The sequence below is a fragment of the Actinoplanes sp. NPDC026623 genome (assembly GCF_040638275.1).
In the GTDB taxonomy this organism is placed as follows: domain Bacteria; phylum Actinomycetota; class Actinomycetes; order Mycobacteriales; family Micromonosporaceae; genus Actinoplanes.
This window is the reverse complement of the sequence record NZ_JBEZXZ010000003.1, coordinates 1-55,158: the sequence shown is the minus strand read 5'-3', so window position 1 is coordinate 55,158 and position 55,158 is coordinate 1. Positions and strand designations below refer to the sequence as shown.

Annotated in this window: 60 protein-coding genes and 2 tRNA genes (1 of these 62 only partly in view); 16 read left to right on the top strand and 46 right to left on the bottom strand. The window is 69.6% G+C overall.

The features are described 5' to 3' along the window. A protein-coding gene (locus tag AB0F10_RS01645) for a hypothetical protein (protein ID WP_360619827.1) crosses the window boundary here: on the top strand, positions 1–260 show its 3' portion. It extends 259 nt beyond the left edge of the window; the window shows 260 of its 519 coding nt (coding positions 260–519); the start codon falls outside the window, past its left edge; its stop codon occupies positions 258–260. Positions 261–557: 297 nt separating this feature from the next. On the opposite strand, the gene AB0F10_RS01640 is transcribed toward AB0F10_RS01645, so the two are convergent. From AB0F10_RS01640 to AB0F10_RS01605, 8 genes are all read right to left on the bottom strand, one after another. Beyond that, positions 558–1,190, bottom strand: coding sequence for a helix-turn-helix domain-containing protein (locus tag AB0F10_RS01640; RefSeq protein WP_360619825.1), 633 nt, complete (start codon positions 1,188–1,190; stop codon positions 558–560). Positions 1,191–1,410: 220 nt separating this feature from the next. Then, positions 1,411–1,995, bottom strand: a complete 585-nt coding sequence (locus AB0F10_RS01635) for a hypothetical protein (protein WP_360619823.1) — start codon at positions 1,993–1,995, stop codon at positions 1,411–1,413. 785 nt (positions 1,996–2,780) lie between these two features. Next, complete coding sequence (locus AB0F10_RS01630; RefSeq protein WP_360619822.1) at positions 2,781–3,113, bottom strand: hypothetical protein; 333 nt, start codon at positions 3,111–3,113, stop codon at positions 2,781–2,783. An 18-nt stretch (positions 3,114–3,131) separates the two neighbouring features. Beyond that, positions 3,132–3,515 carry a hypothetical protein gene (locus AB0F10_RS01625; RefSeq protein WP_360619820.1) on the bottom strand — a complete coding sequence of 128 codons (384 nt, stop codon included), beginning with the start codon at positions 3,513–3,515 and terminating at the stop codon, positions 3,132–3,134. Beyond that, a complete protein-coding gene (locus AB0F10_RS01620) occupies positions 3,512–4,348 on the bottom strand; it encodes a peptidoglycan-binding domain-containing protein (protein WP_360619819.1) in 837 nt (278 codons plus the stop codon). The genes AB0F10_RS01625 and AB0F10_RS01620 overlap by 4 nt, the downstream gene beginning before the upstream one ends. 79 nt (positions 4,349–4,427) lie before the next feature. Then, the gene (locus AB0F10_RS01615) at positions 4,428–4,961 is read right to left on the bottom strand and encodes a hypothetical protein (RefSeq protein ID WP_360619817.1); all 534 of its coding nucleotides are present in this window, start codon (positions 4,959–4,961) and stop codon (positions 4,428–4,430) included. A 13-nt stretch (positions 4,962–4,974) separates the two neighbouring features. Continuing rightward, complete coding sequence (locus AB0F10_RS01610) at positions 4,975–8,211, bottom strand: hypothetical protein (protein WP_360619815.1); 3,237 nt, start codon at positions 8,209–8,211, stop codon at positions 4,975–4,977. An 11-nt stretch (positions 8,212–8,222) separates the two neighbouring features. After that, positions 8,223–10,865, bottom strand: coding sequence for a hypothetical protein (locus tag AB0F10_RS01605; protein ID WP_360619813.1), 2,643 nt, complete (start codon positions 10,863–10,865; stop codon positions 8,223–8,225). Positions 10,866–11,032: 167 nt separating this feature from the next. Between AB0F10_RS01605 and AB0F10_RS01600 the strand changes: the two genes are divergently transcribed. After that, positions 11,033–11,926: a DUF5677 domain-containing protein gene (locus AB0F10_RS01600; protein WP_360619812.1), complete on the top strand. Its 894-nt coding sequence runs from the start codon at positions 11,033–11,035 to the stop codon at positions 11,924–11,926. A gap of 36 nt (positions 11,927–11,962) precedes the next feature. Here AB0F10_RS01600 and AB0F10_RS01595 read toward each other — a convergent pair whose 3' ends face one another. Genes AB0F10_RS01595 through AB0F10_RS01555 form a run of 9 tightly spaced genes read right to left on the bottom strand, consistent with a single transcriptional unit; the run spans position 11,963 to position 15,932 of the window. Next, positions 11,963–12,094, bottom strand: a complete 132-nt coding sequence (locus AB0F10_RS01595) for a hypothetical protein (protein ID WP_360619811.1) — start codon at positions 12,092–12,094, stop codon at positions 11,963–11,965. A 29-nt stretch (positions 12,095–12,123) separates the two neighbouring features. After that, positions 12,124–12,567, bottom strand: coding sequence for a hypothetical protein (locus AB0F10_RS01590; protein WP_360619809.1), 444 nt, complete (start codon positions 12,565–12,567; stop codon positions 12,124–12,126). Between the two features lie 22 nt (positions 12,568–12,589). Beyond that, positions 12,590–13,075 carry a hypothetical protein gene (locus tag AB0F10_RS01585; protein WP_360619807.1) on the bottom strand — a complete coding sequence of 162 codons (486 nt, stop codon included), beginning with the start codon at positions 13,073–13,075 and terminating at the stop codon, positions 12,590–12,592. Positions 13,076–13,079: 4 nt separating this feature from the next. Beyond that, a complete protein-coding gene (locus AB0F10_RS01580; RefSeq protein WP_360619806.1) occupies positions 13,080–13,355 on the bottom strand; it encodes a hypothetical protein in 276 nt (91 codons plus the stop codon). Continuing rightward, positions 13,355–13,774: a hypothetical protein gene (locus tag AB0F10_RS01575; protein WP_360619804.1), complete on the bottom strand. Its 420-nt coding sequence runs from the start codon at positions 13,772–13,774 to the stop codon at positions 13,355–13,357. The genes AB0F10_RS01580 and AB0F10_RS01575 overlap by 1 nt, the downstream gene beginning before the upstream one ends. A gap of 12 nt (positions 13,775–13,786) precedes the next feature. Then, complete coding sequence (locus AB0F10_RS01570; RefSeq protein ID WP_360619802.1) at positions 13,787–14,545, bottom strand: hypothetical protein; 759 nt, start codon at positions 14,543–14,545, stop codon at positions 13,787–13,789. Further along, positions 14,545–14,997 carry a hypothetical protein gene (locus tag AB0F10_RS01565; protein ID WP_360619800.1) on the bottom strand — a complete coding sequence of 151 codons (453 nt, stop codon included), beginning with the start codon at positions 14,995–14,997 and terminating at the stop codon, positions 14,545–14,547. Before AB0F10_RS01565 ends, AB0F10_RS01570 begins: the two co-directional genes overlap by 1 nt. 12 nt (positions 14,998–15,009) lie before the next feature. Then, positions 15,010–15,612 (bottom strand): hypothetical protein, encoded by a 603-nt coding sequence (locus AB0F10_RS01560; protein WP_360619798.1) that lies wholly within the window; start codon positions 15,610–15,612, stop codon positions 15,010–15,012. Continuing rightward, positions 15,609–15,932 (bottom strand): hypothetical protein, encoded by a 324-nt coding sequence (locus AB0F10_RS01555; RefSeq protein ID WP_360619796.1) that lies wholly within the window; start codon positions 15,930–15,932, stop codon positions 15,609–15,611. The genes AB0F10_RS01560 and AB0F10_RS01555 overlap by 4 nt, the downstream gene beginning before the upstream one ends. Positions 15,933–16,251: 319 nt before the next feature. Here AB0F10_RS01555 and AB0F10_RS01550 point away from each other — a divergent pair, with 319 nt between their 5' ends. Then, entirely contained in the window at positions 16,252–17,250 is a 999-nt protein-coding gene (locus AB0F10_RS01550; protein WP_360619794.1) for a YaaC family protein, read from the top strand. Positions 17,251–17,351: 101 nt separating this feature from the next. Here AB0F10_RS01550 and AB0F10_RS01545 read toward each other — a convergent pair whose 3' ends face one another. Genes AB0F10_RS01545 through AB0F10_RS01520 form a run of 6 tightly spaced genes read right to left on the bottom strand, consistent with a single transcriptional unit; the run spans position 17,352 to position 24,063 of the window. Beyond that, positions 17,352–18,830 carry a phage major capsid protein gene (locus tag AB0F10_RS01545; RefSeq protein ID WP_360619792.1) on the bottom strand — a complete coding sequence of 493 codons (1,479 nt, stop codon included), beginning with the start codon at positions 18,828–18,830 and terminating at the stop codon, positions 17,352–17,354. Next, positions 18,814–19,629, bottom strand: a complete 816-nt coding sequence (locus AB0F10_RS01540) for an HK97 family phage prohead protease (RefSeq protein ID WP_360619790.1) — start codon at positions 19,627–19,629, stop codon at positions 18,814–18,816. The genes AB0F10_RS01545 and AB0F10_RS01540 overlap by 17 nt, the downstream gene beginning before the upstream one ends. Before the next feature lies 1 nt (position 19,630). Then, the gene (locus tag AB0F10_RS01535; RefSeq protein ID WP_360619788.1) at positions 19,631–19,846 is read right to left on the bottom strand and encodes a hypothetical protein; all 216 of its coding nucleotides are present in this window, start codon (positions 19,844–19,846) and stop codon (positions 19,631–19,633) included. A gap of 3 nt (positions 19,847–19,849) precedes the next feature. Further along, positions 19,850–21,997, bottom strand: coding sequence for a phage portal protein (locus AB0F10_RS01530; protein ID WP_360619786.1), 2,148 nt, complete (start codon positions 21,995–21,997; stop codon positions 19,850–19,852). Positions 21,998–22,013: 16 nt separating this feature from the next. Then, entirely contained in the window at positions 22,014–23,690 is a 1,677-nt protein-coding gene (locus AB0F10_RS01525) for a hypothetical protein (protein ID WP_360619785.1), read from the bottom strand. After that, positions 23,638–24,063 (bottom strand): hypothetical protein, encoded by a 426-nt coding sequence (locus AB0F10_RS01520; RefSeq protein WP_360619784.1) that lies wholly within the window; start codon positions 24,061–24,063, stop codon positions 23,638–23,640. Before AB0F10_RS01520 ends, AB0F10_RS01525 begins: the two co-directional genes overlap by 53 nt. Here AB0F10_RS01520 and AB0F10_RS01515 point away from each other — a divergent pair. Continuing rightward, complete coding sequence (locus tag AB0F10_RS01515; protein ID WP_360619783.1) at positions 24,062–25,078, top strand: hypothetical protein; 1,017 nt, start codon at positions 24,062–24,064, stop codon at positions 25,076–25,078. The genes AB0F10_RS01520 and AB0F10_RS01515 overlap by 2 nt on opposite strands. Beyond that, a complete protein-coding gene (locus AB0F10_RS01510; protein ID WP_360619781.1) occupies positions 25,079–25,618 on the top strand; it encodes a restriction endonuclease in 540 nt (179 codons plus the stop codon). It abuts the gene before it with no gap. A 518-nt stretch (positions 25,619–26,136) separates the two neighbouring features. On the opposite strand, the gene AB0F10_RS01505 is transcribed toward AB0F10_RS01510, so the two are convergent. The 9 genes from AB0F10_RS01505 to AB0F10_RS01465 all read right to left on the bottom strand — a co-directional run bounded on the left by AB0F10_RS01505 (position 26,137) and on the right by AB0F10_RS01465 (position 30,730). Next, the gene (locus tag AB0F10_RS01505) at positions 26,137–26,907 is read right to left on the bottom strand and encodes a site-specific DNA-methyltransferase (protein WP_360619779.1); all 771 of its coding nucleotides are present in this window, start codon (positions 26,905–26,907) and stop codon (positions 26,137–26,139) included. 206 nt (positions 26,908–27,113) lie between these two features. Further along, positions 27,114–27,278 carry a hypothetical protein gene (locus AB0F10_RS01500; RefSeq protein ID WP_360619777.1) on the bottom strand — a complete coding sequence of 55 codons (165 nt, stop codon included), beginning with the start codon at positions 27,276–27,278 and terminating at the stop codon, positions 27,114–27,116. Beyond that, positions 27,275–27,922 carry a hypothetical protein gene (locus AB0F10_RS01495; protein WP_360619775.1) on the bottom strand — a complete coding sequence of 216 codons (648 nt, stop codon included), beginning with the start codon at positions 27,920–27,922 and terminating at the stop codon, positions 27,275–27,277. The genes AB0F10_RS01500 and AB0F10_RS01495 overlap by 4 nt, the downstream gene beginning before the upstream one ends. Before the next feature lie 37 nt (positions 27,923–27,959). After that, complete coding sequence (locus tag AB0F10_RS01490; protein ID WP_360619773.1) at positions 27,960–29,105, bottom strand: hypothetical protein; 1,146 nt, start codon at positions 29,103–29,105, stop codon at positions 27,960–27,962. After that, positions 29,105–29,377 carry a hypothetical protein gene (locus AB0F10_RS01485; RefSeq protein ID WP_360619771.1) on the bottom strand — a complete coding sequence of 91 codons (273 nt, stop codon included), beginning with the start codon at positions 29,375–29,377 and terminating at the stop codon, positions 29,105–29,107. Before AB0F10_RS01485 ends, AB0F10_RS01490 begins: the two co-directional genes overlap by 1 nt. After that, complete coding sequence (locus tag AB0F10_RS01480) at positions 29,374–29,595, bottom strand: hypothetical protein (RefSeq protein WP_360619769.1); 222 nt, start codon at positions 29,593–29,595, stop codon at positions 29,374–29,376. Before AB0F10_RS01480 ends, AB0F10_RS01485 begins: the two co-directional genes overlap by 4 nt. Positions 29,596–29,679: 84 nt before the next feature. Beyond that, positions 29,680–30,150 (bottom strand): hypothetical protein, encoded by a 471-nt coding sequence (locus AB0F10_RS01475; protein ID WP_360619767.1) that lies wholly within the window; start codon positions 30,148–30,150, stop codon positions 29,680–29,682. Then, positions 30,147–30,398, bottom strand: coding sequence for a hypothetical protein (locus AB0F10_RS01470; RefSeq protein WP_360619765.1), 252 nt, complete (start codon positions 30,396–30,398; stop codon positions 30,147–30,149). Before AB0F10_RS01470 ends, AB0F10_RS01475 begins: the two co-directional genes overlap by 4 nt. A gap of 95 nt (positions 30,399–30,493) precedes the next feature. Further along, positions 30,494–30,730, bottom strand: coding sequence for a helix-turn-helix domain-containing protein (locus AB0F10_RS01465; RefSeq protein ID WP_360619764.1), 237 nt, complete (start codon positions 30,728–30,730; stop codon positions 30,494–30,496). A 462-nt stretch (positions 30,731–31,192) separates the two neighbouring features. Between AB0F10_RS01465 and AB0F10_RS01460 the strand changes: the two genes are divergently transcribed. Together AB0F10_RS01460 and AB0F10_RS01455 are read left to right on the top strand one after the other, a co-directional pair. Beyond that, positions 31,193–31,651, top strand: coding sequence for a helix-turn-helix transcriptional regulator (locus AB0F10_RS01460; RefSeq protein ID WP_360619761.1), 459 nt, complete (start codon positions 31,193–31,195; stop codon positions 31,649–31,651). A 122-nt stretch (positions 31,652–31,773) separates the two neighbouring features. Continuing rightward, entirely contained in the window at positions 31,774–33,336 is a 1,563-nt protein-coding gene (locus AB0F10_RS01455; protein ID WP_360619760.1) for a tyrosine-type recombinase/integrase, read from the top strand. A 50-nt stretch (positions 33,337–33,386) separates the two neighbouring features. Here the strand turns inward: AB0F10_RS01455 and AB0F10_RS01450 are convergent. The 7 genes from AB0F10_RS01450 to AB0F10_RS01420 all read right to left on the bottom strand — a co-directional run bounded on the left by AB0F10_RS01450 (position 33,387) and on the right by AB0F10_RS01420 (position 38,850). Then, a tRNA-Arg gene (locus AB0F10_RS01450) sits at positions 33,387–33,459 on the bottom strand. Between the two features lie 513 nt (positions 33,460–33,972). Beyond that, entirely contained in the window at positions 33,973–34,905 is a 933-nt protein-coding gene (locus tag AB0F10_RS01445; protein ID WP_360619758.1) for a SpoIID/LytB domain-containing protein, read from the bottom strand. 5 nt (positions 34,906–34,910) lie between these two features. Next, complete coding sequence (locus AB0F10_RS01440; protein ID WP_360619756.1) at positions 34,911–35,693, bottom strand: peptidase inhibitor family I36 protein; 783 nt, start codon at positions 35,691–35,693, stop codon at positions 34,911–34,913. A 37-nt stretch (positions 35,694–35,730) separates the two neighbouring features. Beyond that, positions 35,731–36,594, bottom strand: a complete 864-nt coding sequence (locus AB0F10_RS01435) for a peptidoglycan-binding protein (RefSeq protein WP_360619755.1) — start codon at positions 36,592–36,594, stop codon at positions 35,731–35,733. Between the two features lie 194 nt (positions 36,595–36,788). Further along, the gene (locus AB0F10_RS01430) at positions 36,789–37,727 is read right to left on the bottom strand and encodes an NBR1-Ig-like domain-containing protein (protein WP_360619753.1); all 939 of its coding nucleotides are present in this window, start codon (positions 37,725–37,727) and stop codon (positions 36,789–36,791) included. Positions 37,728–37,951: 224 nt separating this feature from the next. Next, positions 37,952–38,042 (bottom strand) — tRNA-Ser (locus tag AB0F10_RS01425). A 406-nt stretch (positions 38,043–38,448) separates the two neighbouring features. Next, positions 38,449–38,850 carry a hypothetical protein gene (locus AB0F10_RS01420; protein WP_360619751.1) on the bottom strand — a complete coding sequence of 134 codons (402 nt, stop codon included), beginning with the start codon at positions 38,848–38,850 and terminating at the stop codon, positions 38,449–38,451. Positions 38,851–38,932: 82 nt separating this feature from the next. On the opposite strand from AB0F10_RS01420, the gene AB0F10_RS01415 reads away from it, so the two are divergent. After that, complete coding sequence (locus AB0F10_RS01415) at positions 38,933–39,634, top strand: hypothetical protein (RefSeq protein ID WP_360619750.1); 702 nt, start codon at positions 38,933–38,935, stop codon at positions 39,632–39,634. Here the strand turns inward: AB0F10_RS01415 and AB0F10_RS01410 are convergent. Beyond that, the gene (locus tag AB0F10_RS01410) at positions 39,595–40,368 is read right to left on the bottom strand and encodes a type II CAAX endopeptidase family protein (protein WP_360619749.1); all 774 of its coding nucleotides are present in this window, start codon (positions 40,366–40,368) and stop codon (positions 39,595–39,597) included. The two genes, AB0F10_RS01415 and AB0F10_RS01410, sit on opposite strands and share 40 nt — an antisense overlap. Before the next feature lie 155 nt (positions 40,369–40,523). Between AB0F10_RS01410 and AB0F10_RS01405 the strand changes: the two genes are divergently transcribed. After that, entirely contained in the window at positions 40,524–41,633 is a 1,110-nt protein-coding gene (locus AB0F10_RS01405; RefSeq protein ID WP_360619747.1) for a globin domain-containing protein, read from the top strand. A 6-nt stretch (positions 41,634–41,639) separates the two neighbouring features. On the opposite strand, the gene AB0F10_RS01400 is transcribed toward AB0F10_RS01405, so the two are convergent. Further along, positions 41,640–43,181 carry a peptide deformylase gene (locus AB0F10_RS01400; RefSeq protein WP_360619745.1) on the bottom strand — a complete coding sequence of 514 codons (1,542 nt, stop codon included), beginning with the start codon at positions 43,179–43,181 and terminating at the stop codon, positions 41,640–41,642. Positions 43,182–43,582: 401 nt separating this feature from the next. Between AB0F10_RS01400 and AB0F10_RS01395 the strand changes: the two genes are divergently transcribed. Continuing rightward, positions 43,583–44,305 carry an IucA/IucC family C-terminal-domain containing protein gene (locus tag AB0F10_RS01395; RefSeq protein ID WP_360619916.1) on the top strand — a complete coding sequence of 241 codons (723 nt, stop codon included), beginning with the start codon at positions 43,583–43,585 and terminating at the stop codon, positions 44,303–44,305. 10 nt (positions 44,306–44,315) lie between these two features. Here AB0F10_RS01395 and AB0F10_RS01390 read toward each other — a convergent pair whose 3' ends face one another. After that, positions 44,316–46,283 (bottom strand): hypothetical protein, encoded by a 1,968-nt coding sequence (locus AB0F10_RS01390; protein WP_360619744.1) that lies wholly within the window; start codon positions 46,281–46,283, stop codon positions 44,316–44,318. Positions 46,284–46,549: 266 nt separating this feature from the next. On the opposite strand from AB0F10_RS01390, the gene AB0F10_RS01385 reads away from it, so the two are divergent. Next, a complete protein-coding gene (locus AB0F10_RS01385; protein ID WP_360619742.1) occupies positions 46,550–47,263 on the top strand; it encodes a class I SAM-dependent methyltransferase in 714 nt (237 codons plus the stop codon). A 63-nt stretch (positions 47,264–47,326) separates the two neighbouring features. Here the strand turns inward: AB0F10_RS01385 and AB0F10_RS01380 are convergent, their stop codons facing one another. The 3 genes from AB0F10_RS01380 to AB0F10_RS01370 all read right to left on the bottom strand — a co-directional run bounded on the left by AB0F10_RS01380 (position 47,327) and on the right by AB0F10_RS01370 (position 49,605). Continuing rightward, positions 47,327–47,857, bottom strand: a complete 531-nt coding sequence (locus tag AB0F10_RS01380; RefSeq protein WP_360619740.1) for a YbhB/YbcL family Raf kinase inhibitor-like protein — start codon at positions 47,855–47,857, stop codon at positions 47,327–47,329. Positions 47,858–48,179: 322 nt separating this feature from the next. After that, positions 48,180–48,821, bottom strand: a complete 642-nt coding sequence (locus AB0F10_RS01375) for a GNAT family protein (protein ID WP_360619739.1) — start codon at positions 48,819–48,821, stop codon at positions 48,180–48,182. Between the two features lie 43 nt (positions 48,822–48,864). Next, positions 48,865–49,605 carry an NlpC/P60 family protein gene (locus AB0F10_RS01370; RefSeq protein WP_360619737.1) on the bottom strand — a complete coding sequence of 247 codons (741 nt, stop codon included), beginning with the start codon at positions 49,603–49,605 and terminating at the stop codon, positions 48,865–48,867. Between the two features lie 368 nt (positions 49,606–49,973). Between AB0F10_RS01370 and AB0F10_RS01365 the strand changes: the two genes are divergently transcribed. From AB0F10_RS01365 to AB0F10_RS01355, 3 genes are read left to right on the top strand one after another with little or no spacing between them, the layout of a single operon-like run. Beyond that, positions 49,974–50,315, top strand: a complete 342-nt coding sequence (locus tag AB0F10_RS01365) for a YciI family protein (RefSeq protein ID WP_360619735.1) — start codon at positions 49,974–49,976, stop codon at positions 50,313–50,315. Then, entirely contained in the window at positions 50,303–51,493 is a 1,191-nt protein-coding gene (locus AB0F10_RS01360; protein ID WP_360619915.1) for a DUF6596 domain-containing protein, read from the top strand. Before AB0F10_RS01365 ends, AB0F10_RS01360 begins: the two co-directional genes overlap by 13 nt. 38 nt (positions 51,494–51,531) lie before the next feature. Beyond that, positions 51,532–52,638, top strand: a complete 1,107-nt coding sequence (locus tag AB0F10_RS01355) for an acyl-CoA dehydrogenase family protein (RefSeq protein ID WP_360619733.1) — start codon at positions 51,532–51,534, stop codon at positions 52,636–52,638. A 1-nt stretch (position 52,639) separates the two neighbouring features. On the opposite strand, the gene AB0F10_RS01350 is transcribed toward AB0F10_RS01355, so the two are convergent. Beyond that, positions 52,640–53,173 carry an NAD(P)H-dependent oxidoreductase gene (locus AB0F10_RS01350; RefSeq protein ID WP_360619732.1) on the bottom strand — a complete coding sequence of 178 codons (534 nt, stop codon included), beginning with the start codon at positions 53,171–53,173 and terminating at the stop codon, positions 52,640–52,642. 429 nt (positions 53,174–53,602) lie between these two features. On the opposite strand from AB0F10_RS01350, the gene AB0F10_RS01345 reads away from it, so the two are divergent. Continuing rightward, entirely contained in the window at positions 53,603–54,562 is a 960-nt protein-coding gene (locus AB0F10_RS01345; RefSeq protein WP_360619730.1) for a hypothetical protein, read from the top strand. A 25-nt stretch (positions 54,563–54,587) separates the two neighbouring features. Next, the gene (locus AB0F10_RS01340; RefSeq protein ID WP_360619728.1) at positions 54,588–55,025 is read left to right on the top strand and encodes a hypothetical protein; all 438 of its coding nucleotides are present in this window, start codon (positions 54,588–54,590) and stop codon (positions 55,023–55,025) included. The last annotated feature ends 133 nt before the right edge of the window (positions 55,026–55,158 follow it).

Here is a 55,158-nt window from a genome sequence, read left to right as displayed (position 1 = left end):
AGCTCCTCGACGTCGCTCGCCCGACTCAGTTCCGCAGTTGGCAACTGGTCGCCTTCCCCGATCTCGGCCCTCAGCCCGGCGTCTCGCCGGCCGGGGTCTCGATCGTGTGCAGCGACGGAACCGCGATGCTTCTGCGGGTCACGGCAGGCTCCGGCCCTGTTGGCGATCCTGCCGACGACCCGTTCCCGGACTACCGCATCCCTGAAGGAGTCAAGGAATGGCACCTCAGAGCCAGTGCTCAGTCTGCGGCACCCGAGTAGGCGTAACCCCTGGTAGCGCCTGCCCGCCGCATCAGCAGATGGGCAAGCGCGAGCAGTGCCCCGGTTCGGGCAAGGCAACCTCCTAACCAGTGCTCCCTCGTAACGGCCCCGGTCGCTCCATTCGGAGCGATCGGGGCATTCTTGTTGGGCCGCGACCTTCAACAAGACGCGCAGAGCGCCGGAGCAACAACGCCACCGTGTCCTACGTGATGGCGGCACGGAGTACGAGCGGCCAGTGGGTCCGCGGCGCAGGCGTGCAGCCATCTGATCTTGATTTTGTTGGGCTGCGCGTCGCCGTCACTCGGCGCCGACTAGCTCGGAGCGGCAGGGGCCGCAGTTGTGCGCTGACTGGCCAAGGTGCCGCGCGCACCGGTCGGGTGGGGCCGCCGGCCCGCCGGGGCGGCGGTCGGCGCGTGGGGTGGTTCTTGGGTGGGTCAAGGACGTTCGGGTGGCGCGGTTGCGCCGGGGTAGCGGTGGCGCTCCTGCCGGGGGTGCGGTGGCGTCGTGTCGGGGTGGCGGTCCGCCGGGGTGGCGTGCTGCCGGGGGTTGTGGATAAGCGTCGTGGCGCTGTGGATATCCGGGTGCTGGACGGGTCTGGGTGGGTGATCCGGGGTCGACCTCGTCGATGGGCGGCTGCACCGGCGGTGGCGGGGCGGCGGCCGGTTGGGTCATGGGGATGCGGTAGCGGTTGGAGCGGCGCCCGCCGGTGGTGGCCTCGACGATCAGGTGACCGTCTTGGGCCAGTCTCCTGGTGATGCGTTGCACGGTGCGCTCGTTGAGGCGGGTCTTGCGGGCCAGGGTGGCGACGGACGGCCACGCGTTGGCTCCGGTGTCGTCGGTGTTGTCGGCGATGGCGAGTAGCACGAGCAGGTCGTTACCGCCGATGGTCGTGGCGTTGTCCCATACCCAGGACGTCACGTAGACGCTCATGGGGCGACCGCCGGTGCGGTCTGGTCGTGGGTGGTGAGCGCGGCGGCGGGCCGGTGAGGTCCGCGGGGTGGGCGGGCTGTGTGCGGCATGATCAGACCTCCAGCAAGGTCGGTGACCAGCCCTCGGTGGTGTTAGCGCACTGCCGGGGCTGTGGGCGTTCCGGGCATGGTGGTGCGGCGCCGGGCCGCCGTAGCGACGACCCGGCGCGGGCTTGTGGGCGTTAGGCGGCGTTGAGCACGGCGCGCAGTCGGCGGGGAGTGATGCCCAGTTCTGCGGCGATGCCTTCGCGGGTGATGTCGGGTTGTGCGGCGGTGAGCTGCGCGGCGAGCTGTCGCGTTTCGGCGATCGGGCGGCGCCGTGCCGGGGCCGCCGTGGGCGCGGGGCTGTCGGTGCGCTTGTCGGCCTGCCGCTGCGGGGCATGGGGCAGCGCAGCCGCGGCGGGGGGCGTGCTGGTGAGGTCGGCCCGGGTCGGTGCGTGGTCGCCGAGGTGGTGTACCCGCCAGCAGATGATCGGGGCGACCGCGGACACGGCGACGACGAGTCCCCAGTGGGGCGTGATGATGCCGGCGGCGAGCAGGTGGGCGAGCGCCTGGCAGACGATCATCAGTCCGAGGGCGGCGAGGACGTCGACGCGGCGGCGGGCGGCGAATGCGCAGTAGGCGTAGACGTCCATGGCGATCGGCAGCAGCCAGGCCAGCCATGGCGTGAAGCCGACGAGGGTTGCCAGCTCAAATTCGCCGTAGGCGGTGAGCAGCGCAGCGGCGGTCAGGGCAACCCAGCGCAGCCGGGCGACGGAAATAGGCACGGTGGTAGCGTCAGAAACGCGCATGTCGGGGACTCCAGCAAGTCTCTCGCGGCGTAGGCCCCGGTTTGGTGTTAGCGCACCGGCCGGGGCCGCTTGGTTGTGCCCGGGGAACATAGCGTGGTTCCCCCGGCAGCATCCACCCCTTCGTCCCCGGAAGTTGGTTCGACCGCATTTGTGGCGATCCAGAGCGCTCGCTGTGTTTGTCCATCGTGGAACGACAAAAGCGCTCCGGCTCGCCTGCCACGGGGGAAGCAGTCGAGTCGGAGCGCTTACGGGACAACGTAGTCGAGCGAAGACTGACCGTATTGACCGGGGTCGCTGGCGTTGCCGGTTGGCGCTCGTTGCCGAGTTGGGCGCGCACGAGGTTTCCTGCCGTGTTCGGTACGCGGAACTTCCGCCGGAAGCCGGGCGTCAGCACTCGGAACCGCCGCTGGAACTGCCATCATCCGCCCCCGGAACGTCCGCCGGAAGCTACCACCGTCACCCGCCGGAAGTTGCAAGAGCAGCGGAAACAGGTCAGGGCGTGGGCGGTCCAGCAGCCGGCCGGCCGGTTTGCAGTCGGTGGGCACCATGCAGCGCATGAAGTTCTGGGAGCGGCTCTCTTCCGCCAGTTCGTGTGTCGCGTTCGTCATCTATGCCGGCGCCACGTTGCTCCTTTGTGGCATCGGCGCTGCCTGTAGCTGGAAGGTCATCTTCTAGGTGCTCACCGCGCCGGGCGGCACGACCGGGTGAACGCAGAAAGGCGGCCGGCCCCCTTCCGGGGGTCGGCCGCCTTCGCGTGATCGTCAGTGCTTGTAGGACGGCTGCCCGGTGGGCACGCCGAACGAGAGCAGGTACCGGCCGATGTTCCGGGCGATCCGGGCCGGGCGGCCGGGTCCGGGTCGGGCTTCGAGCCAGCGGCCGGCCTCGTAGACGAGCGCACCGGCGAGCAGCCCGCCGGCGAGGGTGATGGTGGCGGAGGTCGGCCGGTAGCCGGTGGCCTGCTCGACGACGTCGAGCACGGGCCCGGCGTGCACGAGGGCGGCGGCGATCAGGTGGCCGACGAACATGGGCCACAGGGTGCGCAGCCGCGCGGCGAGCTTGTCGGTGAGTACGGCGGTCGGGGTGGGGTTGGACAACGGGGTTCCTTCCGGTGGTTAGGGGGTGCCGGGCGGACACGCCCGGCATGGTGTGGCGCGCAGGTCGGCGAGTTCGTCGGTGCGCGCTTGGAGCTCGGCGCGTAGGTCAGCGAGGTCGGCGAGGGCCCGGTCGCGTTCGCTGGTGACGCGGTCGAGTTCTGCCGTGCGGTGGCGCAGCGCCTGATCCAGCGCGGCGACTCGCTGCTCAAGTGAGCCGACCTGCGCGGTCAGCCGCGCGACTTCGGTTTCGAGGCGTTCGACGATCCGGCCGTAGATCCGTTCGGTGATCTCGTCGGCTTGCGCTTCGCTCAGGTCGGCGGTCGCCCGGCGTTGCCGGCGGCCGACCAGCACGCCGGCGAGCGTGCCGAGCAGCGCCAGGGCCGCGACGGCGACCTCGATCACCGCACGTCGAGCAGCACGGACCAGGTGACGAGGCCGACGATCCGGTCGACGGTGATTCGCGCCCGACCCTGGGCGGTAGCGACGGCGGCCGCGGTGTTGTCGCCGTAGTCGCCGTCTTCCTTGAGCCGGTAGCCCATGACGTTGAGCAGGGCCTGAGCGCGCTTGACGCCGGTGCCGGCCGATCCGTGGCGCAGGGTGGGCAGAGCCTTCACGATCTTCTCCGTTGCGGTGTGCGCCGGCTTCGTCGGCGGGGCGGGGGTGCTAGGGCGGCCGAGCTTGGTGAGACCGTCGTTGACGGCCTTGAACAGGCGGTCCCACGGGAAGTGCGGCCCGGGGTCGGTGTGCGTGGTGTGGCCCCAGGCCCGGCGTGCGTCGTCGTGGGCGTAGAACGCCTTGACCTTGGGGTTGCGGCGCATCTCGGCGACGCTGGCCCGGCGCACCTGGAAGCCGGCGAGGTCGGGGTCGTTGCGGATGATCCACGCCAGCGCCAGGCCGAGCCGATCCCACGCGACGTTGGCCAGCCACCACGAGCGCGGCTTGCCGTTGGCGCCGACGATCTCGACCGCGTAGGCGTTCTCGTTGCCCTGGCGTGATCCGACGTGACCGGCCTTGTCGGTGAGTTCGAGCGACTGGGTGACCGAGTCGGCATCGGCATACAGGTGGGAGCTCACGCCGTCGGTGCGCCGGCGCGCGTAGTTCGCCTCGGCGGTGTCGGACGCGTTGTTGGACGTGTTGTGGATGCAGATGGCGTACTTGCGGCCGTCGGTGTCGTGGTAGTCGTTGCGGCCTTCGATGAACGGAACGCCGGGGATGCGCGCGGGCGTGCTGGCCACAGGTGGCCTCCTTGAAGGGATGCGGACATGACAAAGACCCGCCACGAGCAGCTCGGGCGGGCGGGTGCGGTACGGCGGGTCAGGCGAGCCGGTATGCCTTGATCAGCGATCCGGGCTGGACGAACGTCGGATTCGCGGCATCGGCGACGCTCTGCGCCCAACGCAGCGCGATCGATCCGGCGGAGGTACCGACCGCGACGAGGGCCGTCTCGAGCAACTGCGAATGCAGGCTGCCGGCGTTGCGGGGCAGGCCGAACGTGATGGCGGTACCGAAGCCATGCACGCCCCACCGCGACGCGGTGTTATCCGCGTCGGTCTGCGTCGCCGCGCTGCTGCCGGGACCGTGCACCCGCCGGTTGCCAGACGTGCCGGCCGGAACGGTCCAGTCAGTTTTGATCTTCGCGGTGTTGGTGCCGGCCACGACGAGGTGCATTTCGATCCACCATCGGGAGTTCGCCGGCACAGGCAGTACCAGGTCGACGTCTGCCGCGAGGGCGACGTTGTTGCGCCCGACGGTGTCGGTCTTTTCGATGAAGGTCGGCAGCGCCGCTTGCAGCATTGTCTCGGTGATCTCTTCGCCGGCCGGGGTGTCCGGGTAGCGGTAGGTGGTCAACGGGTGGGCCTCCCTACAGGGCTACGCGGGCGGGTCGCCACATCCGGACCGGGGTCCCGGTCGTGTGCCGTTTGATCACGCGGTTTCGGGATCGGCGCACGGTGATCAGTTGCGGGCTGGTGGCATCGACGCTGCTGGTGTCGACGGCGACCGGGTGGTCGATCGTGAAGACGTTCGACGCGGGCGGGGTGCCGCCGATCCGCACCCGGATCCGGCCGGTGGCCGCGTTCGCCGGCGAGGTGATCGGCTTCGCCAGGTGCGTCAAGACGCCGGCGTCGAGGGTGAACGGCAACCCGTCCAGGCCGCCGGTGGTGAGGTAGGCGCCGCTCGTGTCGAAGAAGTCGACCGTGATGCGCACGTCGGACCAGCCGGCCGTCGAGTGCATCCACGCCGCGGCGAGATACGGGGTGTTGGTCGCGTAGACGACGCCGAGCCCGGTGGCGATGCGGGCGCTCACCGTGGCCACGTCACCCGGCGGGGTGAACGCGAGCGCGCCGGTGCCGCGCTTGGCGAAGCCGGGCGCCCATGCCACGCTGCCGCCGTCCGGTGCTCCCCATCCTTCGACGCCGTCGTCGAAGGTGTATCCCTCGTCGACGTAGCCGGGGCCGATGGCGAGCACCCGCTCACCGCCGGCGTTGAGGTCGAGCGGGTACGACGCCACGTTCGTGGTCCACACACCCGCGGTGTTGGCGAGCTCCATGGAGGTGCTGAGTTCGTCGACCGGGCCGGCGAGCGTCGTGGTGGCCGAGCCGATCCGGGCGGCGCCGATGACACCGACTTGCCAGGGCCGCGCCGGGGAGCAGTTGAGCGTGACGACGAACTCGAACACGCTCAGCGCCATGGTGTAGCCCTCGACGATCAGGTCGATCTCGTCGCCGAGGACCTCGTCGGGCGGGTTGACGATGGTGATCCGCGACCCGACCCGCAACGACAGGATCTTGGCGAACAGTTCGGGCCGGGCGGCGACGTCGAGCACGATCCGCGGCCAGCGCATTTCATCGTTCGTGCCCAGGGAAAGCCGCCAGTTGGCGTGCGCCACGAGCCGGGTGTCGTCCGGCAGGTTCAGCGTTGCCGAGTCGTCGTACCGGCCGTTCGCGTCGATGTGGGCCTGATCGATGGCGCGGGCCGAACTGCCGCCGTCGCGGCTGATCGTCCAGTCGTTGCGCACGAGCGCGTCGTCGTCGGTGGGCTCCGGCGGTTCACCGACATCACCGTCACCGCCCCCGCCGTCGTCGCCGGTGGTGACCATGTCGAAGTCGAGCCCGAGGTCGACGGCGGCGTTGAATTTGGCGCCGCGCGGCTTGTAGGCCAGGCCGGCGCCGAGCTCACGCAGGGTGCCCAGGTCGGCTTTCTCGGCCTCGCGGACCAGTTCGATGAACGCGGCGGGTCGCTGCCGGCCGAGGGGTTCGGAGTCGCCGGGCTCGATGAAGACGGGTACGCCTTCCTCGCCGCACAGCCGGCGGATCCGGTCGGCGGCCTTCTCGCGCAGGTACCCCCACGCGGCGGTAATGAAGTCGTAGGAGACGAATTCAAGGTCGGGATGCGCGGCGTAGATCAGGTGCCCGACGAGTCCGTTGATCCAGCCGGTAGCACCGGTCAGCTTGGCCTGTGACACCGTGCCCGGCGTGCCCGGGTAGGTGCCGGTGCCGACGTTGACGCCGAGGCCGTAGAACGTCACGACCGCCGGGTCGACCAGGGGGTAGAGCCAGCATTCAAAGGACGTGTTCGCGCCGCTGCGGGTGAGCTTGACCTGGTAGGCCATCCACCGGCGGGGGTCGATGTTCGCCGGGTTGATCGCGGCCGCCGAGCCGAGCACGACCGTCCCGTCGGCGTTCAGGCCGCGGCAGGTGAAGGTGTCGACGGAGATCAGGAACTCCCACGCCTTGACGGTGCCGCCCGGCGTTTCGAGCCGGAACAGGGTGAACTCGACCGGGGGTAGCGCGGAGAGTTTGACGAAGATGACGAACGCCCACCCGTTGGGTGCGGTGTGCGGCGGCGCTTTCGCGGTGACGGTGGCGGCCGCCGACATGGTCGCTACCGTGGTCGCGCCGGGAAGGCTGTCGTCCTCGCCGAAGGTCACGCCGCGCGTGTTGGCCGGCGGGGAGCCGGTGACCAGGGACGCGGCGAAGACGTCGGAGTCGTCGCCGTCCTCGAACGGGATGTAGATCCGCGGATTGTTGGCAAGCATCTGGCGCACGAGTGGCGAGCGCAGCGGCGCCGGGCCTTGCGCCAGCCGGCGCAGGACCCCGGCGGCCACGATCGGGGTCCAGGCGTCGCGGCCGGTGATGTCCCAGCGCGGCGGCCATTCCGGGACGGTGCCGGTCATCAGGTCGAACTCACCGGCGAAGTCGTCGACGAGCACGTGCGGCGCCGTGTTGGTGTTCCCGGCGCCGGCGAGCGCGCGGAGGCCGATCGTGCCCGGGGTGACCATTTCGCTGATCGTTCGGGCGATGTCCCAGCCGGCCGGTTCGGCGCTAGTGGTGGCGTTCCATGCCTTGATGCTGACGTAGTTGCCTTGCAGCCGAAACCGCAGCTTGTACGTGTCGGCGAGGTTGTGCTGCAGCACGGTCGCCGCGGTGTTCAGGGTGTAGAGCAGCCCGTCGGCGCGGGCGACGTACAAGACGATGTTGATGCCGGTCCCGGCGGTGAAGTTCAGCGAGGCCACATACCCGGTCCAGGTGGTCCCTGCGATGTGCCGGTAGCGGGCCGTGGTCCCGGCGGCGATCGGCCCGCCGGTCGGCGCGTACGGCACCCGCACGGTGATCGTGACGTCGGAGTCGAGCGCGGCCAGTCCGTCAATCTGCGGCCGCCGTGAGAACGCCTGATCGGGCAGGCCGATCCGCAGCGTGCCGCCCGCGACGGTGTAATCGCTGGCGGCGCCGCCGAGCACGAACCAGTCCTGCCCGGTGTCGGTGGTACCGAGCCCGGCCGTGACGGTGCGGTCGAACGAGTCCGTGACGCCGTCGAGCGCGACCCGGATCGGGGTGTTGCGGCGCAGGTTCGGATACCAGCGGCCCATCGGGTTGCGGGTCGAGTAGTGCCCGCCCTTGTTGTTGATGCTCATGCCGGCCTTGCTGGCGTCGATCGTGACGCCCTCGTCCGCGCGGCCGACCTCGATGCTGATCCCGTCGCGGACCAGCACATCACCGGTGATGTTGACCCACTGCCACAAGGTGGGGTCGCCGGCCGGGTTGGCACCCGGCGCGGCGTACACCTTGACCGGCAACGGGGTTGCAGGGAACGCGGGCACGGCGCACCCCTTCACCTGGTTGTGGGGATGAGGTTGTCGACGCGAATCCACTTGCGAATCAGCCGCTTGAGCTCGCCGTCGCCGCCGCGGACGTCGACAACGATCCGCAGCACACCGCCGGAGCCGCCGCTGCTGCCGCGTAGCGGTTCGACGGCGGCGCCGGCGGGTAACCACACCCGTTCCATGCCCCGTTCGCCGACGTTGGCGTACCCGGCGGTGCGGGCGGTGCCGCCGGTCGCCAGGTAAGGAATGTTCGGGGTGTTGATCGAGATTCCCGGGACCGAGACGCCCGCGAACGAGAACCCCGGCAGGCCGATGCTGAAGTTGTTCCACTTGGCGATCACCCAGTTGAGCGCGCTGCGGAAGCCGGACTTCAGGCCGGACCAGATGCCCGACAGGCTTGAGCCGATCCGGCCGGGGATCTTGCGGAAGAAGCCGACCAGCGAATCCCAGTTCTTGACGATCCAGCGGATCGCGAGACCGACCGGCCCGGTCAGGATCGACAGCAGCAGCGGCCAGTTCTTGCGCACCCACGACCAACCGCCCTTGACGGCGCCCCACACCGCCGAGAAGGCGCCGGTCACGATCTTGCGGAAGGTCGCCGACCGGGTCCACAGCAGGTACAGGCCGGCGGCGACGGCGACCAGGGCGATAACGATCAGCCCGAGCGGGTTGGCGGACATGGCCACGTTCAGCAGCCATTGACCGGCCGCCGCCGCCTTGGTCGCGGCGGAGGTCGCCACGAGCGCGACCTTCTGCGCGACCATGCCGACGACGGCGCGGCCGCGGGCCAGGACACCGCCGTTGGTCGCGGCGGTGTCTGCGGTCGTGGCGATCGCGCTGCCGCGGCTGGCGACCGCGGCTTGCGCGTGCGCGGTGGTGTTGGCGCGCAGCGCGGCCGTGAGACGCCAGTTGGTCGCCACCTCGATGGCCTTCAGCGGGATCGACGCCACCGCGACGAGGTTCCCGGCAACCTGCGCGGTCTTGACGACAACGAACCCTGCCGCCAGGTAGGGCAGCATCGTGGCGAGCTTGCCGGCGTGGTCGGCCAGGAACCCCATCACGACGCGGGTCACGTCGAGGGTGTCGCGCAGCGACCCGCCGCCGCCGGACGCGTCCGCCATGGATGCGCCGACGTTGCCGAATGCCGTCGACAGGTAGGGCAGCAGTTGACCCACGCCGGACAGGATCGAGCGCAGGTTCACCAGAACCGTCTGGATCTTCGCCTGTCCGGCCGCGGAGTTGAGGAACACCCGTAGCCGGGTCGTCAGTGCGGTGATCGTGGCGAGGAGTTGCCGGCCGGAGTCGGCGCCGCCACCGCGCAGCAGCGCGGCGAGGATGCCGACGACGTTGCCGGCGATCGTGCCGAGCTGCTTGAGCACGGTGACGCCCTGGCGCATCCAGCCGACCATGCGCCCGGACTCGCGGGCCGCGGTCGACCAGCGGTCGAAGCGCTGGGCCAGCGACAGCACCCACGCGCCGAGCTGGGGCAGGAACTGCGATCCGATGACACCCCACGTACGGAAAGCGCTGATGACCGGCGCAACGCCCCGGGCGAGAAGCCCGGCGGTCTTGTTGGTGTTGCCGAGCGTCGCGTTGACGTCCTGGGCAAACTTTTTCGACGTGGCCAGCTTCGCGGACTCGCGCACGGCGAGGTTGAAGGCGCCGCCGAGCTCGACCAGGCGCACCCGCGCGATCCGAAGATAGGTGCCGGACAGCGCCCGCAGGTCACCGGCAACGCCGTCCCACATCCGGTTCTGCACGGCCTGCTGCACCCGGCGCCATGCGGGCAACAGGTCCAGCAGCGTCCGCACGACCGCGCGGGCGTTCGGGGCGAGCCGGGCCATGGCATCGGCCTGGGCATTCACGCCGCCGCCCCCGCCGCCGGTGCCCTTCTGGGCCTTGGTCAGCGCGTCCTGTGCGTCCTTGACGGCCTGCACGGCGTCGGCCTCGCGCTGCCGGGCGGCCTTGACCTCGTCCGAGCCTTCGACACCGGCCTTGTTGGCGTCGGCCTGCTCGTCCTTGAGTTCCTTGGTGCGCTTCTTCGCGTTCTCCAGGGCGTACTCGGCCAGTTCGACCGCGTGCGCGGCGTCGCGGTACTGATCGGCCGCGCCGGGCCCGCGGGCCATCGACGCCTCTTCGAGCCGCTTCTTGGCGTCGGCGAGCGCGTTGGTGGCCGATTCCTCGTCCAGCTCGGCGCCGCGGATCTCGTGCCCGTAGCCGGCGAGCCGCTCCGCGGCGGTCTTCCGCGCGTCGGTGAGTGCCTCTTGCGCGTCACGGGCCTCGCGCTGCGCCTGGGCGACGCGCCGCTCGGCGCCGGCGACGTCACCGAGAATCCGGGCCGCGCCGCCGCCCGCGCTGCCCGTGGCTTTCAACGCCGCACCCATCCCGGCAAATCCGAGACCGAGCGCGCCGATAACGGCGACGCCGCCGAGGCCCACCGCGGCCAGCGAGCCGAGCAGGCTGATGGCCGGCACGACCGCGGACGCCAGCGCGAGCGCGTGCGCGGCCGCGGACGCGAAACCGGCACCGAGCGCGACCTGCCCGGCCGCCGCCAGCAGCGACGCCGCCCGCACCCTGCGGCCGACCCCCTCGACAACCGCGGTGGCCTTGTCCTTACCGATGATGTTGAACACGAGGGAGGTGTCGGACACGACGTCGGCCCCCCCGTTATCCTGACGATCTGACGCTGCGCGACCCGACGGCTTCGGCTGGCACCACCCGAGCTCACGCGGCCGGACATGCCTCGGCGCTGCGTTATGCGAACTCAGGCAGAAACTCGCGTTGCCTCTGGCAAACCAAGTTGCCTTACATTGGGCTGATGCAGGATTCAGAGGATCTCAGCACTATCGTGGACGGAACGCCATTTAGTGAGCGCGTTGAAGCCACCGAGGAGTTTGCGAAAATCGCCGACCGCATTTTGCGAGTGGGTACCCTAAAATGGTCCGACGTTGAGGCCGACTATCGGCTACTCGCATTCAATAGCTCGTTGCGCCGCCAGCTAGAAAGTATTAACGCAGCAACCCTCCTCAGCCGTAATGGCCTCGGACATTTGGCAGTTGCGTTCATTCGAGCGGCACTAGAGGATGCCATGTATCTCGAATTCTTCAGCCAGCTCGACCTTGAGGAGTCACAAGAGCTATTTTTGCATTTGGGCAAATGGGACGCAATCAGATCGCTCCTCGCTCAGCGAAGCTACGTCGGCGACGATGTCATGGCGCAGCTCTGGTATCCACTTCCGTTTCTGGAAGCCGCAGAACGCGAACGCGAGACGGTCAAAACCCAACTTAAGGGGCTGCAAATCAAGTACCGATGGTCGGGCGGGACACTTCCTTCCGCCGACTGGATCGCAGACAGGGCTGGCCAGCGCGCTCTTTACGACTACCTCCACGCCGCAACCAGTCGAGCGCTGCATTTTTCGGCAGGTGAAATCCTACGGCGGGGTTGGGGCCATCCACGTGGTGCACTAATCACGGATAAGCAGGAGTTCCGCGAGCACCTGGCCTCTTTTGCCCTGGATCAACTCTGGCGGCTATATACGGAGACCTGGAAGGTAGCAATTCCGTTCCTGGAAGCAGCCGGCATCAGCAGCGACGATGCTGTGGGTTGGGATCAGATGCAGCCGGTCCTCGACCGACTCCTGGCAGCAGGCAAGGTGCCGCTGGTACACGCGCACGAATGGAATCTGACCCCGAACGGACCATTGAAACACTGAAGCAGCCCAACGGAGTGAGGGCTGCTACCGGCGACCTCAGCTATCCGCGGCCGCTGCGGCGGCCGCTTCGGCGTCCTGCTTACGTTTGAGTTCGTCGAGCTGCTCGACCGCTTGGTGTACCTGGGCGTAGGTGAGCTGGTCGACGTCGGACGGGGACAGGTGCAGCACTTCGGCGAACGCGAGCCAGTAACGCGCGACTAGCTCGCCGTGTGGGCTTTTCCCGCTGCGTCTTCCGGGTCCTCGTCGGGGTGCTTGCGGCGCCACTCGGCAAGCGAAACGTCGATCATCATGAGGGCCTGTTCGACGTCGTCGGGGTGCAGCCCGCCGGACTCGGCCATCTTGAGTACCTGCTCGCGCTGCTCGACCAGCTCCCCGGCGTCGAGCTCCAGCACGACCTCACCATCGGCGAAGTCGACATCGTCGAACTTGCGGAACGGATGCTGGCGGCGCTCGAAGGTCCAGAGCAGCGCCCGGCGGGCCAGCGCTGAGCCCTTGAGCAGGGCCTCGCGGAACTCGGAGCCGAACGCCATGCCGCCGGTGCGCTTTTCGATGGCCTCGATTTCCTTGGAGCGCAGGTGCTCAAGCTTGAATTCGTAGACGGTGGCCTCGTCCTGGCCGGCGGGGTGGTAGTTCAGCAGCACGATTCGGAGCCTCTCGGATGGGTTAGCGGATGCGGCCGCCGATGCGGTCCGCCATGTCGTCCATCGCCTCGTGGCATGCCTGCGCGTAGCGGGGCCGCCCGGGCTGCAACGTGGACTCGAAATACGGTTCGCCGCGCTGGCGAACCGACCGGCGGCCGTAGACCGGCCGCCGGAATGTTTGCTGGTTGAACCGCTTGGGCGCGTTGGCGAACTGCCGCGGCATGCTCTTGCGGCCGATGGAGATGCGCACGCCGGTCAGGCCGGGCTCAAGGCGCACCTCGACGCGGACGGCCTGGGCGATAGCGCGGCGGATCGAACCGCCGTTGCGGCGCCCGCCGCGCGACGGGATCGCCATGACGCGGGACCGGACGGCGTCGGCGCCCGGGCGGGCCGCGTGCTCAAGGTTGCGGGCCAGCCGGGTACGGAACCGCGCCGAGCCTTCCGCCTCCAGCGCGCGGGCAAGCCGGTTCAGCGCTTCCGGGAGATCGGTGCGGAGCTCTGCGGGCACGGCCCTACTCCGCCGGCGCCTGGTCGGCTGCGTCGCCGAGGGCCGGCGGTGTCCAGCCGAGCTCGTGCAACACGGTCGCGGTGGTGTCGTCGACGACCACCTCGGCCTCCACGTCAAGGGTGGCCTTGCGGGTGATCACGAAACGCAGTTCGAGGCGTGGCAGGGTGCCGGGGGTGGCGCGCAGGTCGATCCGGTTGATGGTGCCGGCCGGCACCGGGACGCCGTCGAGCGAGACAGCCGTGTTCTCGCCGGTGCCGATGATCTGGACGTGCGCGCGCATCAGGCGACCGCCCGGGCGACCGCGCCGGACGTCGGCCAACTGATGTCGAACTTGTTGACGCTGCCGACGTCGCCGGAAATCGGTGCGTAGGACTTGGGCAGTACCAGGCCGCCCCACTGCGGGTTGGTCGGCCCGGTTGCGGCAGACGTGGGCTTGACCGTGAACGGGATTGGCACCCGCCCGATGATCCAATTCCAGGTGAGTTCATCGAGGTCACCGCCGGCGTACTCGTTGAAGAACGCGGCGTTGAGTTTGGCGTCGAGCAGACCACCCGTGCGCTTCTTCCACTGGCCGCCGAACACGGTCACGTCGAGTTCGTCGACCTCGACTGGTAGTTCAACCTTGCTGGCCTTGGTGGTGACCGCCGTGCCGCCGAGGGTGAGGACGCAGTCGGTCAGGACGAGAATTCCGGTAGGCACGTGGTGGCTCCTTCAGGCGGGGGCGACGCCGAGGGTGGCGGCGAAGAGGAATGACGGCGTGCCGCCCGTGACGGTCCAGCGGACGCGGTAATGCGTGTCGGTGACCGGGCCGGCCGCGCGCAGCAGTTGCCCGGTCTGCGCCGCGGTGGCGGGGGCGAACGCGAGGCGCTGCACGGGGGTCGTGAAACCCGGGTTGTCGTCTGACTCGACGATCACGGAGAGAGCCGGTACGCCGGTCCCGCCGACGGAGAACACGTGCAGTGCGGCGTAAAGGTGCTGCCCGGCGGGGATACCGGCGGCGAACACGAGGTCGTCGCCGGTGCCGGCCGCGCTGCGCACGACGGTGTGCGGGTGCGCGACGCGGCCGCGGACCAGCGGGCCTGAACCGGCGAGGCTGGCGTCGAACGGCGCGAGCTTGCCGTGGTCGCCGAGGAAGCTGTACTTGCTTTCGAGGGTCTGCCCGGACCAGGCCAGATCACCCACGGCGCCGGTGCCTTTGACGAACGTCCAGACGTCGACGGCGCCGAGTCCGGACCACAGCGCGTCATCGACCTTGGACGGGTCGCCGGCGAACCAGTGCCCGGAAAACGCGGCCTTGAAGTCGAGGACCGTGGCCCGGCGTGCCTTCCACCCGGCGTCGGCGGGGTTGTCCGGCTCGAACACCGTGGCGTCGGCCTCGTCCGCCTCGACCGTGAATTCGACCTTGTTGGACTGGCCGGAGAAGTTCACCCCGGCGCCGAAGATCCGGGCGTTGATCAGTACGTCGGCCATCAGCCACGCCCCCACACGCGCACCGAAAATCTGGCGCCTAGGTAGTCGATGCCGCCGACGTCATAGACGCCGTAGCCGAACCGCTTGCCGACAATGAGCGCGTCGACCAGGCCGCCGAGCGTGCGATCGGCCTCCAGCGCCGCCTTGACCGAACCGGGGCCGCGCGGGCGTAGGAACCGGCGCAGCAGCGGGTGCGCGAGGTCGCCGTCGGACGCCCGGGAGACGTAGAGCCGGCAGGTGAACAGCGGCGACTCCAGCGCCCCGCCGTCATCGTCGGTGAAGGTTTCGTCGTCGCCGATCTCGACCTCACCGACCTCGAAGGTCGGCGGGTCGATCTCGTCGCGGGCGAAGCCGTGCGCATTGAGGGCGAGCGTCGGATGTCCGGAAGGGTCGTCGTAGGTGCAGGTACGGGCGGCCGCGGCGAGCGCCTCGGCGACCAGGTCGTAATCCACAGGGGCGCACTCCTAGGCCGCGGACGGAAGGCGGAAGGCGTCGAGCAGCGCGCGGACGTCCGGGTCGGACGCGGCGACCCGCACCGGCCCCCACTCGCCGACGCCCTCGACGCCGGTGGACGAGTCCTTGCGCTTGTAGAGCCGGTTGGCGAGAAGCTTGGTGGCCTCGCGGATGTCGGCTGGGATGGCCGGCCAACCCCATTCCGCGGTGACCCGCACCCGGTCGGTTCCCCACGTGTCCGTGTCGGCCAGCAGCGAGGTGACGGGCCGCAGCCGCTCAAGGGCGGTGTCGGGTTCCAGGTCGTAGACGGTGACTGTGCGCCAGCTACCGCCGCGGCCGGTGCGGACCTCGACCAGCGTCGGCGGCGCGGCGATGTCCTCGACGAGCAGCTCGTCGCCGTCGTCGCACACGGCGACCCGGTCGCGGACGCGAAACGAGCGGGCGACGGCCGCGGTCCGGTAGAAGATCCGGCCACCGCAGTACGTCTCGACCGCCCGTGACGCGCTTTCGAGGGCGTCGAGCAGCAGCGCGTCACGGCCGGTGTTCGTGCCGGCGGACATGCCGAGTTTGAACAGCTCAAGCGGGTAGTAGAGAACCGGCCCCGGGACAGTCACCGGGTCGGATCCGGCCGGCGCCGACGGGTCCGCGGTGCGGGCTCCTCGATCGGGGGTGCCGGCGTGGCTGGCTCGTCGATCGGGGCGGACGCCTGGGGCTCGTCGACGGCCGGGGCCGCCGGAGTGTCCTCGGCGATCGGAGCGTCCGCGATCGGCGCTGAGAGGACGGTCGGCGGCGGGCCGAACATCGATGGGTACGCCGCAACGAGCGGGTCATCCGCCCGGTACTCGTCGCCGAGGCCGATACGGACCTCGCGGCCGTCGAAGCCGACGAACGCGGTACCGCGGGCACGCACGATCGGGGCGGTGGGCTGGGACATGGGTAGGCCTCCGGGCGGGTCGGGCACGCCGCGGGCCAGGCCTCGACGTGGGCTGTCGGTGCCGGTGGGACTGCGCGGGGTGGCGCGCGGTGCAGTGCAACGCCGGGACGCGTCCGCAGCTGGGGCGAACCGATGCGAGGCGCCAAAACGGTCGGTTGCTGCGGGAGAGCATCCGCGAATGCCGAATTAATGCGTGCGATCATGAACCGCTTGTCGTTAGGATTCGCATCCCTGGCTGTAGCAGATCACCCGCGTTATCTGCCGAACGCCAACACGGTTCGGCCGCTTCTTAGGGTGGCCCGGTCCAAGGAGTTTTGTTGTGGCAACCAGTAGTACGTGGCGGGTGCTTCGATCACTTCGGCACGATCCGCCCGGGTTTGCCAATTCGAAAGGTGCGCGGCGAACCACGTTCCAGGCAGCGCTGGAGCAAAGTGAGCAGTTCGTTAAGGCTGCGGGCAACGCAGACTACGCCACCCGCGCGGTGCACCTGTTTTATGCGCTCTCGCAGGGTGGCCGGGCAGTCATTGCGGCTTCCCCTCGGATTGCTCAGGACTGGGCGGTCACGGGGCACGGCTTGAGTGCGGACACCAATGCAACGACTGTCGCAGACGTAACGGTCTATTCTGCGGGGGATGGAATCTTTCAGGCTGTTGCAAAGGTGCTGGCGTTTGATCCTTTGGTTCCGGATGAGAAGGTTAGTCTCGGTACGCTTTGGCCTTTAATTCCGGAAACCGGATCCGAGCCGCTGTCAAAGCAGGAGACGTTGTCGGCCTTAATGTTCGACCCTGGACCGTGGCCGCAGCACGGCCCGTACTGGGGTGCCTCCCTTGCCTGGATTCGGCCTCACGTGCGCACTGAATTCGGTGAGGATAAGGCAGGGTTAGCTAAGTTCTTTTCCCAATACCCGGCGCTTGCGGGTGTTGCCTGGGATGCGCGCCAAGAATTTCGATTTCAAGATCTCATGCCGGCTGGACTGGGCATAGATTTGGTATGGGAGCTAGGCGACGGAGATCGTCCGGCAATCCTCCAAAATGGTTCAGGTATGGTGGCCCACTACGGCTCCAGGTCGCGCGACTGGAAGTTCATTACGCCGCCGGTTGGATCGATGGCTAGACCTCTCCACCCTGTTCTCGCTTGGTGGTGCGTATTGCTCGGCTTGTCGTCACTGGCGCGGTATGAACCAGCAAAATGGTCCCGAATGATCGATATCAACACGTCTCCGCATGCAACGGCAATCGAGCACATCCTCGACGATGCTGTCGAGCGGATTCCCGAGATGCTGCAAAATATCTTGCTTAACATCGACGACCCGGGTTAGTCGCGGGTGCGGCGGCCGGCTGCCGCCGGCCAGATGAACTCGATCCAGCAATGCTCGACGAACGGCCCGACCCGCCAGTCGGGCCGTTCGTCGTTGCGTGCTCAGCCGAGCGGCGTGACGGCCGGGGCGGTGGAGAGCTGAAGCAGCCGGAACGCGTCGACGTCGACGACGTCGGAGCCGACGCGCCAGAACGCCGCCCAGCCGGCCTTGCCGTTGGCGCGGCCGTTGGCGCCCTTGAGCATCGGGTCGTACTGCACGCTCATCCCGACGCGGTCGACGATCACGAAGTGTTCGAAGTTGCCGGCGAGCAGCACGTTGGCGCCGGCCGCGACGGTGCTGGTCATGCTCGACGCCTCGTTCGCCGACGCGCCGAGCAGGTTCGCGGGGATGCCGACGCCCATGTCGGCCCAGAACGCCGAGCCGCCAGACGCGTCGAGCTGCTTGACCTTGTTGTAGATCCGCTTGTGGGCGAGCCACTGCGCCCGGTCGGAGTCCCGCGCGCGCAGCGAATCGGAAACGGCGTACACGTCGGCCTGCGCGAGCGCGCCGTTGGCCGCGGACGCGACCAGGCACCCGGCCACGCTGGCGATCTTGGCGACGACACCGCGCGGGCGGGTCGCGCCGACGTTGCCGGTGGCGAACGCCTGCCCCTCGTGGATCTGCTTCTGATCGGCCAGGAGCCGGCCCAGCGATGAGGCGAACCCGGAGTCGGCGAGCATCTGGTAGGTGCCCTCGACCCAGATGTCCGCGGCCTGCGGGGTGATCGTGGGCTGGCCGAAGGTCGGCGACCCGTCGGGGAACTCGCCGCCCTCAGCGGTCCACGCCGAGCTGACACCGGCGGACGTGACGCCGTTCCACGTGTCGGTGGCGATCTGCTTGATCGTGGACAGCCGGCGCAGCGGGTCGACGATGCCCGCGTTGGTCAGGATGATCGTCGGGTCCAGGGTGAACGGCACCAAGTAGCCGCCTTGGGCGTCGACGAGGGTCATGGTGGCGCGCAGGATCTCGCCCGGGTGCCCGTCGCGCATGTACGCCCGGAACGCCTCGTGATACTCGGCGGAACCGGTGCACAGCACGTGCCGGGCGATGTGCCCTGCCTGCCGGTTCTCGTCGCCGTCGTCGACTGTCACGAGGTCCTCGACGTGCGCGCGGGCCACATCGGTCATGTGCGCCGGTGCCCGGTCGATGGCGTAGCGGGCTCGCTCGATGACGTCGCCGTCGTCGAAGCGACCGGCGCGGACCAGGTCGAGCCGGTCGTAGATGCTCTCGTCGGAACGCTTGATGTGCGGCGCCCCGAACCTGCCGCCCCGGGTGATCTCCTTGGCCGGGCGGCGGGCGCCGTCGCCGGGCTCGGCGTCCGGCCCGTCGAGCGCCCGGGAGAGGATCTCGGTGCGCTGCGCGGCCTGCTTGGTGGCTTCGTCGAGCTCCGCGTTGAGGGCCTCCCACTCGGCGGGGATGGTGTCCGCGGCGCGGGTGACCTGCTCGTCGGTGGGCTCGTCGAGCTCGCCGAGTTCGGCGAGCTCGCTCTGAAGCGCGACCATGGCCGCGCGGATGATCTCGGGCTTACGAACCTTGGGCATTGCTGCTCGCTCCTAGGTGCAGGTTCGCCAGGCGCACACGCGCGCGGGCGATGGCGAGCCGACCGGAGTGCCCGGATTCTGCGGGCGGGTCCTCGGCGCCGGATCCCGATCGGTCGGGAGTGGCGGGTGCCGCGTCCGGGTCGTCACCGAGACGCTGGTCTCGGTTCGGAGTGGCTGCGGTGAGCGCGCGCACGAGGTCGGCGCGCGCGTCGGGGTCGAGGGCGGCGAGCTCGCCGGCGATGTCGGTGATCGACCGCACGGCGAGGATCTCGGCGCCCGCGTAGATCGGGGCGGGGGTAGGGCCGTATTCGGAGAGGCCGAGCTCGTGGCGGACCACGCGGGGCAGCTTGCCGCCGGGGCCGGGTCGCGGGATGCGACCGTTTGGCGATGAGCGGATGATCCGGCCGCGGAAGCTCTGGCCGCGGATCTCCTGATTGCGGATCGACTCCAGCACCTGATCGGCGACGGGCCCGCGGTTGTAGCGGCTGACGGTGCGCAGGCCGCGGCCGTCGACACGGACATCGACCGCCCGGGCGATCGGCACGGACAGCGCGGCGTCGGGTTTGCCGGTGAGCGGGTTGACGCCGTGGTTATAGAACACGCCGATCCGGTCGATGCCGTGCGACAGAGTGCGGTTGAACGCTGCCCGGTTGATCTCTTCCTGGTAGTGGCCGTGTTGGTCGCGGACCTCAGTCGGCTCGTCGAACACCGCGGCGTACGCCTCGACGGTCCTGCCGTCGCCGCTGCGCAGGATCTCGATACCGTCGAGCGCGAACGTGCGGTCGTAGGTCAGGTGCACGTCACGGCTCCTTCGCGGTGTCGTCGTCGTGGTCGACGACGCCGGGCGCCGGTGGCCGTTCGGCGAGATACGCGCTGACCCACGCCAGTGCGAGCGCAAGCGCACGTTCGGCCGGGGTGCGCTGCGCGGCGTACGGGCAGGCCGTCACGGGGCCGCCGGCCGCGGCGGTGGCGTGGCCGGCGGCGCCCGCGGCGTCGAGCTCAGTTCGGGTCGGCACCGGTCACACTCCAAAGTCGCGGCCATTGCCGCCTAGCCGGATCTGATCGAGCTCGGCGCCGTCGCCGCCGTAGATCCGGTGCCGGAATTCGGTGAAGGTGACGCGGCCGCCGTTGTCCTCCCACCAGCGTTTGAGTTCCTCGCTGGCGTGCTTACGGGCGCGCACGGCCGGGCCGGAGAACAGCGACACCGGGTGGATGCCACGCACGGTCGCTTCGCCGGTGAGCAGGTGCCCGCGGGTTTCGGTCTCCGCAGCGAGGTACCGCAGGTGCGTCCACTCGTCGTAGGCGCGGCGGACGGCTTGCCGGCGGGTCTCCCCGGCGCGGCGCTCGGCGTCGATGAGCGCGAAACGCTGCTCACGGCGCAGCTTCTCGGAGTCACGGCCGTAGACGTCGGCGTACGCGGCGAGGTAGTCAGCGCCCGCAGCAACAAGATCGGTGATCCGGTCCTGGCGCTGCCGTTCGGCGGCGTCGCGGCGGTCCCACTCGTCACCGATGCGCTCGAAGGCGCGTTCGTCGGGTGCCGGCTCGTGGTGGATGTCGGCGAACAGCGAGTCGAGCCGCTCGTCGCGGAGCTTGCCGAGCGGGATCAGCCCGTCGGCGATGTCCGGTGAGGCGATCTTGCGGAATCGGCCGCGGTGGTCCCGCGGGTGCAGGTCCGCATCGAAGCCGCGCAGCAGCTCGAGCCGTTCCTCGGCGTCGAGTGGCTCACCCAGCCACGCCCGCATGAGCAGGTCGGCGAACCGTGCCCGTGCGGTGTGGCCGTCGTCGCCGGCGTCAGCGTCCCCGCCGTCGCGGGCGTCCGGGTCGTCGTCCTGGTCCTCGTCGTCGCCCGGGTCGGTGCCGACAGTCGCCGCACCCGGCGGCGCCGTAGCGGCCGGTGTCGGTTCGTCGGCGCCGGGTGGGCGGAGCTGCACGGAGTAGAGCCCGGAGTGGTCCAACTGCGACAGGTCGCCGGAGGCGACGTACGAGACGGCGCTTTGCCAGGTGAAGCCGGCCGCGGTCAGCGTCGACAGGGTGCCGGCGTTGGTCTGCGCGGTCTGTGCGGCTTCCTGCTCGGACTCTTGCAGGGCGGCGATGTCGGTGACGTCGTACCAGAGCTCGCAGCCCTCGGGGATGTCGACGAGGGTGGCGAGGGCGGCGAACGCGCCGCGCCAGAGCGGCCGCATGGTCTGATCGGCGAACCGGCGCAACGCTTGCCGGTACATCGACCACGCGGCGCTGTCCAGGCCCTCTTTGAGGCCGGCGACGATGGCGGGGACCTGCGCGGCGACGGCCATCCGGTTCTCGCCGGCGGCTTGCAGCTCGTCGAACTGCACGTCGCGCATCTGCGCGCCCACGACCTGTAGGTCGGCGCCCTCGTCGAGAATCAGCGTCCGGCCGGCCTTCTCGGGGCCGCCGTGCCGGGCGTTGATCCGGTCACCGATCCGCTTGACCTGCTCCGGCGACATTTTCCCGCTGTACTTGATGACCATGTTCGGCGTGGCCGCGTTGCGGAAGAACATCTCCCGGTGCTCGGTCATCGACAGATCCGCGTTCAGCTCCCGCATCGCCGGGGTGATCCAGGAGACACCGCGCCAGTTCGCCAGGGGGTCCGGGATCGGCGCCCAGTGCGCCACCTCGGAGATCGGGAAGAAGTCGATGTCGCGGTCGGGGTCGCCGACCGGGTCGTAAACCACGCCGATGACCGTGCGCAACTGGTGGCCGTCGTCGGCCTCGACGACCTCGCTGACGATGGTGACCCAGTCCGGGCGCAGCCGCTCCAACTGGTCGCCGGCATCACGCACGTACGCGTTACCGGCAAGCGAGGCGTCTTGCTCCATGCGGGCGAGCAGGTCGGCGAGCGTGCCGTTGGGCCACGGCCGTTCCAGCTTGTCCAGCGCGTCCGTGCGTTCCAGCTTCTTCGTGTCGCGGTTGCGGAACGTCGCGCGGGCCTCGGTGAACAGCAGCATCCGGGCCAACATCAGCCCGAAGATCACGGAGTTGCCCGCGAACGCCTTCTCCGCGAACTGCTGATAGCTGCTGAGGACGCGTTCGGCGTTGGGCTCGCCGTAGGTCTGGAACATGCCGGCCCACGCCTGCCGGGCGGCCTGCCGGGCGCCACCGCTGCGGAGTTTGGCCCATGCCTGCCGCATGGTGTCGAGCACCGACACGGGGCCTCCTACCAGGTCAGACGTAGTAGGCCCCGGGCTCGAAATCGGCGGCGAGCGCGTCGACGCACTCGTAAAAGGCCCACCGGGCGTTACTGCCGGCCACGAGCGGGCTGATGTCGCAGGAGGCCAGACGCCGGCCCCACGCGACGGCGTCGCCCAGGGGCCTGAATTTGGCGCCGGTGACGGCGTCGTTGAGCGCCGGGTCGTTGGTGTGGCGCATCCGCAGTCCGCGGGACGCGTCGACGAACTGGCCGACGCTGGCGGCGACGTCGCGGGTCTTCAACAGCACGATGTCGCCGCGGGTGTGCGGCACCTCGGCCCGGCGGGCGAACCCCTCCGCTACGCGGCGTCGCTCGCGTTCCTCGGCGGTCAGGATGCCGGCCTTACGCAGGTCGTCGAGCAGCGCGGCGGCGCTGCCGGCACTGTCGACACCGATGGCGACCGGGTCGAGTTGCTCGATCAGTTCGAGCAGCCGAGCAATGATCCAGTCGGTGCCGGTGGCGTAGGAGACCACCTTGAGGTGGCCGAGTCCGTCGGCGCGGTGGCCGTAGAGCAGGATCGCGGCGCGGTCGCGCATCGGCGTCACGTCCAGGCCGAGCGCGACGTCACCGGCGCGTTTGCTGGCCGGGTCGCACATCGCCACCCAGACCCGCGGGTCGATCGGCGGCGGGTCTTTCCTCGCTACCCGGGCGGGCCAGATGCCGAGCCGTTCCCGGGCGAACCCGGGGTCGGTCATGGCCCGGCGTTCCCGGTCGGTGAACCGCTGCGTGATCCGGTAGCCGTGCGCCGGGTTGGCCCGGCGGTGGTTCGCCCGGTCGTCGAGATCGATCTCCGGGCGTGCGCAGTCAGTCTTGCAACTGGCGCTGTGCGCCAGGTGGTCCAGGTCGCCGGCGAGGCCGAAGTCGACGTAGGCGAGCTCCGGGGCCGGCGGCGGTACCGGGTCGTCGGGGTGGTCCGGGTCGGGTTCGGGCTCGCCGCGGTCGCGGATGCCGAACATGACCTCGCCGGACTCGTACGACAGCGGCGGCGAGCTTGCGTAGATGATCTGCGGGTTGTCGCGTGCCGACATGGTCGGCATCAACGCCTCGATGATCTCCGGCGTCAACGCGAACGCCTCATCGAGGATGATCAGGTCGCCGGAGAAGCCGCGGCCGCTGCCTTTGCTGCGGGCGATGAAGCGGATGCGCTGGCCGGTGTCGAGGCGCTCGACGCCTTCCTCGCCGTTGGTATTGGTCACCTTGACCCGGATCACGGTCGGCTGGCCGTGCTCGTCGGGCGGGCCGTCGATCTCGTACAGGGTGTCGGAGACCTTGCGGCCGAGCTTGCCGAGACAGGTCAGCAGCCGGCGGAACGCCTCCAGGGCGGTCTTGTACTCGTGCGCCGAGTGCATGATCAGTTGCTCGCCGAGCAGGAACAGCCCGGCCAACTCGCGGGCCTCGATGATCGCGCCCTTGCCGTTCTGCCGCGACACCCAGAGCGCGACCTCGAACGCGGTGTAGCGGCCGGCGGCGTCGACACCGAGCGAGGCAGTGAGGATGTCGTCCTGCCACGGGTCGAGCACCAGCCCGGCGGCCGCGGCCAGGTCCCGGGCGAGCGGGCCGTAGGTGTAGGCGTACGGCGGGACGACCCGGACGCGGGGCTTACCCTGCTCGGGGTCCAGCGCGGACGGCGCGGCCGATGATGCTGGAGACACCGGCGGGCACCTCCGCAGCAGTCGGCGGCGGGGCCGGGACGGGCTTGCCGGTCGGCGCGGTGGCGCCGGCGGTGCGCAGCCGCAGTTCGGCGACGATGCTCGTGAGTCGGCCTTGTTGCTGGCGGGCCTCGGATAGCGCGGCGTCGATCACGACGGCGACCTCGCTGCGGTCTTCGAGCTCCGCGGCGAGGGTGATCCACTCGTTGCCCTTGCCGCGGATGACACCATCGAGGCGCTCAAGCCGGTCAGCGGTACGGCACGCCTCGGCCAACAGCAGCAGCTCAAGCGGACCGAGCCGCGACCCCGGGCCTGCGGCAACTTCCCGCCAGAGCTTGCGTCCACGTCCTTCCAGGCCGACAGGCATATCGGACATGGATTCACCTCCCCTGGCACAGCACGGCGTGCGGGCAGGGGCGGAGAGCATTGAACTTGACCGGACGGTAGTCCCGCTGACCGACACGCTCCGGTACCGTCGCAATGTGCGCTGCTATCTGATCGCAGAACATCCCACCGACCTAAGCTCCGTACGTGAGGTGTTGTCGGATCTCGGCGTGGAGGTCGTAGAACCCGCCCAAGCCTTTGATGCCGCAACTCTCCCGAGGAGAGGCTGGCTCCCGACAGTCGACATGGTGTGCGCAATCTTCCCAGCCGATCATGGCTGGGAGACGCCAGCGTCTCTGTACCTTGAGCTGGGCGAGGCCGTTGGTGCCGGAATACCTGTCTTGCTGTTCGTTGAGCCGCCACGCCGCCTTGACGCAGCATTATTCTCGCTGCCAGTGGCGCGTATCCCCACCAACAATAGAGTCGCCCTAGCTAGCCAGTTCAGCCTGTTTCTTCAGTCGGTTGGAAAGTCGTCAGAACTGGCCATACCACCCCGACGGACAGACTCCTTCGATCTAAAACTGATTAGTCGAGAACTGGCCGAACTCCGTCAGGATTTTGAGATCTCCGGTTTCGGCGAGGCGATCCAATCAACGGCACGACGTCTTGAAGATCTTGCCTTACGACTTTTCAAGGCATCGGGGGCGGAGGTTGTAGCAACCTCTGACGACGAGGGAATTGGCGACATGGCCGCCTGGGTGCCCGGAACCGAGCGATTCATTCCGGGACCACTGCTTGTTGAGGTGAAAATTCTTCGCAAGGGGCCAGTTGCACGAGAAACCCTCGAAAAGCTACAGCTCTACGCCCTCACGCGCGATGCTCCCTGGTCCCTGCTGCTCTACTATAGATGGAAGCCAGCCGGTCGGATTAGCAATCCAAAGGGTGGAGCATGGCCGAACGTAATAGTGCTTGACATCGAAGAACTTACTCGTCGCCTGCGTCACGAACCGCTAGCAACGGTGCTGAATAACGAGCGCAACGCCATTATTCACGGACTGGACCGCTAAATGGCGAGCATGTTTGAAGCCAGAGTTGCCACATACCTGCGTCGCGCAGGCGACCCTGGCAGCACTCCGGAGCGTCGCGGAAGACGCTACGAGAATCTGCTCTCATACTTGCTGGAATCCGTTCCTGGCTGCCAGGTGCAACGCAATACTCTCAACTATTACGGAACCGAAGAGGTCGACATCACTGTCGCTAACGAGAAGGTTCAAGGTGGGCTTCGGATGCTCCCCGAGATATTTCTCGTAGAGTGCAAGAATTGGTCAAACCCAGTCGACAGCACCACGCTCGGGTATTTCGTCAATGTGCTAGCAGATCGAGGATGCTCTCTTGGCGTGCTAGCTGCGGCCAACGGAATAACCGGACACCAGGAACACAGAGGCCGGGCTCACGCGATTGGCGCGGCCGCGCTCGTTCGTGGGATACGGATCCTTTTGATCACCACTGAAGACCTCGGAAAGCTGGAGGGTCCGAGCGACTTGGTCGCCTTGCTCCACCAACGCAATCTTGCACTCACTGCACATGGATCGGTCCACTTGGGGTAGCCGATGACACCACCTTTCCCCACCCCCGCGGGGGGATAGATGGGAGACCCTGGGCGTGGGGTCAGCCGGGCGCGTACGCCGAAACTTCGACCCCCGCCCCCGTCATAGGGCGCTCACGTCGACGTGGATGTCGAAGGTCATGGGCTTAAGCGCTGCCCCGTCGCGCGCCAAGGCGTGGCGCACCCGCGCGCCCTTGCGTCCGTTGCAGCGTCGATGCGCGAGGCGTAGGCCGGCTCTGTCGAGTGGCGCCCCGCCTAGTTGTCGCTCGTGCACGTGGTCAGCAGTGCGGGACATGGGGTGCGTACGCGGCAGGGATTGGTCGACGTAGCCGCCGCACAGGTAGCAGTGGGTCTCTTCCGCGAAGACCTGATGAGTGAGCCTGCGGTACGGGCGCCCCTTGAGACCGGTGGGCATAGCGACCCCCGTGGAGAAGGCGCCTTGAGGCCGTGAATTGGACCGGCTTGCGACGAGGCCACGGCTACCGGTTGCGCGTCCCTGGTAACCCCTGACGGGGGCGCTCACGCCGGTGTGGCGGCCTGGTCCTCGGCGTGGGAGAGCTGGCCGGCGGTAGCCGCCGCCCAGTGCGGGTCGATCTCGACGCCGACGAACCGGCGCCCCTCGGCCAGCGCGGCGACGCCGGTAGAGCCGGAGCCGGTGAACGGGTCGAGAACGGTTCCGTCGGGAGGGGCGATGCGCACGAGCTCGCGTAACAGCTCGACGGGCTTTTCGGTGATGTGCACGCGGTTGCGGGGCGTGTTGAGCACGTAGTGCCCGTTCAGGGCGTACGGCAGGGTGTCGAGCGGGCGGGGGCCGTGGGTGCCCCAGACCAGGTACTCGGTGTTGTTGGCGAATCGGCCCGGCACTCGGCGCCCGTTGGGTTTGCACCATGCGACGACGCCGCGCCAGACCAGGCCCGCGGCTTGGACGGCATCGGTGACGGTCGGCAGTTGCCGCCAATCGGTGAACACGGCGACGACCCCGCCGGGTCGGGTGATCCGTGCGGCCTCGGTGAGCCACAACGTTGACCAGAAGGCGTAACCGCGTTGATCGCGGGTGTCGCCGATGAAGGCCGGCAACGTCTGCCCGCTGATGCTGTCGTTGTTGACGTATTTGGTGTGCACGCTGGCGGTGCGGTCGCCGCGGACCATGCCGCCGGAGGAGTAGGGCGGATCGGCGATGACGGCGTCGACGCTGCCGGTGTCCAGGCCGGCGAGGACGGTGCGGGCGTCGCCGAGGAACAGGCGGGCCCGGTCGCTCGCGTAGTAGGAGGTGAGCACGGTTCGAGTCACCTCCGTCAGATTGGGTGGTGCGCGCCCGGCCTGCCCGCGGGGTCGACGCTGCGGCCCGTGGGGTTGTGGTGTGGTGCCCGGTGCGACCGGGGCGGGCCGGGCGCGGCCACGACAAAGCCCCGCGGGCCGAATCGGCGCCGCGGGGCTTGAGTGTCGGTCAGTGGGTAGAATCCACCAACTTGACGTTTACGATCTCCCACCCGCTCCTATCTGGTCAATCCCTTAACGGTGTGCTCTACGTCACGCGGGTCGTAGTAGGTGCGTCCTTGATGGACGTAGCGGCGCCAGCCGTGCCGGTGCGCGAGCCGGTACACCGCGGGCACACCGCGGCGGATCATGGCGGCGGCCTCGTCCGCGGCGAGCCACCTCATGCGGCGGCTCGCATCGCTCGGCGCAGCCGCGGCCATTCCGGCATGGACCATTCGTGCGCGGCGGTGGTGTCGCATGCTGCCGCGGACGGCAGGACGGCGGCCGGGTCGCGCACGATCGCGTGGACGGTGCCGCCGCAGTCGGGCACCGGGCACGCGCCGAGCTCGACGCGGCGCACCGGGTTGGGGTAGGCGCCCCGGTAGGCGATGCGGCGCGCGTCGGCGATCTCGTCGGCGGCGTCGCCCGCGGCCGGGTACGCGGCGAGCCAATCGACGTGCCGGCGCAGCCACCGGGCGAGCACCGCGGCGTCGCGGCGGGGCGGGCGTAGCCGCCGCTCGTGCGCGACCAGCACGGACCAGCAGGTCAGCACCGGCAGGATCTCGGTACGGGCGTACGCCGCGGCGATGTTCAGGGGCAGGGCGCGTTCCCTACTGCCGGACACGACCGGGCCGGCCGCGTTGCCGCCGGTCGTGGCCAGCGCGGATTCCAGATCGGCGCAGATGTCGGGCAGCCGGTCGAGGTCGCCGGCGAGCCGGTCGCGGCAGGCCCAGCACAGCAGCAGGCCGGGCGCCGCCGGGTGGGGCTCGCGTTCGCCGGTATCGGGGTTGCGCCAGCAGCGCGGAGATTCGCACAGGTGGAAAGACACGCGGGTGTTCCTCCTTCAAGGGGTGCGCGTGAAGGGGTCAGGTGGGTTGCTGGCGTCGGCGTCCGCGGCGGCCCCTGGGTGGGCGGGGGCGGATGTCGGGAGAGGGGTACAGGGAGGTGGGCTCCCGTCCCGTCCCTACCCGTCCCGGTGATCCAGGTTCCGGAGACCGCCGATTCGCCGGATCGACCAATCGTTTTTGATCTTGGTGTTGCGGCTGATCAGGCGGTGTCCCGCTGGGTGCGGGGTCGCGTGCACCGGGCGGCGTTATGGTGCTCGGGGTGGTGCTGGTGGTGTCGGTATCGCGGGGTTCCGCCGGGTGCGGGGTCGCGGCCGGTGCGCTCGGGCTGGGTGCCGGGGCGGTGCCGGTGGTGCGGTGCGGGGTCCGGCTGGTGGCCGGGTCGCCGGTGGGTGTGTCGGTGGCGGTGTCGCGCTGGGTGCGGGGTCGCCGGGTGGTGCTGGTCGCGGGGTCCGGTCGGGTGCCGGGTCGCGGGGTACGGGAGCGGCGGACACGGTGCCCGTGCTCGCGCAGCATGGCGGCCGTTTTCGGCCCGTAGTGCGGTGCCGCCGGTGCAGGCCGGGGCGGGCACCAATCATCGGCGTCGGCCTTGTTGGACCGGCGAGCGTTGCAGGCGTGGCAGGCGACGCGCAGGTCGTCGGGGCTGGCCGCGGCCTGTCCGGCGATGCGGTGGTCGTAGGTGCCGCCGCGGCCGCCGCGCTGGTCGCCCCAGACCACGATGACGCCGCAGTAGCGGCAGGCGTCGCCGTCGCGCAGCCGCACAGCGACCGTGAGCGCCGGGTTGCCGTTGTCGCGTTTGCGCTGCCGCTCCCACTCCAGTTCGTCTTTGAGCCGGATGTGCACGAGGTTGGTGGGGTCGTCGACCAGGCGCCAGGCCGGGCCGCCGTCGTCCAGTTCGGCCGGGGTCAGGTAGCCGGCGCGTTCCATCAGCGTCGCCCAGTGCCGCCAGTTGTCGCCGGCGGTGCTGGCGAGCACGCCGGGCGTGATGACGTAGTCGGTGAGGTAGCCGGCGGACTGCACGGCGCACCGGGTGAAGACTCCGAGGAGCAGGTTGACCACGTCGGCCTGCGTCCACCGCGGTGGTTGCCACGCGGCGGGGTCGAAGGCCATCGGGGCGAGCACTGCCGGGTGGTGCGCGGCGGTGTCGGAGAACTTCGCCCACGGCATCAGCCACCACCGACCAACGACAGGTGACCGCGCCGGCCGCGGGCGCGGCGGCCGGCGGCGGGCGCTGCGAGTTCGCTGGTGGCCTCGCGTTCGGCGCAGACCTTGTGACAAAGCGCGCCGGTGCAGTCGTGCAGCGTGGTGGGCCGTCCGCACGCTCGGCACGGTCCGGGCGAAGCCGCCGACCGGTGGGTGTGCCAGTCCATGAACACCTCGCCGCGGTAGAGCAGCGGCGGGCCGGGTTGGCAGGCGACGCGCGCATTCCGGCGGCTCATCCTCGCCACCCGTGAGTCGGTGCGAATCGTTCTCGGACCAGGTCGTCCAGGCCGGGCCGGTCAGTGTCGGGGACGCTGGCGGCCAGCAGCATGACGAGGTGTTCCAGTTCGGCGCGGTCCAGGCGCGCGAGGGCGTCGAGCGCGCCGTCGGGCTTGCCCTGCTGGATGGCGCTGACGAGTCGGTGGCCGTAGGCGGCCAGCCGGTCAGCCGTGATCATGGTGAATTCCCCTGTCCGGCGGTGGGCGGAACCGCGGGTCGCCGCCGCTCGTCGAGCCCAGTCCCGACGAGCCGGCGGCGGCAACTACGGCCGTGCGGGCGACGTGTCAGCCGGCGTCGTGGATCGATCGATCAGGAGTCCGGCGCAGAGGTGCGACACCACCGCGGTACCGGTAATCGCTGCGCGGAGGTGCTCGACGGGCAGACCTCGCAGCGCTTCGCGGGCGCAGTCGACGTGCCCGGACGCTGCCTCCGTCACCGCGAACTCGATTGCGGCGTGGTGGGCGGCCTCGGGGCCGACGACGGCGGCCAGTACCGCGGCCAGTCCGCGCGGCGCCTGATCGCTGCCCGCCGGATCGGCAGTGTGAGGGGACATGAGCGCTCCTGTCGTTGAGATCGTCGAGACGTTCGCCGGGCGTCGTTGCCGCGGCGGGGTGAGGGCGTCGCACGCGGCAAGCGCGCCATTGACTCGGTCGTTGGCCTCCGCCAGCGAAATAGCAGCGCCGACCGTGCAGAGCACGACCAGGACGACGGCGACGACCAGTAGGTCGCTCATGCCGACCGCACCGCGGCCGGCGCCGGGACGAGCGTGCGGACCAGACCGGGCCGGCGGGTCAGCCGGCCGGCGGCGACCAGGCCGTCAAGGTGGTAGGCCACCGTGGACACGCCGAGATCGGTGGCCGCGGCCAGCTCGCGTACGGTCGGGGCGTAGCCGTGGCGGCCGTGATGGCTGATCACCGCAGCGAACACGCGCTCGCGGCTCGGCTTACGTGCCAGGGTCGGCGCCGAGGAATCAGTGGTCACCCGCGCGGCGGTGGGCGGATGACCGTGAGACCGGTGGGCCGTGAGCAGCGGTGACGGCTCGCGTCGGACGGTCGTGGCCGCAGCGTGGTCGACCGTCATGCCGCCTCCACGGAGCCCGTCGGACGCCCTGCACGGTTCGGTGCGATGTCACACGTCAACCCGTCGACGTAGGCGCCAAGGTCGGTGGTGCGCACACGGCGGCAGCGACCGACTTTCACGCTCGGGAGCTCGCCGGAGGCGATCAGCTTCTTGGCGTAGCTCGGACTGAGCTTGAGTTGAGCGGCGGCCTCCTTGACCGTCAGCATCAGCTCGGGCGACTCACGCACGCTCATCGGGCACCTCACGAACGAGCTGGCTGAGGTCGACGTCCAGACGCCGCGCCACGTTGCGCAGCGCATCGAACGACGGGGTGACGGCGCCGGTCCGCCACCGGTACAGGCTCGCCCGGGAGATCCCGGCGACGACGCAGCGCTCTACGTCGGTACGGGCGCCGAGCGCTCGCGTCCGAGTACGGAAAAGATCCTCGTTGAGGACAACGTGTGATGTCTCGTCTCCAACACTCCTGAGTCTTGCTCGCGTTAGGGCCATGTCGCCCACCGTAAGGTGTCGTAAGTGCAACATCAAGAGGACTTTCCCGCTGTTGCTGAAGTGAGATAGCAGCTAGTGTCTCACTCATGAGCCTTTTGCTACACGCTGCAATCAACCCCCGGACCGAGGAGACAGCGGTGACGGAGCGAGTAGAAGTCTCACGGGTGAGACGCGCGGCACCCGTGACCAGCGGCTATGGTGTCGCCATGCGCGACGACGTGACCCCCGAAGGCGCTGCCTTCGCCGATCTCCTGCGCAGCGCGCGCCGTGAGGCTGGATTTCTTCAAGACGATGTGATCCAGCGCTCAGGCATCAGCCGATCCACCTACCTGCGGTGGGAGGCCGGCGACGGAGCACGCCCGGACCTGAAGTACGTGCGCAAGGTGTGCATCGTGCTCGGCATCAACCCTCGTCGCGCCGCCATCGCGCTTGGGCTCGTCACCGCCGCAGAGTTGGACCTCGCGCCCGACGAGTCCGAGTACGACCCGATCGTGGTCGAGATAAACCGGGTACTCGCCGACGCATCCGTACCTGAAGCCGCGCGGGCCGCACTACGGCACACGCTCGAAGCCGCAATGAACCTCTGGCGCACGGCAGTCACCATGCCGGAACCCCACGAGCCACGCGGCGCCGATCTCACCCGGCGACGCGCCGCCCGAGGTTGATTCTCGCGGCTTCACGGCCGCCACATTCCCTTCCGGCGCGACGGCACGACGCGCCGCCCCTCAGTCCACTTTGGAGTTTCCGCGTGGGTCGACCGCGTAAGACCATCCCCGAGCTTGATTCAATGGTCGAGATTTACCTCGGCGCCGATGGCGACTATCACGCATATGTCCCTGTCGGCACGCTCCCTAACGGGAAAGTCGATCGACGACACCGGCAGGGAAAGACCGAAGACGCCGTCAGGGCGAAAGTCCGTGACCTGCAAAAGAACATGGTTGCCGGTGAGGTCACCAAACCGGGGCGGACTCCGCTGCTGTCGGAGTATCTGACCGACTGGTTGGCCAACCCCAACAACGAGTGGCGCTACAACACGAAGAACGGTTCATATGGCTGGGCTGTCAGCAAATGGCTCAACCCCGGCCTCGGATGGTGGCGCCTGGACCTGCTCAACGCCGACGTTATCGAGGACTTCCTTCGTTCTATCGCCCGGGACGCCGACGACGACACCGCCGAGGGGCTCTCGTCGGCGAGCGTCCATTCGGTGTTCCGGGTACTACGCGCGGCGCTCAACGACGCCGTGCGACGCAAGCTCATCGGGCACAACCCCATGGACTTCATGACCTGGCGGCCCAAACTCGTCGAAGAGGAAGTCACTCCGCTATTCGTCGAGGAAGTCAAGGCCATCCTGGGGGTGTGCGAACACCGCCGCAACGGGACGCGGTGGTCCATCGGGCTGCCGCTGGGACTGCGCCAGGGTGAAGCTCTCGGGTTGCCGTGGATCCGCCCGGCGAAGTCCACCAGGGATAAGCCGATGGGACTCGACCCCGACGGCTGGCTCACCGTGCGGCGCAAGGCCGAACGACGCAAATGGGAGCACGGCTGCACCGACCCCGCGGACTGTGCTCGCCCGCATTGCCGAACGACACCCTGTCCCCCGCGCTGGCAACACGGCTGCGGGAAAGAGCCGGCCGACTGCACCAAGCAGCGCGTCGACCGGTGCCCGCAGCGTCGCCCGCGTCCGGGCTGCGCCACCCACCGCGACCCGAAGACGTGCACCACCGTTTGCCCGCCCGGGTGCGCCGGCCACGCCCGGCTGTGCCCGAAGAAGCGGAGCGGCGGAATCGTCTTCACCGAAACCAAGAGCGCCGCCGGCGACCGCCGCATTGCCCTTGCCCCCCAGATGATCGAACGGGCCGTCCGCCACCGACGCCACCAAGACCACGAGCGCGCCGCGGCCGGCGAGATGTGGGAAGACTTCGGCCTGGTGTGGTGCCAGCCCAACGGGCGTCCCATCGACGCCCGCGCGGACTGGCAAGACTGGAAGGCGCTACTTCAAGAGGCCGGCGTCCGCGACGCACGGGTGCACGACGGGCGGCACACGGCGGCAACCATGCTGCTGTTGCAGGGGATCGACGAGCAGACTGTGATGGCCGTCATGGGCTGGTCAGATCGGCGGATGCTGCGCCGGTATCAGCACGTCATTGACGAACTCCGGCAGGAGGCATCGAAGCGGGTCGGTGCTCTGCTGTGGGGCGAGCCCGAAAAGCCTGCGAAGAAGAGCAAGGCGAAGAAGGCCAAGAAGCAGCGCAAAGAGAAGAAGATCGATCAAGCCGTGGCGAGTTCTGCAACGGATCTTGCAACGGGCGAGGGCCTAGCCAAGATCCTAAAGTTCCCGCGATCGGCGTAGCTCCACGAGAAAGGGCCTCTCACCTGCGGTGAGAGGCCCTACTCTATTTGTGCGCCCGAAGGGACTCGAACCCCTAACCTTCTGATCCGTAGTCAGATGCTCTATCCATTGAGCTACGGGCGCCTGCACAGCCACTCTCCGTGATGGCGCGTGATGATGCGCCCACCGGAGTGGAGCTACGTTTCCGCTGGTCCAGGGGTTTTTAGGTGCTTCCGGACCTGCGAGTAACGACTTTAGCATGTCGCCGGGTGACGCCTAAATTCCGGTGGGTGTCGCGCTGTGCCGCACAGCGCTCACGCCTCAGGACCCCTCGAGCCGGGCCACCTCGCCGAAGCGGTCCGGCCGACCGGCCGACGGGCCGGGAGCAGACCTAGCGCGGCCGCGCCGCGTCGTCCTCGTTCCAGATGGAGATGACGTGGCCTGATCCGTGCTCTTCTATGACGCGGGACGTGGCCTCGGCGAGGGACCGGGCGAGGACGCGCAGGCGAATGCCCGGCTAGTCATCAATCCAGATCAAGCCCACGTATTCCCGCACCGGCGGACTCGCATCGGCCCTCACAACATTCCCCCTTTACCGCCACGAGCGCGCCGCCCGCCGCGGATCTGCGGCAGGCGACGCGGTCGGCGCGCGTGGCGTCAGGAGACGGTCACGTCGCTGTAATAGTGGCGCAGGATCGCAGAGTAGCTCTTACCCGCGTTCGCGAGATCGCGCGAGCCGTACTGCGACAGCCAGTCCCCGTCGACCCAGCCGCCGCACTGGGTGGTGGTCGCGCAGTAGTGCGCCTGCAGGATGTTGCCGCTCCGGGTCATCCGGGACGACCAGGTGCTGTCCACCGCGGAGGACGTCGACGCCTGCGCCGATGACGGCCGGTAGACCTGGTCCCCGGTGTCGTCGCGGACGTCGTAGCACTGGCCGCCGGAGGTCTTCCGGGTCGAGTGCAGCGCCCAGTACCAGCCGTAGCTCTTGACGGCTACGGCGCCGGCCTCCAGCGAGGCGTCCGGCCAGCTCGGCACCCATTCGTTCGGGAGGACGTTCTTGACGTACGTCTTGAACTTGACCCGGTCGACCCGGCCGAGGCTGACCCGGTAGACCAGGATGGTGCTCGGCAGCTGGGTGTTGGTGCCGTCGGTGCTGCAGCCCGTGGGCCCGCCCGTGCTCAGCAGTTCGTGCGAGGCGTTGTTGTTCTTCAGCGTGGCGTTGAGGTTGCCCTTCGCGCCGGCCGCGAAGTCCTGGCTCGCACCGGCGAAGTTGCTGTTGAAGTAGACCCGCACGGTCTTGCCGGTGCGGTTCCACACCGACGCGGCGTTGTTCTTCACGCACACGCCCTGGCCTTCGCCCGCGCCCTTGAACTCGTAGCAGGACGGCTGAGTGGCGCCGTAGTCGTCCTGGGAGTCGGTGAAGTCGGAGATCGAGCCGGCCTGGTTGCTGTTGAAGTAGTAGCAGAACTCGCCGCTGTCGCAGCCGCCGTCCCGGTCGGCGGCGGACGCCGCGCCGGGCGCCACCGCGATGCCGACGAGCGCAGCTGCCAGGGCGGCCAGGATGCCGGGAACTCGTTTCAGGGTGGTCATCCGGGTCACCAGCTGCTCGGGACGTACGCCCAGCCCAGGTAGTCGGACCGGTTCCGGAACGTGTTGGTCTGGTAGACGCTCGGGCCGGTGCTGATGGCGCTGTTGCCGCCGATGGAGAGCATGATGTGCCCGGCGGACGTGGTGGAGGTGAAGAACACCGCGGCTCCGGCGGGCGGCACCGAGCCGGTGTGGATGCGGCCGCTGTCCCGCTGCCACTGGTAGTGCGTCAGCGCCGTGGCGAACCGGCCGCTGGTGCCGAAGGCCCGCTCGACGAACAGCTCGCACTCGTTGTTCCAGTCGGTGTGCCCGAGCCGCGCCTTCGCGAAGGCGATGGCCTCGGACGCGCGCGGGTCGGCCGGGTTGGTGCCGCCGGCGGTGCCGCCGATGTCGTGCGAGGCGTTGTTGTTCTTCAGCGTGGCGTTGAGGTTGGCCTTCGCCCCGTTCGCGAACGACTGGCTCGATCCGCCGAAGTCGCTGTTGAAGTAGACCCGCACGGTCTTGCCGGTGCGGTTCCACACCGACGCGGCGTTGTTCTTCACGCAGACGCCCTGGCCGCTGCCCGAGCCCTTGAACTCGTAGCAGGACGGCTGCGTCGTCCCGTAGTCCTCGACCGTCTCGGAGAAGTCCGAGATCGAACCCGCCTGGTTGCTGTTGTAGTAGTAGCAGAACTCGCCGCTGTCGCAGTCTCCGTCGCGGGACGCCGCCGACGCCGGCGAAGCGGCACTCAGGATGGACGTGGTGACGGCGAGTGCGGCGCCGATTACGGCGAGGCTCTTGCGGATGTTCATGGTGTCCTTTCGTGGACGGCGAGGGGTGGTTTGCGGGTCACTGCCCGCGCTGGTACTGCTCCCAGGTTTTGATCGGGATCCGGGGGCCGTCGTCCGGGCCGCGGTTGGCCAGGCCGTTCATGCCGAGGTAGTAGTCGCCGGCCTGGTGCTGCGCCTGGCTGGACAGGTCCGTGTCGTTGATCGCCGCGGCGTGGATGTGCCACGGCCAGTCACCCTGGCTGGGGTCACGGACCCAGGCGGCGAAGCCGACCTGGCGCAGGGCCCGTACGACGGCGGTGCGCTTGGCCGCGGTCATGCCGGTGACCGAGATGTCGACGACACCGCCGCCGTCGTGCGTACCGGCCGAGGTCGGGTCGCCTCCGGGGTTGTACGAGCCCTGCTCGAGTACCAGGGTCCGGCCGAGCAGCCGCTGGGCCTCGGCCAGCATCGCCTGGGTACGGGCGTCGACGACGTACCCGTCACGCTGGACCTTGGCGCCCGCACCGATCGTGTTGCCGACGGTGTAGCGGTTCTGCCCGAGCTTCGTCAGCGACGTCGTGCCGGGCAGCCCGTTGGCGTCCAGGCCGGCGTATCCGAGCGAGCGCTGGTATGCCGCGTACGCCGAGACGGTCTCGGTGCCGAAGTAGCCGTCGACCCACTGCGCGTCCAGCAGGCTCTGTGCCTGGAGCGCCTGCTCGACGGCGAGCACGGAGTTCTTCGCGCCCGGTGTCAGCGTGTGGTCGGCACGGCGGGGGTCGATCTGGGCGGCCAGGACGGTGGCCTCCATGTCCACCACGGGCCGCGCTGCCGTGGTGACGGCCCGCTGCGTGGTGGCGCCGGAGGTCCCGGCCCACGCATGGGTCGGTACGCCGACCGCCACGCAGAGCGCGGCGAGTCCGACGGCTAACCGGGGACGGCGCATGGTCGATCCTCCTCGTAGGTGATGAGTCCCGTTCGGAACGGACATCACACTGCGAGAAGGGATCTGCTGTTCGGTACCCCGCGGAACTGTCAGTTCCGCCAGGGCGCCAATGACCTCGGTGAATGCGGTGTTGTCAGATTGGTCGGCGGCGGGATTTGACGCCGTTCGTCGCGCTCTGACACCCGCCGGGACGCTCAGCCGGTGACGGTGACCATGAAATAGACCGGCCGGCGGCTGGGGAAGTAGGCCTGGCCGCTCTCGTCGACCATCTTCCAGCTGACCCAGCACTTCCCGGGGCGGTCCGGCGCGGTGACCGGAACGCTGATCATGACCTGCTCCCCGGGCGGCGTGTCGCCGATCGACACCCGGTCCGGCACCCGGCAGCCGTCATCGGTGGGGTTCATCCGGGCCAGGAAGCGGTTGTGCCAGGCGACCTTTCCCACGTTCGCGAGCGCCCAGACCTTCACGAACTGGGCGTTCACCTTCACCCGGGTGCCGTCGGGGATGGTGACGTCGGCGATGAACTTGCTCGCGTCCCCGGGAATCAGCGCGTCCGAGAACCCTGCCGGTGACGGCGTCGCCGACGGAGAGGCCGCCGCGGCGGCGGCGCCGGAGCCGGCCGGGGGCGACCAGTCGTGGACGGCGACGCTCAGGACGACGACCGCAACCACCACGGCCGCCGCGGCGGCAAGCCACGGCAACCGGTTCCGTCGCGCGACCACGATCTCGTCCGCGGCAGCCTGCAGCGCGCGCCGCCCTGCCGGCACGAGCTCCGAGGACGCGACACCGCCGGCACCACCGGGCGCCGGAGTCTCCACGGCCTGGGACGTCCCGGCGGCCGGGGGATCGGCGATGACCGTCCCCGGGCCCTGAGCGTCCTCCCATCGGCGCCGCCACTCGGCCTCGTCAGCCGCACAGGCCCGGACGAACTCGCGCGTGGTCTCCCACGAGGGGAATCTGGTCCCGGCGGCGGCCTCGTGCAGCGTCGTGTGCGAGATCCGGCCGGAGAGCCCGGCCATCTTCCGGAATGACGGGCTGCCCACCGCGGCCCGCAGCTTCCGCAACTGCGCCGCGAACCTTTCGGCGGCGCTGCCGTCCTGAATCGACTCGGCGGCAGCACGCTGGTCTTCCATCAGTCCCCCAGGTCAGACGCATCGTCAGGCGTTGTCAGATGCGTGTAAGAGGGTACCGAACGGACCACGTAAGCCATCGATGCGATGACCGATGACACAGGGCGCGACGATCCGGTCGGCGAAGGGGTTCGGCCCGGCCCGGTGGCACCCGACACCAGGATCGGGGAGGAAAGCAAAACGGTCGTGATCCACGTTTCCGCGGATCACGACCGAAGGTGCACGAGCGGAGACTCCGGGATTCGAACCCGGGAGGGGCTATAAAACCCCAACCGCATTAGCAGTGCGGCGCCATAGACCGGACTAGGCGAAGTCTCCTCGGGGGCCTGCAAGCCACCGACGGTTGAGGATACCGGACTGCCCCGGGGCCCGGCAAAGAGGTTGCCCCTCCGCCGCGCCGCGCCTCGAAATTCGCAGGAATCGACCGACAGCACGGTCTTCCAGCAGGTGAAACGGCCGTGACCAGGCTAGGCTGCCACGGCATGGAGGAGAATGAGTCGACGCAGCGGCGTCCGCGGACGCCGAACCCCGCGTTCAGCACGCCTGACCAGCCAACTCCCCCTGGCAAACCCGCGAAGGCACCCCCCGCGGTGACCTTCCGGCCGCCGTCTGAGGGCAAAAGATCCTCCGGTACGCCCGCAGACGCCACGGAGCCGGCACCGCCGCGCCCCGCCAGGGCCGGGACGCCGCCGCAGAATCCGCCGGCCAGGAAGGCGGCCAAGGCTCAGCCGAGGACCCAACCGGCGGCCAAGATCCAGCCGTCGAGGGTCGAGGTGACCGCACCCACGCCGCCGACCGCCGAGCCGGCGCCGCCGGCGAAGGCGCAGGCCCCGAAGGCCCAGCCCGCGAAGGCATCGCCCGCCAAGGCCCAGCCGGCGAAGGCATCGCCCGCAAAGGCCCAGCCCGCGAAAACATCGCCCGCAAAGGCCCAGCCGGCCAAGGCAGGCACCCCGCCCGCGGCGAAGACGGCCAAGGCGGCCCCGAGCGGCGCCGGCGCGCCGGCCAAGGCGGCGGCGAAGAGGGCGGTCACGAAGCTCAAGGCGGCAGCCGCGGAGGTCGCACCGGCCGTCGTTACCCCGGACATGACCACCGTTCCCGACGAGGAAACGGCGGCGGCCACGCCCACCCCCGGACCGCAGGCAGGCGGAACCGGGGCGACACCCCTGGCTGCCGAGCCCCCGGCCACGGCACCGGGACAGCCGCGGGCCGTGGCCCCCGATGAACCGACCCTTCCGCGTCCGGCCGCGCCCGCGACGGACAGCGAGTCCGTTCCCCACACCGAGGCGTGGGCGGCGATCATCGCCGACCCCGGCCACTCGCCCGAGCTTCTCGCGCTCGCCGCCACACAGACCATCGGCCCCCGGGCCCAGCAGTGGGCCAGCCGCACCCGGGCCGCCTACCCGGCCGCGACCCCGGACGGGCTCGCGCGGCTGGCGGTCGACCAGGTCACCCGGTTCGGGAGCGTGAGCAGCCTGCTGGCGTCCGTCGCCGGCGCGTACGCCCCGGTCGCGCTCCTGGGCGCGGCCGCGTTCACCCACGCCGAGCTCGCGTTGCACGTCGCCGCGGCCTACGGCCTGGATCCGACCGACCCCGATCGCGCCGCCGACCTTCTCGTACTCACCCGGGTGCATCCCGGCCGCGAGGACGCCGTGGCCGCGCTCGCCGCCGCGCGGGGGCACGGCTACGGCGGCACCGGGCTGACCGAGGCGACCTGGCGGCTGGGGCGCAGGATCGCCGTCCACGCCGGCGGCTGGGCCGCGATCAGGCTGGTCAACCACTACTTCCCGGGCACGAGCCTGCTGGCGGCCACGCTGAACAGCCGGGGCGCCGCCCGGGCGATGGCCGCGCGCGCCACCGTCTACTACCGGGATCAGAGCCAGGTGAGCCAGCGGTCCGGCACCAGGGTGTAGCCGACGAAGGCCACGACGTCGAGCAGGGTGTGCGCCACGATCAGCGGCATCACCCGGCCCTTCCTCAGGAAGAAGAGGGAGAACACGACGCCCATCACCGCGTTGCCGACGAAGGCTCCGAAGCCCTGGTAGAGGTGGTAGGAGCCGCGCAGGACCGCGCTGGCGGCGACGATGTAGCCGATTCGCCAGCCCAGCTCGCGGAGCCTGGTCACCAGGTAGCCGACCACGATCACCTCTTCGAGGATCGCGTTCTGCAGCGCCGCGAGGATCAGCACCGGGATCGCCCACCAGACCGCCTGCAGTGCGGCCGGCACGATCTGGGCGTTCAGCCCGAGCCGCGCCGCCGCGTACACGAGCAGCAGGCCGGGCAGGCCGATGGCCGCCGCGAGCGCGATGCCCCAGCCGGCGTCGCCGGCGGGCCTGCGGAAGTCGATCCCGAGCGTGCGGGCCGGGTCCAGCCGGTCGCGGCTGAGCAGATAGACCACGAGCAGCACCGGTACGAGCGCGAAGAAGATCCCCAGCAACTGGTACGTGAGGTCGAGGTAGATCCGCGGCGACCGGGACTGGTTCAGCACCGCCGCCTGCGCGGAGAGCGGCGGGCCGGCGGTGAGCTTCGCCGCCAGTGACACCACCGCGTAGACGGCCGAATGGCCGAGCGACAGGAGCAGCACGATCGCTATCTCCCAGCGGAGTTGGTAGCGGGTTGCCGGGGGGCGATCGAGGGCTGCCGTCACGCGACCACTCTAGAAGTGTCAGTCGTTCGAGTGATACCGACTAGGCACATTCGGACCTATTGGGGCAAGCGACGCGCCGAGTGCCGGCGATTTTGCGGCATGGATCGCACTTTCCGTGCGATGCGTAACCGCCCGATCTGCCCAGGCTGAAGGACATGGGAGACCTCGCGCGTTTGCTCAAGGAAAGCTGGAGCCTCGTCGAGGAGTATCAGGACAAGGTCGCCGGCTATTTCTACGCGAGGATCTTCCTGTCGCATCCGGACCTGCGGGACCTCTTCCCCGTTCACATGGACGTGCAGCGATCCCGGTTGCTCAACGCGATCGTCACCGCCGTGCAGACCCTGGAGGATCCGGAGAAGTTCGACGACTACCTGCGGGGCCTCGGCCGAGACCACCGCAAGTTCCACGTGGAACCGGATCACTATGAGGTTGTCGGAGGGGCGTTGATCGAGGCGATGCGACAGTTCGCGGGCGAACAGTGGGGCGTCGAGTACGACCAGGCGTGGGCGGACGCGTACGCGGTGATCGCCGCCAAGATGCTCTCGGGCGCGGAGGCGGACACCAACCCGCCGTACTGGTACGCGGAGGTCATGTCCCACGAGCGACGCGCCAAGGACATCGCGGTCTTCACGGTCATGCCGATGCACCCGCTCGAGTTCCGCGCCGGGCAGTACGTCAGCATCGAGTGCCCGCGATTCCAGCCGCGGCTGTGGCGTACCTATTCGCCGGCGAACGCGCCCCGCCGGGACAACACGATCGAGTTCCATGTCCGGGCCGTGGGCGCCGGCTGGGTCTCCAGCGCCCTGGTGCGCCGGCTCGAGGTCGGCGACATGATCAGGCTGGCCGCGCCGATGGGCTCGATGAACCTGGACCGCCGCTCGACCCGGGACGCGGTCTTCGTGGCGGGCGGCACCGGGCTCGCACCGATCAAGTCGCTGCTCGAGGAGCTGACCCGCTACAACCGGACCCGCTGGGTGCACGTCTTCTTCGGCGCGCGGACCCGCGACGACCTGTACGACCTGGCCGAGCTCAACCGGCTGGCCGCCCGCTACCCCTGGCTGTCCGTGGTGACCGCGTGCAGCGACGACCCGACCTTCTCCGGCGAGCAGGGCAGGATCTCCGACGTGGTGGCCCGCTACGGGCCGTGGAACGAGCACGACTTCTTCGTCTCGGGCTCCGGCTCGATGGTCAAGGCGACCCTGAAGACCCTGGCCGAGCTCCAGGTCCCATCCGTACGGATCAAGTACGACAGCTTCTCGGACTGACCGGCGTCAGTAGCTCCAGGGCTGGCCCGTCTGGCGGTACTCCTCGACCGGCACGAGGTTGGTGCCCGGCGCCATCCGGTCCACGTACAGCCGGCCGTCGAGGTGATCGATCTCGTGGCTGACCAGGCGGGCCATCGCCCGCTCGAAGGAGGTGATCACCCGGGTGCCGTCGTAGCGGGCGTGCTCGACGTCGACCCGCAGCGGCCGGACGACCAGCCCGCGGTAGTCGAAGAAGGAGAGACAGCCCTCGTACTGCTCGTCGGTCTCGCTCGACTCGTCGACGACCCGCGGGTTCAGCAGGACCACCAGGTCCGGGCCGCGCTCGGGTGGGCGTACCACGGCGGCGGCAACCGCCAGGCCGATCTGCGGAGCGGCCAGCCCGACGCCCTTGCTGAAGTCGTGCAGACCCTCGAGCCGGTCGAGGGCGGTACGGAGGCCGGCGACCGCCTCCCGGGAGGCCGCCTCCTCCCGGGGTAGCTGGAAGTGCCGGGCGCGCTGGCGGAGCAGGTCCGCGCCGCGCTGCACGATGCCTATTCCGCGCATCCGCTGGCTCGCTCTCAGCTCGTGTCCGTTGTTCTGGGGCTTGGGGACTCCTTCGTCCGGTGTGGTCGGTGCGGCCGGCCCGCGGAACCGCCATTCGAGGCGGTAGCGGGCGTTGAGCAGCGGCGCGTCGGTCGACCATTCGAAGACCGCGCGGCGCGCGTCGTAGTGGCGTTCCAGCGGGGTGCGGACGGGTACCTCGGCGGCCAGCGACGTCTCGACGCCCCAGACCTGCGGCTCGAACTCGGCGGGGAAGTCGAGGCGCACGGTGAGGTTGCGGGTGGGCAGGCGCACGGCCCGCTGGAACCACTGGCCCCACTTCTCCTCGCCCACGCTGTAGGCGTACTCGATGGCGGTCCGCTCGCCGGGGTAGAGGGGGAACTGGCCGTGCTCGTTCTGGAAGAGCAGCCAGACCTCCTTGGCCGCGTCCCGGTCCAGCTTGAGCCGCCACTGCATCCGCTCGGGCTCGGCGCCCTCGCCGGCGACCGCGCGCAGGTCCATCTCCTCGAAGCTCAGCGGGTGCTGCCGGTGGTGCCGGTTGGAGCCCGCCGGGTCGTGCGGGTAGCGGTCGACCGCGATCTTGACCAGGTACCGGGTCACCGGCTCGACGCCCGCGTTGTAGAGCGCCCGCCGGATCACACACCGGTACGCGTGGTCGGTGTAGGTGAGCTCGGCGATCTCCTGCTCGACGATGAGGCCGGTGCCGGGCGGCATCCACTGCGCGGGCACGGGCGGGTCCCGGTGCAGCAGGGGGCCGCGGGCGTGCCGCAGGTCGTCGTACTCCTGGAAGCGCTGCCAGATCACCCCGCCGGCGGCCAGGACCGCCTCCGCGCGCCTCGCGAAGTCCTCGGTCGGCTTGTGCCGCCGGCCCTCGACGTGGCTGACATACGACGGATCGAACCCCATGCGCGCGGCAAGCTGCTTCTTCGTCATCCCGCGCTCGACCCGCCACTGCGAGAGTGCCGACACGAACTGGTCGGCAGCCCTCTCGACAGGCGAGGTGGTCATCACGGATGTCCCCTTTGCGACAGGAATTTCAGTGTCCGGCCTTCAGGTGTCCGTAAGGGGCTAGTAGCGCGTTGCCGACAGATACCTTGACGAAACCGGCAACGGCATAACGCTCGGTTAAGACACCGTCGCTAGGGGTATTTGGCCCAAAAACACCTGTCTGAGGGCGAGCAAACAGGCGTTTTCCTCCGGTGGTTAGGTTAGCCTTAACAAGGTACGGTGGGCCGTCCGGAGAGACCGACGAGGCTTGGCGAGGTGACAGTGGTGATCCGGCAGCAGCAGCCGCTGAGCCCCGGCCGGAACGGCGGCCACCGGTGACCACGGCCCTGGACCGCGCCCTCGCGGGTCACTTCACCAGCACCGACCGGCCGCTCGCGCCGGTGACGGCGACGCTGCGTGCCATGTTCGGCACGAGCACCGAGCTGCCCGGCCTCGCGCCGGACCTGCTGGTCCGGGACCCGGCCGGCTGGCTGCCGGCCACCCACCTCGCCGGCGCCGGCCTCGACACCCTGCTCGACTCGTCGCGGCGCCGCTGGCAGGCCCAGCCGCACGCCGCCGCCGCGCTGGCCTGGAAGTCCTACACCTACTGGCTGGCCCTGCCGGCCGTGCTCGGCTGGGCGTCGGCCCGCCGGGTGCCGCTGCTGACCGCCGGCGACGTGCTCCTGCACTTCGCCGACCCGCGCCCGCTGGTCACCCTGGGCCTGCGCACCGACATCACGGTGGCGCTGCTGCCGACCGATCCTCTGGCGCTCAGCGGCCTGCCCCAGGTGCGGGTCGTCGCCGACGAGGCCGCGCTGCTCGAGGAGTTGCGCCGGTCGCTGCTCGACGAGCACCTGGCGCCGCTGCTGGACGCGATTCACGGCAGGGCGCGGCTGGGCACGCGGACGCTGCTCGGCTCGCTCTCCTCGGGCGTGGCCCACGCGGTGCTGCGCTCGGCGGACGTGCTGCCCGGCCCCTCGGCGGAGACCATCGCCACGCTGCTCGGCGCGCTCGGCGTCGACGACCTGATCGAGCTGGTGCCGGGCCGGGCCGGAAAGCTGGACGTGCAGCGCAAGACCTGCTGCCTGGCCTTCACCCTGCCGAAGCCCAAGGTGTGCGCCGGCTGCTGCATCAGCGCCGCCTGAGCACCCCGCCCTACTGGTCGGCGCGCTGCGCGTCCACGAGGTTGCGGACGTCCCACATCCAGGCGCCGCCCGTCCAGGTCGGCTGGAAGCCCAGGAGATCGGTCATCGCGCGCAGCATCTCGATGTCGCGGACCTGCGGGGTGAGCACGACCACGGCGGCCTTCCAGTAGCGCAGGTCGGCCAGGGTCATCTCCCGCCGGGTGTCGGTGATCTCCGGGATCGGGTTGCCCTGCTTGATCGACGCCATCAGGCCGCTCGTCGGCCGCCACGGCGGCGCGAACAGCGCCGAGCGGTCGGTCGGGTCCAGCGGGTTCTGGTTCGGCAGCAGCGCGTACGCGCTCGCGATCCGCATGTCCTGGCCCGTGTAGGCGCTCCAGCGCAGCGGGTCCGGGTAGGAGCTGTCGGGCAGCGGCAGGGCGACCAGCGTGTGGTTGTCGTCCACGTACTGCTTCCAGGCGCCCGAGGTGACGAACTCCGGGACCGGGTCCATCGGCGTGGTGCGCAACGGGGTCGGCGCGAGCGGCACCAGGGCCATCGCGACCGCCGTGATCATCGCAACCCGCACCGGGCCGCGGGCGGCGGGCTGGGTCTTCATCAGGTCCGACGCGCGCTGGCAGCCGAGCGCCAGGATGATGCCGACGATCGGCGCGATCGCCAGCGCCCAGCGGGTCGGCACCGCCGAGTTGAGGACCGGGACGCTGTGCAGCAGCGACCAGAGGCCGGGCACCCCGGTGTCGACGCCGTTGAGCCGGATGCGCGGGCCGAGCGACATCGCGCCGAAGAGCAGCGCGACGCCGGCCAGCGTCACCACGGCGACGCTGCGGCGCATCCAGGCGACCAGCCCGAAGAAGAGGATGACGAGGCCCCAGCCGAAGAACGCGTTCTCCTCGGAGGCGTTCTGGGCGAGGCGGCCCGCGTTGATCGTGTTACCGGCCACCGAGCGCTGCGCGTACGCGGTGAAGGAGCCCAGGTCGGCGCCGAAGTATCGGACGAACTCCGGCAGCCCGCGGTAGCTCTGCGGCCCGAAGAACTGCACGCAGAGGGGGTAGGCCAGCGTCGCCAGCGTCACGGCGGCGGCGATGCCGAGGCCGCGCAGGAACGCGCCGACCTCGGCGGGCCGGGACCGGCGCCGGGAGATCGCCATGACCGTGCAGAAGATGCCGAGGCCGACCGCGGTCATGAAGAGGATCTCGAGGTTGATGAACGCCTGCCAGACCAGCAGGCCCGCGAGGATCAGCCCGTTGCGGATCGCGCGGCCCGGCGTGCGCAGGGCGAGCGTGCGCCAGATGATCAGCGGAACCAGGAACTGGGAGACGATGTTCGGGTGACCGCCGGCGTGCGAGATCATGCTCGGCGCGAACGTGGCGAACAGCGCGGCGACCCAGGCGGCGAGCCGCGAGGTCACAAACTGGCGCGAGAGCACTAAATACCACGAGACGCCGGTAACTGCCAACGCGAGAGTAAGAAACGCGTTGAACGCCACATGCGGCCCGAACATCACAGTGATCGGCGTCATCGGCAGCGAAACGGCCAGCACCGAGGTGTTGGCCATCATGTTCACCCCATCGGGGTAATTCATGCGATCCGAGAAGAACGGATAAACGCCATCCGTGAGCACGCGTGCACCGTGCGCCAACATCCACTCAAAGAATGCCTGATCCTGTGGATCATCACGCAACTCATGATCAACATTGAGCCACAACGGCAAGGTGATGAAGATCGCTACTGCTATGAAGGTCCCTATAGCGAGAAGATCTCGTCTGGTGAGAGACCGCCACCATCGGGGCCGTGGCGCAGCCTCCGGCTCACTCTCCGCAGCGGCGTCAACTGCGGGTATGACCGAGATGGGCGAGCCGGCAACCTCTGTTTCCAGGGCGAGCAGCTCCGCGTCCAGGTCGTCGGCGTCGGCCTCGTGGTTGGGCGGCAGAACGTTCCCGCCGGCCGACTGGCCTGTCGAGTCAATACCCGTAATCGTCATAGCAACGGCGAGCCTAACCGAGGTTGGTAACAGTGTTGTGACGGGCGGGGCAGGCGTGATCGAGCCGATATCTAGCCCTGTATTAGCGGTCGATGGCGGTACCCGTGCATGATGGGTATCCCCCGTGGGTACCCACAGGGCCAATGTCTCAATCAGGCCAATAATGAGCGGCCACCCCCTGCTCAACTTTCGGTTGCGCGCGGCGGATGGTTAACTCTTCCGGTCCCGCTGTCAGCTCGGATCGGCAAGACGAGGGAACCTTACTTATGGCAGACATCACTGGAGACCAGCGGATCCAGTCCGAAGTGCTCGAAGGCCTCGCCACGGCCGTGAACCACCGTCGTTGGTTCGTGGAGCTCGCGCTCCCGTACCTGGGCGACAACCCGATCGAGATCGGGAGTGGTCTTGGCGACTATGCGCTCGAGTGGGCGGAGCGGGTTCCCCGCTTCACCGCGACCGAGGCGGACCCCGACCGGCTGGTGCTGCTCAAGGAGCGCCTCGCCGACCACGCCAACATCGACGTGCGGCAGATGCTGCTGCCCGCCGCCGATGCCGACGGTGAATACAGCGCCGCGGTCTCCTACAACGTTCTCGAGCACATCGAGGACCACGTGGGCGCCCTGCGCAGCATGGCTGAGCTCGTCCGCCCCGGCGGCCGGATCATCCTGATCGTGCCGGCGTTCATGTTCGCGATGAGCCAGGTCGACATCGCGACCGGCCACATCCGCCGCTACACCAAGAAGACGATGCGTGCCGCCATGACCGAGGCGGGCCTGACCATCGAGAAGCTGCACTACGCGAACGCGCTGGGCCTCATCGGCTACTACGGCGCGACGAGCATCTTCAAGCTGGCCCCGAAAGAGGGCCCGATGGTCAAGGTCTACGACAGCCTTGTGCTCCCGGTCACCAAGGCCGCCGAGAGCATCGTGAAGCCGCCGTTCGGCCAGTCGGTCTTCGTCGTCGCGAAGGTCCCCGGCTAGATCCGGTCAAACACGTCGAAGCCCGCCGGACCCTGGTCCGGCGGGCTTCGTCGTGTCCGAGGCTCAGGCCCGGACCTGGTACGTCGGGCGGACGGTCGCCCGGGCCAGCGTGTGGAACGCCAGGTTGAAGCCGACGTAGGCGGGCGTGGCGTCCGCGCCCACCTCGAGGCGGTCGACGTCGAGGGCGTGCACGGCGAAGACGTAGCGGTGCGGCCGGTCGCCGGGCGGCGGCGCCGCGCCCCCGTAGCCGGTGTCGCCGTAGTCGTTACGGACGGAGAACGCGCCGCCCGGCAACGGGTCGGCGCCGCGGTCGAGCTCGGTCACCGAGACCGGCAGGTTGACCACGACCCAGTGCCAGAAGCCGCTGCCCGTCGGCGCGTCCGGGTCGAAGCAGGTCACCACGAAGCCGCGGGTCTCGGCCGGGAAGCCGGACCAGGACAGCTGCGGTGAGAGATTCTTGCCGCCGACGCTGGTGTGCGCGTAAAGCTCGTCGAGCGGCCGGCCGTCGGTCAGGTCGGCGCTCGTCACCGTGAAGGCCGGAACCGGCGGCAGGATGTCGTAGGGATCCGGCGCTTCGGCTCGCTCCAGACTCATGCTCGGTTGTCCTTCCAGATCATGCCGGCGCCAGGCGGCGCCCACTCCGGGGGTCTTCCCCCGCAGCTCCAGCCTAACCGGGTGACGTGTCGCACATCTTTCGCACCTGTTGCCCCGCCGGACACGGGTTTTTCAGAAACGCACAGGTGGTGCGCATGGTTCGGCCCGGGTTGGGCAATTGTGATGTCAGACATCCGACCGGGTACGAAGGGCAGAGATCCCCGCGCTCGGTCGTGATCGGCCGCCGTCAGGCGTCCAGCAAGTCGGCACCCGCCCGTTGGGACGGGTGCCGACTGCTGTGCGGGGTGCGGCGCTCCGAGAGCTAGAGGCCGAACATCGGCAGGCAGGGTTCGAGACCCTCGATCCGCACGTCGACCGTGCGGGCGGCGGCCCAGCCCTCCCGATCCAGCCGGAGCCGGCGTCCGACGACCGCCTCGCCGCGGACCAGGTGCCGGGCGGTGCCGTCGTCCACGTAGCCGAGCCGCCGCGACACCCCGTACGAGGCGTCGTTGTCCGCGAACGCCTCCGAGGTCGCCCACCCGGCGCCCAGCCCGGTGAATGCCAGGTCCAGCACGGCGGCCCGCATCTCGGTGCCGTACCCCTTGCCCTGGTGCTCCCGGCCGAGCCAGGAACCCGTGCCGACCTGCCGCAGCACGGCGAAATCCTTCGCGTCGAGCGCCTGGGTGCCGATCACCTGCCCGTCCGCGACGGTCACGAAGTTCAGCGACCACTCCCGCGGCGACCATCGTGCCCACGTGTTCCAGTGCCACTGCAGCGTGTTGCGGGCCCGCTCCAGCGGGGTCACGTCGGTCCACGGCACCACGAACGGCTGACGGTCCGGCGCGTGCACCCCGGCGGCGGCGACCGCGGCGAGACGCTGCAGGTCGTCCGGGCCCGGAACCCGCAGTTCGAGTCTCGGCGTGCGCAGCCTGAGCCCGAACAGCGGCCAATACTCCGTGATCATGTCGGCGATTCTCCCGCCCAAGCGGCGCGGGCGACAGCGGATTTCAGAAGCGTTCGATGTGCAGCCCGCCGTAGAGCGGGCGGTAGATGACGCCGGTGCTCGGGTTCCCCGCGTCGATCATCATTCCGCCGCCCATGTAGATCCCCACGTGACCCGGTCCGACGACGAGGTCGCCCGGTCGCGCGGCCGCCCGGGAAATGCTGCGGGCGCGGGCCGCCTGACCGCCCGATGAATGCGGCAGATGCAGGCCGGCACGGGCATACGCGCGCTTGGTGAACCCGGAGCAGTCGAACGAATTCGGGCCATCTCCACCACGCCGATAGTTCTTACCCAACTGCGAGCGCGCGTACGCGATAACGGACGTCATCCGCACCCTGCCCCGGCCGGCGCGGTGCTGCCGGGCGTCCGCGCCTCGGTACCGGACCCCCCTAGGCGGTTTCGCCGCATGGTGGTGCCGACCGGCGCCCGCGCTCTCCCGGCGAGCGGCGGCCCGGCGCTCGGCGACCGCCTTACGGGCGTGTGCCTCCCGGCGCGCGGCCGAGATCCTGGCCAGCTCCCGCGCCACCGATCGCCGCGCCGCACGTAGCGCGACAACCATCGGCCGGGTAACGGTCCGGCGCGCCGTCGACCGGGAAACCCGCTGCATCAGGCGCAGTTCCAGGCGCGGTTGCCGTGCGGCGACGACGGGCGCGGAGACCTGGGCATACACGGTCTCGACCGGAGGTTCGACGGGCTCGAGAGCCGGCGCGCTCACCGCGAGCGCGAGCGCGCTGGCGGCCAGCACGCGGCCGGTAGACGGACGGGACAGCGAAGCCTCCGAGTTCGGCCCGGGGCACTCGCGCGAATCCCACATTCGGTACGGCCCATGGTGCCGCCGTACCGGTTGTCAACCGTCGAGCGGCGACAATGGGAGCCCAGGCAATTATGGTAATTCCGTCGATCATGCCAACACACATTCGCAGTGCCGTTGTACGGAACCGCAAAAATTGCTCCGCACGATGTAGATCCGGGCACTACCCGTTCGTATGACAAGTGAGCCTTTTTCAACGTGGCCCGGGCCCCGGTGACCGGCGGAAGTCGACGGCCCGGACAGCGCGGCCCGAGGCCAGGTAGAAAATTGCTCATTGAGTATTTATTTAGAAGGGACTCGCCGTGAAGACGTACCTGCTCAGCATCTTTCAACCCGACGGGCCGCCGCCCCCGCCGGAACAACTCGAACCGATCATGCGTGATCTTGCGGCCCTGAACCAGGAACTCGTGAACACCGGCGCGTTCGTGTTCTCCGCCGGGCTGTGCCCGCCGAGCACGGCAACGGTGGTGCGGCTCGCCGAGGGCGACGTGCTGCTCACCGACGGGCCGTTCATCGAGAGCAAGGAACACCTCGGCGGCTTCACGGTAATCACGGCGCCGGATCTCGACGCCGCCCTGAAGTGGGGCGAGCGAATGGCCAAGGCGACCACCCTGCCGATCGAGGTGCGGCCATTCCAGGCCTGAGCGAGGTATTCCGGGCCGAATACGGCCGCGCTGTCGCGGTACTCACCCGGGTCCTCGGGGACATCGACCTGGCCGAGGACGCCGTCCAGGAGGCGTTCGGAGTGGCCAGCGAGAAGTGGGCCGCCGACGGCGTACCGCCGAGCCCGGCCGGCTGGATCATCACGACCGCCCGAAACCGGGCGATCGACCGGCTGCGGCGCGACTCGGCCCGCGGGGCCAAGGAGGCGCAGGCGGCGATGTTGTTCACCGCGGAGCCGGCCGAGGAGGAGGTCGACCGGCTGCGGCTGATCTTCACCTGCTGTCATCCCGCGCTCTGGCAGGCGGCGCGGGTCGCCCTCACGCTGCGGCTGCTCGGCGGCCTCACCACCGCGGAGATCGCCCGCGCCTTTCTGGTGCCGGAGCCCACCATGGCGCAGCGCATCGTCCGCGCGAAGGGCAAGATCCGGGACGCCGGGATCCCGTACCGGGTCCCCCCACCGTCCGAACTCCCGGCCCGGCTGCCACCGGTCCTGGCGGTGATCTACCTGATCTTCAACGAGGGGTACGCGGCGAGCTCGGGTGCGGCACTGGTCCGCGATGACCTGTGCGCGGAGGCGATGCGGCTGGCCCGGATGCTCGGCACGCTGCTGCCCGACGAGCCGGAGGTGCGGGGCCTGCTGGCGCTGCTGCTGCTCATCGGGTCCCGCCGGGCCGCCCGGACCAACATGGACGGTGCCATGATCCGGCTCCGGGACCAGGACCGCTCGCTGTGGGACGCGGCGATGATCGCCGAGGGCCAGGATCTCGTGCGCGGCTGCGTGCGACGCGGGCGGCCCGGGCCGTACCAGCTGCAGGCCGCCATCAACGCGGTCCACAGTGCCGCGCGGGATGTGACCACTACCGACTGGGCGGCCATTCTGCAGCTGTACGACCAGTTGATGACGGTGGCGCCCACGCCGGTGGTGGCGCTGAACCGGGCGGTGGCGATGGCGGAGGTGGTGAGCCCCGGCGCCGCGCTGGCGGTGGTGAACGGGCTCGACCTGGAGCGGTACTACCTGTTCCACGCGGTCCGGGCGGATCTGCTGCGGCGGCTGGGGCGCGAGCAGGAGGCTCGCGCGGCCTACGACCTGGCCGCCGGGCTGACCGCCAACGAGGCGGAACGCTCGTTCCTTCGTGGAGCCCGGACGCTCGACGGCTGACTCACCCGCCGCGCCGGCCGCGCGAGATACTCGGCGTCATGCCGCTGCCACTGCTCGACGACATCCGCAGGCTCACCCCCGAGATCCGGGCCCTCGCACCGCAGATCGAGCAGGACCGGGAGGTGCCGGACCACCTGATCGACCGGCTGAGCAAGCTGGGCGTCTTCCGGCTGACCGCGCCGCGCGCCGCCGGCGGGCACGAGGCGGAGCCGGCAGACCTGGTCGCGGTCTGCGAGGAGCTGGGCCGGGCCGACGGGTCCGTCGGCTGGTGCGCGATGATCGGCGCCGCCACCGGCATCACCCTGGGTTACCTGCCGCGGGACGTCGCCACCGAGCTGCTCGCGGACCCGCGGTTCCTGATCGCCGGCGTGGCCGCGCCCATGGGCCGGGCGGTGCCGGTCGACGGCGGCCACCGGATCACCGGCCGCTGGCCGTTCGCCAGCGCCTGCCGGCAGGCCACCTGGCTGGTCGGCGGCGTACTGGTCAGCGACGGCAGGCAGCCGCCGCACCCGCGGCTCGCGGTCATGGCCGCCGGCGACCTGACGATCCACGACACCTGGGACGTCGCCGGGCTGCGCGGCACCGGCAGCCACGACATCGAGGCGACCGACGTCTTCGTGCCGGACACACGCATCTTCTCGCTCGCCGCGCCGCCGGTGCAGCCCGGCCCGCTGTACGCGTTCCCGCCGATCGCCCTGCTGGCGCTCGGAATCGGGGCGGTGTCGCTGGGAATCGCCCGGGCGGCGATCGCCGACTTCGTGGAGCTGGCCCGCGACAAGCGCAACCCGGTCACCGGCGAGGCGATCGCGGCGAGGCCCGCCGTACGCGCCGCCGTCGCCGAGGCCGAGTCGCTGCGGGCCGCCGGGCTCGCGTACCTGAATGGGGAGGTCGCCGCGGCCGGGACCGACGCGGAACGCCGGGCCCGGCTGCGGCTGGCCGTGCTCACCGCGACCCGCAACGCGGCCCGCGCCGTGGACCTGGTCTACCGGGCGGCCGGCGGCAGCGCCGTGTACGCGGCGAGTCCCCTGCAGCGCCACTTCCGGGACGTGCACGTGGCGACGCAGCACGCGATGGTCAACACCGACGTGCTGGAGACGGCGGGGGCGGTGCTGCTCGGAGAATCCGTGAACACCGCCCGCCTGTAGCTCAGGCCCGGACGTAGGGACGGGTCTCGCGGGCGTCGCGCAGGATGAGGCCCCACCAGGAAAGCTGGTCGAGCAGCCGGAGCGCGGCGGCACCGCACTCGGTGGGATCGTTGGGCAGACCGTCGGCGCCGAAGCGCTGCCACACGCTGTGGAAGCTGACGGTCTCGCGAACGGTGACCGTGTGCAGTTCGGCGAAGACCGGCCGCAGATGCTCGACCGCACGCAGGCCACCGGACAACCCGCCGTACGAGACGAAACCGACCGGCTTGGCGAGCCACTCCTCGCCATGGGCGTCGAGCACGGCCTTGAGCGGCGCCGGATAGCTGTGGTTGTACTCGGGGGTGACGACGACGAAGGCGTCGGCGAGCCCGAGCTTCTTGGTGACGGTGTCCTCCTCGGCGAGGTCGACGATCTCGATGTCCAGGTCTGCGCGGCCGCGCGCGACGCCGGCGAACCAGGCGGCGACCGTCGGCCCGAACCGCCCTTCCCGGGTGCTTGCGACGATGACGGCCACACGGAGCGGCTTTGCGGACAAGGGTCCTCCTCGTTCGGTGCGATGACAGGCCGACGGTAGAACTTGAACCGAGGTTTAGGTCAAACCGCCCGGGTGAGGATCCGACCTCCAAACGAAGAGACACAGCCGACCGGCGCCGGTGCGAGATAGGCGGCTTGGGCGGGCGCGGCAAAACAAGCGACCGCGACCACCGTCCCCACCGTGCCGAGGGCGCATCCCGTTGGCCGACATCGAGTGACCTGCGCCACTCCACAGGCCTCTTGTAGGCATCGGCGACCCGGGAATAGCTTCACTGATGTCCGTCAATACGAACCATGGGGGTATCCGTTGCGACGTCATCGATCACTTCTTGGAATCTCACTGGCCGCCATCACCACCGCAGGCGGGCTGGCCGGCACGATCACGCCCGCGGCGGCGACGCCCGTGGTTCCGCCCGGACATCGGTGGACCATGACCGAGGCGGAGCCGGCCGTGCCGGCCGCCGCCAAGGCCGCCGGGCTCGGCGACAAGCTCGCGCTTTGGTACGTGGAGAACGGCAAGGTGAAGGTCGGGGTGACTGACGCGTCGGGCGGAGTCGTCACCGAACTCCGCGCCCGGCTCGGCACCGACGCGGAGATCTTCCAGCACGCGCCGATCGAGTCCGCGACGCGGCTGACGCCGGCGCCCGCGGACGTACGGATCGTGACCGGCGCCGCACCCCAGCGGGCCGGCAAGGCGGTCGCCGCCGCGACCACCGCGACCCGACTGCTCGACTCGGTGCCATACGCCGGTGGTGACCGCATCACCAGCATCCAGACGATCAGCGGCACCCAGTACGTCGTCCAATGCACGGTCAGCGTCAAGGTGCTGCCCGACAGCGGCGGCGACGCCATGCTGTCCGCCGGGCACTGCGGCCCGACCGGGACGGTGTGGTACCAGGGTTACTACGACAGCGGCACGGTCTACAACACCGGGATATTGGGTAGCACCACCACGATGCAGTGGGGCAACGGCCGCCTCGACGGCGAGTTGATCCAGGGCTCGCAGTACGGCTATTTCCCGTACGCCTACACGACGTTGACCGGGCTGGAAAGCGTGACCGGTATCGCGGTGACCGGCACCGGCAGCAAGGTCTGCACCGACGGATCGTTCACCGGCTACAAGTGCGGCGCGACCATCACGAAGTACAACGTCTGCGCGAATATCACCGAAGGCACCACAGTCTACAGCGTCTGCCATCTCGACATCGCCGGTGCCAGCTCACAGATCGTGCAACCGGGCGACAGCGGTGGCCCGGTCTTCTATCCGAACAGCACGACCGACGTTGCTTTGGCTGGCACGATCAGCGCGCAGAGCAATAATGGTCGCGAGGTCTTGTTCAGCGACGCCGCATATCTGCAGAGCACGCTCGGCGTTGTCGTTCCACACTGATCTTCGACGGAAGCGGGTGACGGGCATGCCGAGAATGACCACCACGCTGGCAGTCGCCGCGAGTGGCCTGGCGTTGTTCTCGGCATCGGCCTGCGCGAACAACCCGGGCCACACCACCGAACCGGCCGGGCCGACCAGAGCCGCGCCGTCGGGCGGCGCGATCAGGGTGGACGACCAACCGATCCCGACGGTCGCCTCAGCCGCCTCCGGCCAGGTGCCGCTTCCGTGGCGGCTCATCCGCGTCGACCCGGCGCAGAACCGGATCTATGTGGACGTCACCAGCCAGAACTGTTCGTCGCCGCAGGCCGTGGTGGTCGAGGAGTCCGCCACCACGATCACTCTCACCGCCCTCGGCACCCAGCCGCCGACCGGTGCGTGCGCCGGCGAGAAGAGGAGTCTCGTCGGCTACGTGACACCCCGCGATCCGGTCGGCGGGCTTGAGGTGCGGCACGGCGACCAGTGACCCGTCAGGTCGGGCGCAGTGAATCGAGTGAGACTCTGAGCTTTCTGTTTAACGTTGATTTCGCCGTTTCGGGGTCTTGACCTGGGATTTCCTGATGGCGGGGTAGCGGGGTGCGGGCGTGGATCGGGAGCCT

What these genes read in the sequence shown, in the direction of transcription:
- AB0F10_RS01385 (WP_360619742.1), top strand. Translation starts at nt 46,550, where the DNA reads ATGGCAGACATCACTGGAGACCAGCGGATCCAGTCCGAAGTGCTCGAA.
- AB0F10_RS01640 (WP_360619825.1), bottom strand. Translation starts at nt 1,190, where the DNA reads ATGAGCGTCTACGTGACGTCCTGGGTATGGGACAACGCCACGACCATC.
- AB0F10_RS01580 (WP_360619806.1), bottom strand. Translation starts at nt 13,355, where the DNA reads ATGCGCGCGCACGTCCAGATCATCGGCACCGGCGAGAACACGGCTGTC.
- AB0F10_RS01340 (WP_360619728.1), top strand. Translation starts at nt 54,588, where the DNA reads ATGCCGAGAATGACCACCACGCTGGCAGTCGCCGCGAGTGGCCTGGCG.
- AB0F10_RS01395 (WP_360619916.1), top strand. Translation starts at nt 43,583, where the DNA reads ATGTTCGGCACGAGCACCGAGCTGCCCGGCCTCGCGCCGGACCTGCTG.
- AB0F10_RS01460 (WP_360619761.1), top strand. Translation starts at nt 31,193, where the DNA reads ATGCGCGACGACGTGACCCCCGAAGGCGCTGCCTTCGCCGATCTCCTG.
- AB0F10_RS01465 (WP_360619764.1), bottom strand. Translation starts at nt 30,730, where the DNA reads ATGAGCGTGCGTGAGTCGCCCGAGCTGATGCTGACGGTCAAGGAGGCC.
- AB0F10_RS01600 (WP_360619812.1), top strand. Translation starts at nt 11,033, where the DNA reads ATGCAGGATTCAGAGGATCTCAGCACTATCGTGGACGGAACGCCATTT.
- AB0F10_RS01380 (WP_360619740.1), bottom strand. Translation starts at nt 47,857, where the DNA reads ATGAGTCTGGAGCGAGCCGAAGCGCCGGATCCCTACGACATCCTGCCG.
- AB0F10_RS01430 (WP_360619753.1), bottom strand. Translation starts at nt 37,727, where the DNA reads ATGGAAGACCAGCGTGCTGCCGCCGAGTCGATTCAGGACGGCAGCGCC.
- AB0F10_RS01345 (WP_360619730.1), top strand. Translation starts at nt 53,603, where the DNA reads ATGACCGAGGCGGAGCCGGCCGTGCCGGCCGCCGCCAAGGCCGCCGGG.
- AB0F10_RS01545 (WP_360619792.1), bottom strand. Translation starts at nt 18,830, where the DNA reads ATGCCCAAGGTTCGTAAGCCCGAGATCATCCGCGCGGCCATGGTCGCG.
- AB0F10_RS01515 (WP_360619783.1), top strand. Translation starts at nt 24,062, where the DNA reads ATGGATTCACCTCCCCTGGCACAGCACGGCGTGCGGGCAGGGGCGGAG.
- AB0F10_RS01405 (WP_360619747.1), top strand. Translation starts at nt 40,524, where the DNA reads ATGGGAGACCTCGCGCGTTTGCTCAAGGAAAGCTGGAGCCTCGTCGAG.
- AB0F10_RS01445 (WP_360619758.1), bottom strand. Translation starts at nt 34,905, where the DNA reads ATGACCACCCTGAAACGAGTTCCCGGCATCCTGGCCGCCCTGGCAGCT.
- AB0F10_RS01570 (WP_360619802.1), bottom strand. Translation starts at nt 14,545, where the DNA reads ATGGCCGACGTACTGATCAACGCCCGGATCTTCGGCGCCGGGGTGAAC.
- AB0F10_RS01390 (WP_360619744.1), bottom strand. Translation starts at nt 46,283, where the DNA reads ATGACGATTACGGGTATTGACTCGACAGGCCAGTCGGCCGGCGGGAAC.
- AB0F10_RS01375 (WP_360619739.1), bottom strand. Translation starts at nt 48,821, where the DNA reads ATGATCACGGAGTATTGGCCGCTGTTCGGGCTCAGGCTGCGCACGCCG.
- AB0F10_RS01480 (WP_360619769.1), bottom strand. Translation starts at nt 29,595, where the DNA reads ATGATCACGGCTGACCGGCTGGCCGCCTACGGCCACCGACTCGTCAGC.
- AB0F10_RS01485 (WP_360619771.1), bottom strand. Translation starts at nt 29,377, where the DNA reads ATGAGCCGCCGGAATGCGCGCGTCGCCTGCCAACCCGGCCCGCCGCTG.
- AB0F10_RS01355 (WP_360619733.1), top strand. Translation starts at nt 51,532, where the DNA reads ATGCCGCTGCCACTGCTCGACGACATCCGCAGGCTCACCCCCGAGATC.
- AB0F10_RS01475 (WP_360619767.1), bottom strand. Translation starts at nt 30,150, where the DNA reads ATGAGCGACCTACTGGTCGTCGCCGTCGTCCTGGTCGTGCTCTGCACG.
- AB0F10_RS01490 (WP_360619773.1), bottom strand. Translation starts at nt 29,105, where the DNA reads ATGCCGTGGGCGAAGTTCTCCGACACCGCCGCGCACCACCCGGCAGTG.
- AB0F10_RS01520 (WP_360619784.1), bottom strand. Translation starts at nt 24,063, where the DNA reads ATGTCCGATATGCCTGTCGGCCTGGAAGGACGTGGACGCAAGCTCTGG.
- AB0F10_RS01510 (WP_360619781.1), top strand. Translation starts at nt 25,079, where the DNA reads ATGGCGAGCATGTTTGAAGCCAGAGTTGCCACATACCTGCGTCGCGCA.
- AB0F10_RS01440 (WP_360619756.1), bottom strand. Translation starts at nt 35,693, where the DNA reads ATGAACATCCGCAAGAGCCTCGCCGTAATCGGCGCCGCACTCGCCGTC.
- AB0F10_RS01435 (WP_360619755.1), bottom strand. Translation starts at nt 36,594, where the DNA reads ATGCGCCGTCCCCGGTTAGCCGTCGGACTCGCCGCGCTCTGCGTGGCG.
- AB0F10_RS01555 (WP_360619796.1), bottom strand. Translation starts at nt 15,932, where the DNA reads ATGTCCCAGCCCACCGCCCCGATCGTGCGTGCCCGCGGTACCGCGTTC.
- AB0F10_RS01455 (WP_360619760.1), top strand. Translation starts at nt 31,774, where the DNA reads ATGGTCGAGATTTACCTCGGCGCCGATGGCGACTATCACGCATATGTC.
- AB0F10_RS01400 (WP_360619745.1), bottom strand. Translation starts at nt 43,181, where the DNA reads ATGACCACCTCGCCTGTCGAGAGGGCTGCCGACCAGTTCGTGTCGGCA.
- AB0F10_RS01500 (WP_360619777.1), bottom strand. Translation starts at nt 27,278, where the DNA reads ATGAGGTGGCTCGCCGCGGACGAGGCCGCCGCCATGATCCGCCGCGGT.